This is a genomic window from Flavobacterium sp. GSB-24 (assembly GCF_027924665.1).
Classification (GTDB): domain Bacteria; phylum Bacteroidota; class Bacteroidia; order Flavobacteriales; family Flavobacteriaceae; genus Flavobacterium.
This window is the reverse complement of sequence record NZ_AP027043.1, coordinates 1,787,197-1,844,867: the sequence shown is the minus strand read 5'-3', so window position 1 is coordinate 1,844,867 and position 57,671 is coordinate 1,787,197. Positions and strand designations below refer to the sequence as shown.

At 33.4% G+C, this 57,671-nt stretch carries 55 protein-coding genes and 4 tRNA genes (2 of these 59 only partly in view); 34 read left to right on the top strand and 25 right to left on the bottom strand.

The features are described 5' to 3' along the window. Window positions 1–487, top strand: the 3' portion of a protein-coding gene (locus QMG60_RS08230; RefSeq protein WP_057117209.1) for a hypothetical protein. 374 nt of this gene lie to the left of the window's left edge; the window shows 487 of its 861 coding nt (coding positions 375–861); the start codon falls outside the window, past its left edge; it ends in the stop codon at window positions 485–487. Between the two features lie 231 nt (window positions 488–718). On the opposite strand, the gene rlmN is transcribed toward QMG60_RS08230, so the two are convergent. After that, window positions 719–1,765 (bottom strand): 23S rRNA (adenine(2503)-C(2))-methyltransferase RlmN, encoded by a 1,047-nt coding sequence (rlmN, locus tag QMG60_RS08225; RefSeq protein WP_134139432.1) that lies wholly within the window; start codon window positions 1,763–1,765, stop codon window positions 719–721. 321 nt (window positions 1,766–2,086) lie between these two features. Here rlmN and QMG60_RS08220 point away from each other — a divergent pair, with 321 nt between their 5' ends. Continuing rightward, window positions 2,087–2,485, top strand: coding sequence for a hypothetical protein (locus tag QMG60_RS08220; protein ID WP_281867443.1), 399 nt, complete (start codon window positions 2,087–2,089; stop codon window positions 2,483–2,485). Between the two features lie 111 nt (window positions 2,486–2,596). After that, window positions 2,597–3,238, top strand: coding sequence for an O-methyltransferase (locus QMG60_RS08215; protein WP_281867930.1), 642 nt, complete (start codon window positions 2,597–2,599; stop codon window positions 3,236–3,238). A gap of 162 nt (window positions 3,239–3,400) precedes the next feature. Here QMG60_RS08215 and QMG60_RS08210 read toward each other — a convergent pair whose 3' ends face one another. From QMG60_RS08210 to QMG60_RS08180, 7 genes are all read right to left on the bottom strand, one after another. Then, entirely contained in the window at window positions 3,401–3,964 is a 564-nt protein-coding gene (locus QMG60_RS08210; RefSeq protein ID WP_281867442.1) for a phosphatase PAP2 family protein, read from the bottom strand. Continuing rightward, complete coding sequence (locus QMG60_RS08205) at window positions 3,964–4,311, bottom strand: twin-arginine translocase TatA/TatE family subunit (RefSeq protein WP_113679888.1); 348 nt, start codon at window positions 4,309–4,311, stop codon at window positions 3,964–3,966. Before QMG60_RS08205 ends, QMG60_RS08210 begins: the two co-directional genes overlap by 1 nt. Before the next feature lie 153 nt (window positions 4,312–4,464). Next, window positions 4,465–6,708, bottom strand: coding sequence for a M1 family metallopeptidase (locus QMG60_RS08200; protein WP_281867440.1), 2,244 nt, complete (start codon window positions 6,706–6,708; stop codon window positions 4,465–4,467). A 65-nt stretch (window positions 6,709–6,773) separates the two neighbouring features. Beyond that, window positions 6,774–7,280 carry a DUF6702 family protein gene (locus QMG60_RS08195; protein ID WP_057117218.1) on the bottom strand — a complete coding sequence of 169 codons (507 nt, stop codon included), beginning with the start codon at window positions 7,278–7,280 and terminating at the stop codon, window positions 6,774–6,776. Further along, window positions 7,277–8,032 (bottom strand): hypothetical protein, encoded by a 756-nt coding sequence (locus tag QMG60_RS08190; RefSeq protein ID WP_281867439.1) that lies wholly within the window; start codon window positions 8,030–8,032, stop codon window positions 7,277–7,279. The genes QMG60_RS08195 and QMG60_RS08190 overlap by 4 nt, the downstream gene beginning before the upstream one ends. Next, window positions 8,022–8,720: a carboxypeptidase-like regulatory domain-containing protein gene (locus QMG60_RS08185; protein WP_281867438.1), complete on the bottom strand. Its 699-nt coding sequence runs from the start codon at window positions 8,718–8,720 to the stop codon at window positions 8,022–8,024. Before QMG60_RS08185 ends, QMG60_RS08190 begins: the two co-directional genes overlap by 11 nt. Window positions 8,721–8,736: 16 nt before the next feature. After that, the gene (locus QMG60_RS08180) at window positions 8,737–9,507 is read right to left on the bottom strand and encodes a carboxypeptidase-like regulatory domain-containing protein (protein ID WP_281867437.1); all 771 of its coding nucleotides are present in this window, start codon (window positions 9,505–9,507) and stop codon (window positions 8,737–8,739) included. A 164-nt stretch (window positions 9,508–9,671) separates the two neighbouring features. Between QMG60_RS08180 and pepE the strand changes: the two genes are divergently transcribed. Then, window positions 9,672–10,379: a dipeptidase PepE gene (pepE, locus tag QMG60_RS08175; RefSeq protein ID WP_281867436.1), complete on the top strand. Its 708-nt coding sequence runs from the start codon at window positions 9,672–9,674 to the stop codon at window positions 10,377–10,379. Between the two features lie 140 nt (window positions 10,380–10,519). Here the strand turns inward: pepE and QMG60_RS08170 are convergent. Together QMG60_RS08170 and QMG60_RS08165 are read right to left on the bottom strand one after the other, a co-directional pair. Further along, window positions 10,520–10,592: transfer RNA gene (locus tag QMG60_RS08170), tRNA-Gly, on the bottom strand. A 106-nt stretch (window positions 10,593–10,698) separates the two neighbouring features. Then, window positions 10,699–10,771, bottom strand: a tRNA-Gly gene (locus QMG60_RS08165). A 135-nt stretch (window positions 10,772–10,906) separates the two neighbouring features. On the opposite strand from QMG60_RS08165, the gene QMG60_RS08160 reads away from it, so the two are divergent. Together QMG60_RS08160 and QMG60_RS08155 are read left to right on the top strand one after the other, a co-directional pair. After that, a complete protein-coding gene (locus QMG60_RS08160) occupies window positions 10,907–11,344 on the top strand; it encodes a GNAT family N-acetyltransferase (protein ID WP_281867435.1) in 438 nt (145 codons plus the stop codon). A 1-nt stretch (window position 11,345) separates the two neighbouring features. Continuing rightward, window positions 11,346–12,929, top strand: a complete 1,584-nt coding sequence (locus tag QMG60_RS08155) for a L,D-transpeptidase family protein (protein ID WP_281867434.1) — start codon at window positions 11,346–11,348, stop codon at window positions 12,927–12,929. Here QMG60_RS08155 and QMG60_RS08150 read toward each other — a convergent pair. After that, window positions 12,918–13,643: a murein L,D-transpeptidase catalytic domain family protein gene (locus tag QMG60_RS08150; RefSeq protein WP_057117231.1), complete on the bottom strand. Its 726-nt coding sequence runs from the start codon at window positions 13,641–13,643 to the stop codon at window positions 12,918–12,920. The two genes, QMG60_RS08155 and QMG60_RS08150, sit on opposite strands and share 12 nt — an antisense overlap. 541 nt (window positions 13,644–14,184) lie before the next feature. Here QMG60_RS08150 and gpmI point away from each other — a divergent pair. Further along, window positions 14,185–15,702, top strand: coding sequence for a 2,3-bisphosphoglycerate-independent phosphoglycerate mutase (gpmI, locus tag QMG60_RS08145; RefSeq protein WP_057117233.1), 1,518 nt, complete (start codon window positions 14,185–14,187; stop codon window positions 15,700–15,702). A 133-nt stretch (window positions 15,703–15,835) separates the two neighbouring features. Here the strand turns inward: gpmI and QMG60_RS08140 are convergent, their stop codons facing one another. Then, window positions 15,836–17,089 (bottom strand): DUF445 domain-containing protein, encoded by a 1,254-nt coding sequence (locus QMG60_RS08140; protein ID WP_281867433.1) that lies wholly within the window; start codon window positions 17,087–17,089, stop codon window positions 15,836–15,838. 256 nt (window positions 17,090–17,345) lie between these two features. On the opposite strand from QMG60_RS08140, the gene map reads away from it, so the two are divergent. The 8 genes from map to QMG60_RS08100 all read left to right on the top strand — a co-directional run bounded on the left by map (window position 17,346) and on the right by QMG60_RS08100 (window position 27,042). Continuing rightward, window positions 17,346–18,164 carry a type I methionyl aminopeptidase gene (map, locus tag QMG60_RS08135; protein ID WP_057117239.1) on the top strand — a complete coding sequence of 273 codons (819 nt, stop codon included), beginning with the start codon at window positions 17,346–17,348 and terminating at the stop codon, window positions 18,162–18,164. Window positions 18,165–18,233: 69 nt separating this feature from the next. Beyond that, complete coding sequence (locus QMG60_RS08130; RefSeq protein ID WP_134139416.1) at window positions 18,234–18,638, top strand: GxxExxY protein; 405 nt, start codon at window positions 18,234–18,236, stop codon at window positions 18,636–18,638. A 40-nt stretch (window positions 18,639–18,678) separates the two neighbouring features. After that, entirely contained in the window at window positions 18,679–19,452 is a 774-nt protein-coding gene (locus tag QMG60_RS08125) for a class I SAM-dependent methyltransferase (RefSeq protein WP_281867432.1), read from the top strand. Window positions 19,453–19,513: 61 nt separating this feature from the next. Next, entirely contained in the window at window positions 19,514–22,474 is a 2,961-nt protein-coding gene (locus QMG60_RS08120) for a DEAD/DEAH box helicase (RefSeq protein ID WP_281867431.1), read from the top strand. A 75-nt stretch (window positions 22,475–22,549) separates the two neighbouring features. Further along, the gene (locus QMG60_RS08115; protein WP_057117245.1) at window positions 22,550–23,809 is read left to right on the top strand and encodes a DUF5103 domain-containing protein; all 1,260 of its coding nucleotides are present in this window, start codon (window positions 22,550–22,552) and stop codon (window positions 23,807–23,809) included. A gap of 79 nt (window positions 23,810–23,888) precedes the next feature. After that, window positions 23,889–24,275, top strand: a complete 387-nt coding sequence (gene apaG / locus QMG60_RS08110; RefSeq protein WP_008467225.1) for a Co2+/Mg2+ efflux protein ApaG — start codon at window positions 23,889–23,891, stop codon at window positions 24,273–24,275. A 154-nt stretch (window positions 24,276–24,429) separates the two neighbouring features. After that, the gene (gene pruA / locus QMG60_RS08105; protein WP_057117247.1) at window positions 24,430–26,055 is read left to right on the top strand and encodes an L-glutamate gamma-semialdehyde dehydrogenase; all 1,626 of its coding nucleotides are present in this window, start codon (window positions 24,430–24,432) and stop codon (window positions 26,053–26,055) included. Between the two features lie 255 nt (window positions 26,056–26,310). Continuing rightward, window positions 26,311–27,042, top strand: a complete 732-nt coding sequence (locus QMG60_RS08100) for a hypothetical protein (protein ID WP_057117250.1) — start codon at window positions 26,311–26,313, stop codon at window positions 27,040–27,042. Between the two features lie 67 nt (window positions 27,043–27,109). On the opposite strand, the gene rsmG is transcribed toward QMG60_RS08100, so the two are convergent. Further along, window positions 27,110–27,739, bottom strand: a complete 630-nt coding sequence (rsmG, locus tag QMG60_RS08095; RefSeq protein WP_057117253.1) for a 16S rRNA (guanine(527)-N(7))-methyltransferase RsmG — start codon at window positions 27,737–27,739, stop codon at window positions 27,110–27,112. 107 nt (window positions 27,740–27,846) lie between these two features. On the opposite strand from rsmG, the gene QMG60_RS08090 reads away from it, so the two are divergent. Both QMG60_RS08090 and QMG60_RS08085 read left to right on the top strand, forming a co-directional pair. Beyond that, the gene (locus tag QMG60_RS08090) at window positions 27,847–28,944 is read left to right on the top strand and encodes an acyl-CoA desaturase (RefSeq protein WP_057117256.1); all 1,098 of its coding nucleotides are present in this window, start codon (window positions 27,847–27,849) and stop codon (window positions 28,942–28,944) included. Window positions 28,945–29,014: 70 nt separating this feature from the next. Beyond that, the gene (locus QMG60_RS08085; RefSeq protein ID WP_057117259.1) at window positions 29,015–30,205 is read left to right on the top strand and encodes a pyridoxal phosphate-dependent aminotransferase; all 1,191 of its coding nucleotides are present in this window, start codon (window positions 29,015–29,017) and stop codon (window positions 30,203–30,205) included. Window positions 30,206–30,265: 60 nt separating this feature from the next. Here the strand turns inward: QMG60_RS08085 and QMG60_RS08080 are convergent, their stop codons facing one another. After that, window positions 30,266–31,324, bottom strand: coding sequence for a serine hydrolase domain-containing protein (locus QMG60_RS08080; protein ID WP_281867429.1), 1,059 nt, complete (start codon window positions 31,322–31,324; stop codon window positions 30,266–30,268). A gap of 203 nt (window positions 31,325–31,527) precedes the next feature. On the opposite strand from QMG60_RS08080, the gene QMG60_RS08075 reads away from it, so the two are divergent. From QMG60_RS08075 to QMG60_RS08055, 5 genes are all read left to right on the top strand, one after another. Continuing rightward, on the top strand, window positions 31,528–31,983 hold the full coding sequence (locus tag QMG60_RS08075; protein ID WP_057117264.1) for a PA2169 family four-helix-bundle protein: 456 nt from the start codon (window positions 31,528–31,530) through the stop codon (window positions 31,981–31,983). A gap of 413 nt (window positions 31,984–32,396) precedes the next feature. After that, window positions 32,397–34,271 carry a U32 family peptidase gene (locus tag QMG60_RS08070; RefSeq protein ID WP_281867428.1) on the top strand — a complete coding sequence of 625 codons (1,875 nt, stop codon included), beginning with the start codon at window positions 32,397–32,399 and terminating at the stop codon, window positions 34,269–34,271. Between the two features lie 418 nt (window positions 34,272–34,689). Beyond that, window positions 34,690–35,850 (top strand): formate-dependent phosphoribosylglycinamide formyltransferase, encoded by a 1,161-nt coding sequence (gene purT / locus QMG60_RS08065; RefSeq protein WP_057117273.1) that lies wholly within the window; start codon window positions 34,690–34,692, stop codon window positions 35,848–35,850. A gap of 3 nt (window positions 35,851–35,853) precedes the next feature. Then, window positions 35,854–36,174 (top strand): DUF6370 family protein, encoded by a 321-nt coding sequence (locus QMG60_RS08060; protein ID WP_134139409.1) that lies wholly within the window; start codon window positions 35,854–35,856, stop codon window positions 36,172–36,174. Then, window positions 36,174–36,749, top strand: a complete 576-nt coding sequence (locus tag QMG60_RS08055; RefSeq protein ID WP_281867427.1) for a Crp/Fnr family transcriptional regulator — start codon at window positions 36,174–36,176, stop codon at window positions 36,747–36,749. Before QMG60_RS08060 ends, QMG60_RS08055 begins: the two co-directional genes overlap by 1 nt. Before the next feature lie 162 nt (window positions 36,750–36,911). On the opposite strand, the gene aceA is transcribed toward QMG60_RS08055, so the two are convergent. Both aceA and aceB read right to left on the bottom strand, forming a co-directional pair. After that, on the bottom strand, window positions 36,912–38,192 hold the full coding sequence (aceA, locus tag QMG60_RS08050; protein WP_281867426.1) for an isocitrate lyase: 1,281 nt from the start codon (window positions 38,190–38,192) through the stop codon (window positions 36,912–36,914). 115 nt (window positions 38,193–38,307) lie between these two features. Continuing rightward, window positions 38,308–39,909: a malate synthase A gene (gene aceB, locus QMG60_RS08045; protein ID WP_281867425.1), complete on the bottom strand. Its 1,602-nt coding sequence runs from the start codon at window positions 39,907–39,909 to the stop codon at window positions 38,308–38,310. Window positions 39,910–40,027: 118 nt separating this feature from the next. Here aceB and QMG60_RS08040 point away from each other — a divergent pair, with 118 nt between their 5' ends. The 5 genes from QMG60_RS08040 (at window position 40,028) to QMG60_RS08020 (ending at window position 44,675) form a co-directional block, all read left to right on the top strand. Next, window positions 40,028–41,509, top strand: coding sequence for a helix-turn-helix transcriptional regulator (locus tag QMG60_RS08040; protein ID WP_281867929.1), 1,482 nt, complete (start codon window positions 40,028–40,030; stop codon window positions 41,507–41,509). 6 nt (window positions 41,510–41,515) lie between these two features. Then, entirely contained in the window at window positions 41,516–41,875 is a 360-nt protein-coding gene (locus tag QMG60_RS08035; RefSeq protein WP_281867424.1) for a hypothetical protein, read from the top strand. Between the two features lie 210 nt (window positions 41,876–42,085). Then, window positions 42,086–42,820, top strand: coding sequence for an ankyrin repeat domain-containing protein (locus QMG60_RS08030; RefSeq protein WP_281867423.1), 735 nt, complete (start codon window positions 42,086–42,088; stop codon window positions 42,818–42,820). 326 nt (window positions 42,821–43,146) lie between these two features. Then, window positions 43,147–43,863 carry a pirin family protein gene (locus QMG60_RS08025; RefSeq protein ID WP_057117293.1) on the top strand — a complete coding sequence of 239 codons (717 nt, stop codon included), beginning with the start codon at window positions 43,147–43,149 and terminating at the stop codon, window positions 43,861–43,863. A gap of 278 nt (window positions 43,864–44,141) precedes the next feature. After that, a complete protein-coding gene (locus tag QMG60_RS08020) occupies window positions 44,142–44,675 on the top strand; it encodes a YceI family protein (protein WP_057117295.1) in 534 nt (177 codons plus the stop codon). Between the two features lie 83 nt (window positions 44,676–44,758). Here the strand turns inward: QMG60_RS08020 and QMG60_RS08015 are convergent, their stop codons facing one another. Beyond that, window positions 44,759–45,619, bottom strand: a complete 861-nt coding sequence (locus tag QMG60_RS08015; RefSeq protein WP_281867422.1) for a helix-turn-helix domain-containing protein — start codon at window positions 45,617–45,619, stop codon at window positions 44,759–44,761. Between the two features lie 156 nt (window positions 45,620–45,775). Between QMG60_RS08015 and QMG60_RS08010 the strand changes: the two genes are divergently transcribed. Further along, window positions 45,776–46,138, top strand: a complete 363-nt coding sequence (locus tag QMG60_RS08010) for a DUF983 domain-containing protein (protein ID WP_057117300.1) — start codon at window positions 45,776–45,778, stop codon at window positions 46,136–46,138. Window positions 46,139–46,211: 73 nt separating this feature from the next. Next, window positions 46,212–47,087, top strand: coding sequence for an ACP S-malonyltransferase (gene fabD / locus QMG60_RS08005; protein ID WP_281867421.1), 876 nt, complete (start codon window positions 46,212–46,214; stop codon window positions 47,085–47,087). Window positions 47,088–47,482: 395 nt separating this feature from the next. On the opposite strand, the gene QMG60_RS08000 is transcribed toward fabD, so the two are convergent. From QMG60_RS08000 to QMG60_RS07985, 4 genes are all read right to left on the bottom strand, one after another. Further along, on the bottom strand, window positions 47,483–47,680 hold the full coding sequence (locus QMG60_RS08000) for a hypothetical protein (protein WP_281867420.1): 198 nt from the start codon (window positions 47,678–47,680) through the stop codon (window positions 47,483–47,485). Window positions 47,681–47,864: 184 nt separating this feature from the next. Continuing rightward, a complete protein-coding gene (gene galE / locus QMG60_RS07995) occupies window positions 47,865–48,878 on the bottom strand; it encodes a UDP-glucose 4-epimerase GalE (RefSeq protein ID WP_057117313.1) in 1,014 nt (337 codons plus the stop codon). Between the two features lie 13 nt (window positions 48,879–48,891). Further along, window positions 48,892–49,332 (bottom strand): nuclear transport factor 2 family protein, encoded by a 441-nt coding sequence (locus QMG60_RS07990; RefSeq protein ID WP_281867419.1) that lies wholly within the window; start codon window positions 49,330–49,332, stop codon window positions 48,892–48,894. Between the two features lie 3 nt (window positions 49,333–49,335). Next, complete coding sequence (locus tag QMG60_RS07985) at window positions 49,336–50,469, bottom strand: DegT/DnrJ/EryC1/StrS family aminotransferase (RefSeq protein ID WP_281867418.1); 1,134 nt, start codon at window positions 50,467–50,469, stop codon at window positions 49,336–49,338. Between the two features lie 132 nt (window positions 50,470–50,601). Between QMG60_RS07985 and QMG60_RS07980 the strand changes: the two genes are divergently transcribed. Together QMG60_RS07980 and QMG60_RS07975 are read left to right on the top strand one after the other, a co-directional pair. Next, window positions 50,602–51,831 (top strand): glycosyltransferase N-terminal domain-containing protein, encoded by a 1,230-nt coding sequence (locus QMG60_RS07980; RefSeq protein WP_281867417.1) that lies wholly within the window; start codon window positions 50,602–50,604, stop codon window positions 51,829–51,831. A 350-nt stretch (window positions 51,832–52,181) separates the two neighbouring features. Continuing rightward, window positions 52,182–52,397, top strand: a complete 216-nt coding sequence (locus QMG60_RS07975) for a hypothetical protein (RefSeq protein WP_057117327.1) — start codon at window positions 52,182–52,184, stop codon at window positions 52,395–52,397. A 124-nt stretch (window positions 52,398–52,521) separates the two neighbouring features. Here QMG60_RS07975 and QMG60_RS07970 read toward each other — a convergent pair whose 3' ends face one another. From QMG60_RS07970 to mutS, 4 genes are all read right to left on the bottom strand, one after another. Further along, window positions 52,522–52,905, bottom strand: a complete 384-nt coding sequence (locus tag QMG60_RS07970; protein WP_057117330.1) for a hypothetical protein — start codon at window positions 52,903–52,905, stop codon at window positions 52,522–52,524. A gap of 333 nt (window positions 52,906–53,238) precedes the next feature. Further along, window positions 53,239–53,324 (bottom strand) — tRNA-Leu (locus QMG60_RS07965). 14 nt (window positions 53,325–53,338) lie between these two features. Further along, window positions 53,339–53,411: transfer RNA gene (locus tag QMG60_RS07960), tRNA-Gly, on the bottom strand. Window positions 53,412–53,573: 162 nt separating this feature from the next. Then, window positions 53,574–56,180: a DNA mismatch repair protein MutS gene (gene mutS, locus QMG60_RS07955; protein ID WP_281867416.1), complete on the bottom strand. Its 2,607-nt coding sequence runs from the start codon at window positions 56,178–56,180 to the stop codon at window positions 53,574–53,576. Window positions 56,181–56,339: 159 nt separating this feature from the next. Between mutS and QMG60_RS07950 the strand changes: the two genes are divergently transcribed. The 3 genes from QMG60_RS07950 to QMG60_RS07940 all read left to right on the top strand — a co-directional run. After that, entirely contained in the window at window positions 56,340–56,771 is a 432-nt protein-coding gene (locus QMG60_RS07950) for a DUF1573 domain-containing protein (RefSeq protein ID WP_057117671.1), read from the top strand. A gap of 75 nt (window positions 56,772–56,846) precedes the next feature. After that, window positions 56,847–57,383 (top strand): RNA methyltransferase, encoded by a 537-nt coding sequence (locus QMG60_RS07945; RefSeq protein WP_281867415.1) that lies wholly within the window; start codon window positions 56,847–56,849, stop codon window positions 57,381–57,383. A 42-nt stretch (window positions 57,384–57,425) separates the two neighbouring features. Beyond that, window positions 57,426–57,671: the beginning of a T9SS type B sorting domain-containing protein gene (locus QMG60_RS07940; RefSeq protein ID WP_281867414.1), read on the top strand. The gene runs 1,950 nt beyond the window's last position; only the first 246 of its 2,196 coding nucleotides appear in the window; the start codon lies at window positions 57,426–57,428; its stop codon lies beyond the right edge, outside the window.

The following is a 57,671-nucleotide window of genomic DNA, read 5'->3' as shown; positions in this document are numbered from 1 at the left end:
TTCGTCTACTCAAACTATTAGTTACACTTTTGAAGGATTTTACCATAACGGACGAAAACTTCAAGGAAGTAAAAGTATTGTGAGAACAATTAAAGAAACTAATTTGCTAGTGACAGCTCATCCTGTTTCTACAGCTTCAATTGATTTGACTATTACTTTTGATGACGGAGGCGTTTACACCAGAAAAGGAACTTTAATAAAAGAAATGACTTCTGGTTACGATACTTGGTTTGATTGGGATGATAACGTGTTTGTGGTTACAGGAAGCGGTACAACAACTTTTCCTAACGGAGATACTTACTCGGCAGAAATTACTACTCCCTTAGAGTTTAATGCTTTGTGCAGAAAATCTTTTGCTGTAAAAGGAATTGTTTCAATTACTAAAAACGGCGCTTCGGCAACTATAGATTATGGAAGCGGAGAATGTGATACTCTTGCAACAGTAACTAAAGATGGCGTTACAGAAGAAATAGATTTGAAAAAATAAAATCCTTTTTGCCCGAAAAAAAAGCATTAAGAACAAGATTGATCCTTGTTTTTAATGCTTTTTTTATTTGTTTTATTTTTCAAATGTTCCAGATACTCCTACGGAGTATATTGGTTTCTGTTTTTTGAGCAATGAAATATTCCTAACGGAATAATATTTTCAGCGAATATTTACTCTAATACTTTTTTCTACCAATCAGATATTTCTAACGTAATATATTCTGGCGAATATTTATTCTGCTTCTTTATTGGCTAGCTGGCCGCATGCGGCGTCTATGTCTTTACCTCTGCTTCGTCTTACTTTTACAACTATTCCAATATTCTCTAATGCTTTAATATAAGCCGCAATAGATTCTTCTGAAGCTTGCTGGAATTCGCCGTCATCAATTGGGTTATACTCAATCAAATTGACTTTGCAAGGCACATATTTACAGAATTTTACTAATGCATCAACTGAAGCTTTATCGTCGTTAATTCCTTTCCACACTACATATTCATACGAAACTTTGCTTTTGGTTTTTCTGTACCAATATTCTAAAGCTTCACGTAAATCTTTTAAAGGGAAATTTTTACTAAACGGCATAATTCTCGCGCGAGTTTCGTCAATTGCAGAATGTAGTGAAACTGCTAATTTAAACTTCACGTCATCATCTGCCATTTTTTTGATCATTTTAGGAATTCCAGAAGTCGAAACCATAATTCGTTTTGGAGACATTCCTAAACCTTCCTCAGACGTAATCATATCGATTGCTTTAATGACATTATTGTAATTCATTAAAGGCTCTCCCATTCCCATAAAAACAATATTCGAAAGTGGATGATTATAGTACAAACGGCTTTCTTTATCAATAGCCAGGACCTGGTCGTATATTTCGCCTGGTTCCAGATTTCGCATTCTTTTTAATCTTGCTGTCGCACAGAAATTACAATCTAAACTGCATCCTACTTGACTAGAAACACAAGCTGTCGTTCTCGTGTCTGTTGGAATTAAAACAGATTCAACAACAAGTCCGTCATGAAGGCGCACAGCATTTTTTACAGTTCCGTCGCTGCTTTTCTGCATCGTATCCACTTTGATATGATTGATCACAAAACTGTTTTCAAGCATAGATCTTGTAGTCTTTGCTACATTTGTCATATCTTCAAAACTGTGAGCACCTTTGCTCCACAGCCATTCATAAACCTGATTTCCGCGAAAAGCTTTATCTCCATTTTCAACAAAAAAATCGCGAAGCTGCTCTTTTGATAAGGCTCGTATGTCTTTTTTCTCCATTTGCATGCTGCAAAGTTAATCACTTTTGTCATTTTTTACCGCTTTTTAGTGCATTCTTAACAAGACCTCAAAAACAGTGAAGAAAATAAGGGCAAATTCAAGTATAATTAAACTCTTCATTCTTTAATATAAAATTTATAATGACTAAAATTTTTTCGCCATAAAAAAAATCGAACGCCAAGCTAAAAAGTCAAAATTTGGCACAAGAATTGTTTTGCTCTCAAAAGAAAAATAATCTTACAAAGAGCTCAATCATTTTAAAATTTGTACTTTTATTTTTCAGCCATATAACCTTTAAGTTTTATCAACCTAAAAAAAAATGTAATTATGAAAAAACAAATTTTAAGTTTAGCTGTTGTTGCTTTATTAGCATTTGGTGTTCAATCATGCGAGAAGAAAGAGCCTAAACCTGCAGATGAAGAATTAACTCTTGGAAACAAGGTTGACTCATTAACAACAGATATTAAAGAAGTAACAGACACTGCAGTTAGTAAAGCCGAAAGCGCTGCTGCAAAAGCGAAAGATGCAACAGAAAATGCAGCAAGCGACGTAAAAGATGCAACTAAAAAAGCTGCAAATGATGTTGAGAATGCTGCAAAAAAGACAGCAACTGATGTAAAAGACGCTACTAAAAAAGGTGCAGAGAAAGTTGAAAACGCAGCAAAAGCAGCGAAAGACGGAACTGTAAAAACAGCAAAAGAAGTAAATGAAGCTTTGAAAAAATAAATTTCATCTAAATCTAAATTGAAACCATCCGCCAAGGCGGATGGTTTTTTTTATGCAAAAAACTACGCCGATATTTTTGTACTTTTGCTTCAAATTACAAGATATTACAACATGCATTTCATATCACAAGAATTAGAAGATTATATCGAACAGCATTCTGAAAATGAACCAGAATTGTTAGCCAAACTCAATAGAGAAACTTACCAAAAAATACTTTTACCGAGAATGTTAAGCGGTCATTTTCAAGGACGTGTTTTAAGCATGTTGTCTAAATTGATTCGTCCCGTAAATATTCTTGAAATTGGAACTTACACAGGTTATGCTGCCTTATGCTTATGTGAAGGCATGCAGGAAAATGGTCAATTACATACTATAGATATTAAAGAAGAATTAGTTGATTTTCAGCGAAAATACTTTGATGCATCTCCTTGGGGCAACCAAATTTTTCAACATTTAGGCGAAGCTGTAAATATTATTCCAGATTTAGATGTAAAATTTGATTTGGTCTTTATTGATGCTGATAAGGAAAATTACCTCAACTACTGGGAAATGATTGTTCCAAAAATGAATAAGGGCGGCATTATTTTGTCTGATAACGTTTTATGGAGCGGAAAAATCCTCGAACCTGTTCATCCAAATGATGTAAGTACAAAAGTTCTTTTGGAATATAATCAACTCTTAAAAGATGATCCAAGAGTCGAAACAGTTTTACTGCCAATTCGTGATGGATTGACGGTTTCGAGAGTGTTGTAGATTTTTAAGATGCTAAGTTTCTGAGATAACTAAGACTCTTAGTTTTTTTAATGCTAAAGGAGGCTAAGGCCTTTTATTTGCCCATAAAAAAACCTCCAGCTAAGCTGGAGGTTTTTTTTAATATATCTTTAAAATCTTAGAAACTTAGCATCTTAAAAAGAACTATCCTGGGAAATATTGCGGTTTTAATTTTCTATACACTAAATAAAGTAAAGATCCAAAAAGCGCTCCGAAGAAATACCCTGCTAGAATATCACCAGGATAATGCAATCCTAAATAAATACGGCTGTAAGCGAAAATTAGAGGCCATAAAAATAAGAATCCAAAATATTTGAAGTGACGTTTTAAAACTAAAAACAAGAAAGTTGAAACCGCCATTGTATTTGCCGCATGTCCAGAGAAAAAACTATAGGATTTTCTAACCTGTACAATTCGAATAATCGAAGCTAAATCTGGATTATTACAAGGACGTAAGCGTTGAAAAGTATGTTTGAATAAATTACAGGTTTGATCTGTAAAAGCAATCAAAATTGCTACAAACAGCAATAAATACAAAGTTTGTTTTCCTCCTATTTTTTTATAAATAAGAAAAAACAGTAATAAGAAAAATGGTGTCCAATACAACTGATTGGTAATGAAGAGCCAAAATTTATCGTATGTTTCAGAACCTAATCCATTAAGATATATTAATAGATTTGTATCTAATTCCTGTATTTTTTCAAGCATTATCTTTGGCGTTTAATAGGTCCGGAAATGGTATCAATATCTTCTTTTACTTTGTCGATTTCATTGGCTGTATCTCCTAAGAGACTTCCATTTTCTCCAAGTATATTAGATTTTGCATTATTAATTTCTGCATTAATATTTCCAGTAATATCCGTCAAAGATTTAGAATCAAGACCATTAGCCTCTGCCCCCTTTTGAATTTCACTTTTAATATCATTAGTCGCATTTTTTAATTGAGCCATAGCTTTACCCATCGTGCGTGCAATTTCTGGTACTTTATCAGAACCAAAAAGCATTAGTACAATAAACAGTATAAAAACTAATTCTCCTCCTCCTATACCAAACATAACTTTTATTTTTGTTGTCGCAAAGATATTAAATTTTGCAGCGTAGAGTTTTAAAATTAACTTAAAAAGTCCTTTAAAATGTATTTTAATAAAAAAGAAAAAGTTCATCAAGCTTTTACAAACCTGATGAACTTTTAATTATCATTTATTAGTTTAGTCAAATTTTGACTTTGTCTCAACTTTTGGCCAAGAATTATTAGTAACATCGATATCTGCTGTTAACAGTTTTGGATCGACTTGAATACTCTTAATTGCTTTTGTTGTAGCATACACTTTTTTAGCCGTTTCGTTACTTTTTCTCCAGATTTGTGCTGGATATTGGTAACTATCTTTAGAACCGTCTTCATAAGTAATCTCAACTAAAATAGGCATAATCATTCCGCCTGGTTTGTTGAATTCAACTTCGTAGAAGTATTTAGGCGATTTAATACTAGCTTTTTCTTCAGCAGTAAAAGTCTGATCAACATAATCAGCCAAAGGCTTGAAATCTTCAATTTTTAAAGCTTTTTTCTTTGATTGATTAACTTCTGCATTATCTCCAGAAACTAAATAAACAAAAGGTCCTTTTTCATATCCAAAACGTCCTTTTCTTACTTTGACATCTTTAATATCTGCAGTTGGAGTATCTGAAACATAATATTGTTTTACATCTTTAATTCCGATATCTACAAAATCTGTTGAATAAAACCATCCTCTAAAAAACCAGTCAAGATCAACTGCCGAAGCGTCTTCCATAGTTCTAAAGAAATCTTCAGGCGTTGGATGTTTGAATTTCCATCTGTTTGCATACGTTTTAAAAGCATAATCAAACAATTCTCTTCCCATAACCACTTCTCTTAAAATATTAAGACCAGTTGCTGGTTTTCCGTAAGCATTATTTCCGAATTGGTGAATCGTTTCAGAATTCGACATAATTGGCTCCAAAAACTTTTGATCTCCACTCATGTAAGGAACAATATTTTTTGCTGGTCCTCTTCTCGAAGGGAAATTCGGATCTAATTCCTGCTCTGCTAAATACTCTAAAAATGAATTTAAACCTTCATCCATCCATGTCCACTGACGTTCATCAGAATTTACAATCATTGGAAAGAAAGTATGCCCAACTTCGTGAATAATAACACCAATCATTCCGTTTTTAACTTCTCTGCTTGTTACACCATTTTCATCAGGACGACCGTAGTTCCAGCAAATCATTGGATATTCCATTCCTTGATCTTCCGCAGAAACTGAAACTGCTTTCGGATAAGGATAATCAAAAGTATGAGAAGAATAACTTTTTAAAGTATGAGCTACAACCATTGTAGAAGTTTCTCCCCAAAGTGGATTTGCTTCTTTTGGATAAACAGATTCTGCCATAACAGTTCTGTTGCCAATTTTTACAGCCATTGCATCATAAATGAATTTTCTTGAAGAAGCAATTCCGAAATCACGAACATTTTTAGCACTAAATTTCCAAGTTTTTTTCTTTTCAGAAAAACCTTTTTCAGCAGCTTCCGCTTCTGCCTGCGTTACAATAACCACTGGTTTATCAAATGATTTTTGAGCCTGCTCGTATCTTTTTACTTGTTCTGCCGTAAATACTTCGCTTCTGTTCATTAATTCTCCTGTAGCATCGATCACGTGATCTGCAGGAACCGTAATATTTACATCAAAGTTCCCAAAAGGAAGAGCAAACTCTCCGCTTCCCCAAAACTGCATATTCTGCCAGCCTTCAACATCATTATAAACTGCCATTCTTGGATAGAATTGAGCAATTACATACAGCTTGTTTCCGTCTTTTTCGAATAGTTCATATCCAGAACGACCGCCTTCTTTTCTATAATTATTGATATTGTACCACCATTTTATTGAGAAAGAGATTTTTTCTCCTGGTTTTAAAGGTGAAGACAAATTAATACGCATCATTGTTTCGTTGATGGTATATGACAATGCATTTCCTTTAGCATCTTTAACTTGCTCAATATTAAAACCGCGCTCTAAATCTTTTTTCAAATATTTAGACGAAAAACCATCTAGAGGTAAAACCTGATTGATTTTTTCACCTTCTGCTAATGAAGTCTGACCATTGGCTCTTGCTTGATTTTGATCCAACTGCACCCATAAATACTCTAAACTATCTGGCGAATTATTCGAATAAGTTATAGTTTCAGATCCGCTTAATCTTGAATTTTTATCGTCTAATTCAACATCAATTTTATAATCGGCCTGCTGTTGGTAGTAAGCTGGTCCTGGAGCTCCAGAAGCTGTACGAAACATATTTGGAGTTGCCAGCAAATCGTACATCTGGCTAAATTTATTGGTATCGTATTTTCCCTGCTGTCTAACAGGCGTGGTTGTTGCTTTTTCCTGTGCAACTAACATTGCAGGAAAAAGTAATAATAATGAAAGTTTTTTCATAAAAATCTAATGGTAATTTATCAGGCTGTGAAAATAGCAATTAAAATAATAATTCTAGAAATCCATTAATACTTTAACACTTCTTTTCTTGAAGATTCTGTAAAAAGAACACTTCTTTTAGTATCAAAAGCTGAAATATGTGTAATGTTTTGTTGTTCTGCATTCCAATCTACTAAAAGAGTGTTTGAAATTTCTAATGTTTTAAACTTCTCTACATCTTTAATCCTTGAGTAACAAACTAAAACATCATCTGCTTCTACTTCTTTAGATAAAAAAGTTATTGCTTTTGGCTGCCCATTTACTTTGATCAAAAAATTTTCTGAGAGATATTTTTTTAATAAGTCAATATCTGCCTGCGTTTCTTTGCTTGTGCCAACGAATGTTTTTTTGTGATACTTCTTTTCCATTGCATTGTTCAAATCATCAATAAAAATGCGGGAAGTAATCTGTAGCATTTTTTTTTCGGCAGCATAATTTACTTGAAAAACCCCAACGTAAAATTTATGAAAAGTAAATGCAGATGACAATACAAACAAAACTGCCAGCAGACAGTAAACTAATTTATTTTTCATTTTTGAACTGCAGCAGCTTTCTTAAATTCTTTATTCTTATTCACCATAAAATCCATTAACTGGAATTTTTCATCAGGCTCTAAAAATTGTTTCGAAGCTGCATCATTAGAGCAATACATCAAAAACAATTCTATTTCATCTTCTTTAAGTCCGAGAGTTTTGGTATAGAAATCTTTTGTAAAATTATCTTTAGCATATTCTACAAAAGCAATATCCGTAACTTCTTCTTCTTTTACATCTTCTTTTTTGCTTAAAAGCTTTTTAACATCTTTAAAAATTCGAACAAAGTCCATTCCATATTTAATGGTTTGATCAGAGAGCATTGCTGTGTTTTTGGCTGTCGATTGCTTGTCATCTTCAAACTGCATATCCACTATTCCCTGCGAACCGCCTTGCAATGATTTTACTTTTAATTCTTTGTGAACAACAACCTCTTTAAGCTGATTATTCACCAAATCAAGTTTTATTTTAAAAAGAACCTCAGCACAATCTTTTTCTGTCAGAACAATTTTTTTGGATTGAAATGCCAAACCAGAAAACAACAAAGTGTCTTTTGGACGAGCCATAATATCAAATAAACCACCTGCACCGATAAATGTTCTTACATTTGCATTAATATTCATTACATAGCCGCTTTCTATTGCTAGAAAATCATTTACTACCTGACCATGTAATGGCTTTCTTGAACCGTTTTGCCCTAATACAATTTGACAAAATAAGCAGACAACGAGTACTCCTAATTTATTTTTCATTTTCGAGAATTGTTAGATATTTTCTTGCTAGATCTGTGATTAAAAACATACTCATTGTTTTGTTTTTAGTATTCAAAGATACAGCAAATTCAGCATCTTCCACACAAAATAATTGAAATCCTTTTATATAATCCACAGGTATTTTCAATCTTTCGGTATAATAATTCTCGTCAAAAAGGTATTCTAATTTTCTAAAAAGGGCTTCTTTTTTCTCAACATTTACCTCTTTTTTTAACATTGCAGTCCGCCCGGAAATTGCATTTAAAAGCTTATCGACAGAAGTCGAATTTGCAGTATAAACTTTTCGTTCTGCAGGCGTATATTTTTTCTGTCCATACGGAATAATACCTAAATTTTCGGCAGTAATATTGGCATTTTCATTCACAACAACCTCTCTCAGCTCCACCTCTTTTGCGGTCATTTTAACAACCAGTAAATTAGACGCCAAATCCTCTGTTGTAATCCTGCGCTTAAGCGGATCTAAATTCACAGCAGAAAAGACCAAAACATCTCCTTCTCTTACTGCAATCGAAAAATTACCATCAGAATCTGAAATTGTTGCAACCTGAGTTGTATTGTTAATAATATTTACTCCCTCAATCGGCGTCGATTGTTCCATTATTTTACCTAACAACTCTTTAGAATTGTTTTTTTGCCCAAAACCAATCTGAACAAAAATCAAAAGCATTATAACAGTTATTTTTTCACTTATTTTCACTCGCAATTATTTCTTTATACTTTGCCGCTAATTCCCCTAAAAGAAATTCGGTAGAAGTTTTATTTTTAGAATTCAAAATGACGGTAAATTTTTCATTTTCCACAGCATAATATTCAAAACCTTTTACATATTCTGCTGGAATTTTTAAGCGGTCAATAAAATGATCCAAACTAAACATATTCTCCAGAAGTTTCATAAAAAATTCTTTTTTCTCTACTGCCACTTCTTTTTTAAGCATTGCCGTTCTTCCCGAGAAGAAATTTAACAGCGGATCTGCAGAAATAGATCCGCCAGCCATTGTTCCAGCATTTGCTGTGGCATTTAAAGCAGTTGCTGTTTTTAGTTTTCGCTCGGCTGCTGTATATTTTTTTTGACCTTCAGGAATTATTCCTAAACTTTCTGCATTAATATTATCATATCGTTTTATCACAACTTCTTGCAGCTGATACATTACCATAGTAAGCTTAACCGCAAAATTAAGATTGGTAAAATCCTCAGGTTTTAGCATAATTCTTTTTTCTTTAAAACTTATAGAAGAAAATACTAATACATCATCGGCTTTTGCCAAAATCGAAAACGATCCAGACGCATCTGTTGTTACTGTTTCTTCTGTCTGAGCATTAATCACATGAACACCTTCTAAATCTGAAGTGTTTGAGGCTATTTTACCATTTAAAACAGAACGATCTTGGACTTGAGATAAGCACACCTGCCCTACCATCACAACAATTAAAAAACAAGTAATTTTCTGAAACAAAATGAAATAAATTAAAAATATTCTTAAAAGGGTAAAAATATCCTAATATCCTCCAAATTTAGTATTAACGACTTGGTAAATATATGTTAATTAAAATCATAAAAAATTATACGAAAAGAGAGTTTTTAATACCTTTAGCAAACAAAATTTGAGTTTAAAAAATCATGAAAAGCATTATTATTGCCAGCACATCTACTCTACACGGAGGCAAATACTTAGAATATCTTTTACCTGCTTTAAAAGAGCATTTTAAAGACTGCAAAACAATTTTATTTATTCCTTACGCACGACCTGGTGGCATTACACATGAAGAATACACGCAAAAAGCTGCCGAAGCATTTGCATCAATTAATATTGAGGTTAAAGGGATTCATGAATTTGAAAATCCGCAAGATGCTGTAAAAAATGCAGCAGGAATATTTACTGGCGGAGGGAATACTTTTTTACTAGTTACTCAGCTGTATAAAAACAATATCATGCAGTTACTCTCTGAAACTGTAAAAAACGGAACTCCATATTTAGGCTCAAGCGCCGGAAGTAATATTTGCGGTTTATCAATGCAGACTACAAACGATATGCCTATTATTTACCCGCCAAGTTTCCAGACTTTAGGATTAGTTCCTTTCAATTTAAATCCGCATTATTTAGATGCCGATTTACAATCTAAACACATGGGAGAAACTCGCGAAACAAGAATTAAAGAATTTCATGCGTTCAATTCGATTCCGGTTTTAGGATTAAGAGAAGGAAGCTGGCTGGAAGTTAAGGGAGAAAAAATTACCCTAAAAGGCGATTTGAAAGCGAGACTTTTCAAGAAAAACGAAACACCACAGGAATTAGAAACCGAAAGTGATTTGAGCAACTTAAAATAAAATTCCAATATTTAAATTTCAAATTCCAAATATTTAGCATTTGTCTCTTTTTAAACTTGGAATTTGGAATTTAAAACATTGTAATTTGCGTAATTGCCTAAAAACAAAAAAGCCTCAAACAATGTTTGAGACTTTTGAAGAGCGAAAGACGAGGCTCGAACTCGCGACAACCAGCTTGGAAGGCTGGAGCTCTACCAACTGAGCTACTTTCGCATTAACAGGGTGCAAATATAAATAATTTAATCTTTAAAAAAAACTAAAATCAAAAATTATTTACTTTTGACAAAAAAACGAAATCTAAAAGATTCTGTTTTTTTAGAGCGAAAGACGAGGCTCGAACTCGCGACAACCAGCTTGGAAGGCTGGAGCTCTACCAACTGAGCTACTTTCGCATTGGTGGTGCAAATATAAAAAGAAAGTTCAGTTCAAAACAAGCTTTTTCGCAAAAAAAATCAATAAAAATCAATAATTATTTATAACTGATTTAAAATTAAAAAGTTATAAATCCAATATTTTTCAAAAAAATCATGATTACAATTAAAGAAATTACATCAAAAGAAACTTATGCAGTACGTCAACCCGTTTTAAGAAAAGGAAAACCTATAGAAAGCTGCATCTTTGAAGGAGATGATCTTGAGACTACACATCATTTTGGACTATTTGATAATATAAATTTAATAGGAATTATTTCCTTGTTTAAGAAAATCAACACTATATTTGCCGAACAAAATCAAGCACAAATTCGAGGGATGGCCGTTTTAGAAACGCATCAAAAAATGGGATTTGGCGAAGCTTTGGTTAGACATTGTGAAACCTACTGCAATGAAAACAAAGTTGATTTGATTTGGTTTAACGCCAGAACAGCTGCTGTTGGTTTTTATCAAAAAATGAATTATCACCCCCTAGGTAAACCATTTGATATTAAAGATGTTGGCGAACATTATTTGATGTTTAAAAAATTATAATATGAAGAAATTTTACTCTTTAGTAGTAATATGCATTTTTATGGGGTGTAAAAAAGATACTCCAAAACCCAATCCTGTCATCAAAAAAACGGTGCCAGCAATCATACTTACCGACGAGAGAAAAGTTGAAATAGATACTGCAACAATAAGCACTTTTAAAAGCGAAACCCTGAAACAATTTTATATCGCATCTGAAAATAAAACGGTTTGGGGAAATCTAGAAAAAAGAACTTACATTTTATCTCAATTAGAAAAATCAGATAAATTAGGCTTAGAGCCTGAAGATTACAAAGCATCTCAATTAAAAAAATTTGAAAGCAAAATCACTTCTTTAAATGATACTGATTTAGCTACTTATGATATTTTACTGACTTATAATTTTGAAAAATACCTGAATCATTTACACAAAGGAAAGCTAGATCCCAAAAAACTTTACACCAATTGGGATTTGGATGAAAAGGTATTTGATATAAACACTGTTTTAATAAAGGCTTTCAACAGAAACAAACTTGATAGTATTGTTGAAAACATTCAGCCTAAAACGCAAACCTATAAACAGCTTTTAAAAGCACTTGAAATTATAAATACTTTTCCAGATGAGGATATAAAAAATATTGAATCTGCTGAAAAAATCACTTTAAATGACACTAATCCTGCTTTAATAAACATTAAAAAAAGACTTTTGTACTGGAATGACATGACTGGTAAAGACAGCCTTACAAGCATTTACAACAAAAAGACTTTCGAAGCAGTTAAAAAATTCCAAGAAAGACACGGTCTTGCTGCAGACGGAGTTATTGGTGCAGGAACCATTAGTGCTTTAAATTATTCTAAAGAAAGAAGGAAAAAACAAATCATTGCCAATTTGGAACGCTGGAGATGGTATCCAAACGAATTAGCCGAAAACTATTTTATCATTAATATTCCTGATTACAGTTTGAATGTTGTCGAAAATCAAGACACTACTTTAGTTAGAAATGTTGTTGTTGGAACCAGCAAAAGACGAACTCCTGTTATTACTTCGTATTTAAAAACAGTTGTTTTTAATCCGACATGGACTGTACCTCCTACAATCTTAAAAGAAGATGTTGTTCCTGCGATGAAACGAAACCGAAATTATCTAGCTAAAAAAAATATTACTATATATGATTCGTCAGGAAATGTTGTGGATCCAATCGCGTGGAATGAGAACAAACCTAATAGATATCGTTATGTTCAAAGCCCCGGATATTCTAATTCATTAGGATTAATGAAAATTTTGTTTCCTAATCATCATAGCGTTTATCTGCACGACACCAATCACCGTAATATTTTCGGACGAAACAATCGTTCTATGAGTTCTGGCTGTGTCCGTGTGGAGAATCCGTTAGAGCTGGCCAAACATATTTTAGATGAAGACGGAAACTGGCCGCAAGATAGAATTGATACTATAATTGCTTCTAAAAAAACAATGAGTTTCAAAATCACAAAAAAATATGCTTTATATCAATGGTATTGGACAGCATGGAGCAAAAAAAATCAGCTCCTGTTTAGAGCTGATATTTATGATTTGGACTCGGACTTATATGCTAAATTAAGAAATTAGCCTTTCTTCCATCGCGAAACTTCTAGATGGATGATAAATATATAAACACGATTTGTCTTTTATTAATTGAATTATTTCATTTGTCATTTCAACAGGAACTGCAGGACAACCTTGGCTTCTGCCTAATCTTTTGTGATCTCTAATAAATGATTCAGAAACATAATCTGCTCCGTGCATAACAACACCTCTTTCGCGGGCATTATCATTTACACCATTTTCTAAACCATCTAAACGCAAAGAAGCACCATGTTTTCCTTGATAGATTTCGCCAGTAGCATAAAAGCCTAAACTGCTTTTGAATGAAGAATTAAGATTTGAAAATGCTGAAGCAAATTCTTCTCCCGTATTTCTTCCGTGAGCTACAAGTGAATTAAACAAGATTTTATTAGTCGTCAAATCGATTACCCACAAACGTTTTGTGTTTGATGATAAACTGAAATCGATAAGCGTTAATATATTTTTCTTGATAACTCCTTTTTCTTTCAACAAATAAAATCCTTTTAAAGCTTCCGAGAAAGTTTTAAGTTCCGGCATTTTAAAGTTATTAGAATTTAAAGTGTTATAAACGCTTTCGATTTTAGAATCAACTGTAACTTTTTCGACTTTAGCAATCGTTCTTACAGCGGCGTTCGTTTTAAGATCGGCAGTGCTTTTTGAATCTTTTCCAAAAGATAATAGCAAAAACACAAATAAAGGATAAATTTTGTAAATCATTGAATTTCTTTAGGTTAAACAAAAACTTGGGTAAGGCAAAAGTATTAAAAATATATTGCTGACAAAATAAAACACAGGTTATCAAGCGCTTTTTGTTTAAACTTTAACAATTTATAAGTAAATAATTAGGAGAATTTCAAAAAATATTCATTTTTATCGCGTATTTACCTACAAATAATTAAAAAGTATCTTTCGAAAAATTGTAATTATATAAATTAATAAAATTTAAGTATAACATTTGGAGAAATATGAAGATTTAGTCTTCTAAAAATATTTTGTTTAACTTTTAGGATTAATTGATTTTCTAAACAATTAATACTTTAAAAAACACCTTTTTAGATAAGTACAAAATATTTATTGACTACAATGCTGTCAAAAATAAAGCTAGAATGAGAGCTTAGTGTGAATTAATTTTAAAAAATAAAGACTTCTATAATTAAATTAATATTTTTTATGAAGCTTCATTTTATTAAACATAAATGTAACAAAGCTTTCTTGCCAATTTTAGAAATGACTTATCTTTGTAGAAAACAAAAAAGTAATGAACAAAAAAGTTATCCTTATGATTTTAGATGGTTGGGGAAAATCTCCTGACCCTAAAGTATCTGCAATAGACAATGCAAATGTTCCTTTTATAAACAGTCTTTACAAAAATTACCCAAGTGCACAACTTAGAACTGACGGCTTAAATGTTGGTTTACCTGATGGACAAATGGGAAACAGCGAGGTTGGACATATGAATCTTGGTGCCGGAAGAATTGTATATCAGGATTTAGCTAAAATAAACTTAGCCGTAGAACATAAAACATTAGCAAAAGAACAAGTTTTAATTGACGCTTTTACTTATGCTAAAAACAACAATAAAAAAGTACACTTTTTAGGATTAGTTTCAGATGGTGGTGTTCACTCACATACTTCACACCTTCGTGGCTTAATCGATGCTTCTCAAGAATATGGCTTAGACCAAGTGTACGTTCACGCTTTTACTGACGGACGTGATGTTGATCCTAAATCTGGAGCAAAATACATTCACGATTTAGAAGATTATATAAAAGATACTCCGGTAAAAATTGCTTCTATTATTGGACGTTATTATGCAATGGACCGCGACAAACGTTGGGAGCGTGTAAAACTAGCTTATGATTTAGTAGTTAACGGAGTAGGAATTCCGTCTACAAATGCTGTAGCAAGTGTTCTTGACAGTTATGCACATGAAGTTACAGACGAATTTATCGCTCCTGTTGTAATTGTTGATGAAGAGCAAAAACCTCTAGCTACAATTGTTGAAGGTGATGTTGTAATTTTCTTTAATTTTAGAACAGACAGAGGCCGTGAACTTACAGAAGCTCTTTCGCAGCAAGATTTTCACGAGCAAAACATGCACAAACTAAACTTGTATTATGTAACATTGACAAACTACGACGAGACGTACCAAAACGTAAAAGTAGTTTACAATAAAGATAATATTACCGAAACGCTAGGTGAAGTTTTAGAAAAAGCAGGTAAAAAACAAATCAGAATTGCTGAAACAGAAAAATATCCGCACGTAACATTTTTCTTTTCTGGTGGTAGAGAAACTCCTTTTGAAGGTGAATCTAGAATTTTAAGAAATTCTCCAAAAGTTGCCACTTACGATTTACAGCCAGAAATGAGTGCTTATGAACTTGCAGATGCACTTGTTCCTGAATTAAACAAAGGCGAAGTTGATTTCGTATGCTTGAACTTTGCAAATGGTGACATGGTTGGACATACCGGAATTATGGAGGCAGCTATTAAAGCTTGTGAAGCTGTAGACGCTTGCGCTAAAAAAGTTATCGAAGCTGCTCTTGCTAACGATTACACTACAATCGTAATTGCCGACCACGGAAACTGTGAGACTATGATTAACCCTGACGGATCTCCAAATACAGCACACACAACAAACCCAGTGCCGATTATTTTGGTTGACAAACAATTAAAAAGCATTCAAGATGGTGTTTTAGGTGACATAGCTCCTACTATTTTAGAATTAATGGGGATTCAGCAGCCAAATGCTATGACTTGTCATTCGCTTTTGTAGAAAATATTTTTCTTTATATAAAAATAGGCGAATTCTTTAGAATTCGCCTATTTTATTTTTATGCATTTTTTGTCAATTCGATCCCGAGGCTTCGGGATCGAATTGACAAAACTGTGCACACTTCTTGATAATCTTAGACAATAAAATAATGATAAACCTGCTCCACACCATAAATTATTAATCCAATAATTCCGCCGACTAAAGTTCCGTTGATCCTTATATATTGCAGATCTTTACCGATTTCCAATTCTAACTTTTCCGAAACTTCTTTTCCGTCCCAGGATTTTACTGTTGATGAAATTAAATCTCCTATTACCTTTTTATTGTTTAAAAGTATTGAAAGCAAATCGTTTTTAATAAAGTTATTGATTTTATCAATCATTACAGGATCTTCTTTGATTCCGTTTCCGAAGGTTTGAATTAAACTTGAAATGCTGTTTTTTATAGAAGATTCATCTCCTTTGTTTAAATCGTTTGTTATGGAGAGTTTTATTTCATCCCAAATTCCATTGATATAGTCTTGGACTTCTTTTTTTCCAACAAAACCCAAAATCATATCGTTTATTTTCACTCTCATTTCTTCTGAGTTTTTTACCTTTTCTAAAAAGTCAAAAATATACTCATCAATCTTTAAGCGAACTGCACTTTCGGGTTTCTTAGCTTCATTTAAAAAATCCTGTAAACCGTTAAAAACACCTTCTGTAATACTTTTATCAGCCAATCCGAAACTTAAAAGCGGCGTTGAAGCTTTTACTTTCTGTCTTATTAAGTCTTTATTATTAGTCAATTCGCTGCTCATTACTTCAAGAAGATTGGTAAGCATTTGATTTTTCAAATCTCCCTTCTGCAAAGGCTCTAATGCGACAGCAACCCAGTTTCCAAAGTTTATTCCTTCAATCTTTTCTCTAAACTGAACTTGAATAAACCTCCTGACGTCTTCGTCTTTTATTGTCCTTAAAATGCCAGGAATAATATTTACTGCAACCGCATTCGCAATTTTGTCTGCATTTTCATGCTGTGAAAGCCAGTCTGATGCTTTTGTCGCAAAATTGAATTCATCTAGTTTGATTTCTAACTTTTCACGATTTAAAAATTCTTCTGAAACAAAATTTCCTAGATTTTCCCCTATCTCGTTTTTCTTAGTCGGAATAATTGCCGTATGCCAAATCGGAATTCCTAATGGATGACGAAATAATGCTACAACAGCAAACCAATCGGCGATTCCGCCTACCATTGCTGCTTCACTAAAAGCCTGCAGCATCGGAATTTTAAAGTAAATCGCAATTATAAATAATAAAACTGCGACTCCTAAAAGCGACAAAGCGTTTTTCTTCATTCTTTTGAGAGCCTTTACTTTGGATATATCTTGATCTATAGTAGTTTCCATGATTACAAAACGTTTTTACTACTAATTTAGGGCTTTTTAGCGAGATATTAAAGTAAAAAAGTCTGCCGCGAATTGCACGAATTAACACGAATTATAATTTGACTGAATTATTGAACAATATTCAATTAGTAGAAATTGGTGAAATTGGCGGCGAAAAAAAAATAAATCTTGCTAGAAAGCTTAATTTTAAGCGAAAAATTTTACTTAAAAAATAATATTAAAAATTGTACTTTTGCGAACTGAAAATGGGAAAAATATGATTATCCAAAAAACAAGGGAGGAAATCGAATTAATGCGCGAAAGTGCATTAATCGTATCAAAAACATTAGGAATGATTGCTTCTGAAATTAAAGAAGGAGTTACTACATTATATCTTGACAAATTAGCCGAAGAATTTATTCGCGATCACGGTGCTGTTCCAAGCTTTTTGGGACTGTATGATTTCCCGAATTCTCTTTGTATGAGTCCAAATGCTCAGGTTGTTCACGGTATTCCTAATAATGTTCCGCTAAAAAATGGTGATGTAATTTCGGTTGACTGCGGTGCTTTTAAAAACGGTTTTCACGGAGATCATGCATACAGTTTTGAGATTGGTGAAGTTGCTCCAGAAGTAAAAAAACTTTTAAGAGTTACTAAAGAATCTCTTTACGTTGGGATTAGAGAATTTAAAGCTGGAAATCGCGTTGAAGATGTTGGAAATGCGATTCAAAAATATACAGAAGCTCACGGTTACGGAGTTGTTCGCGAATTGGTTGGCCATGGTGTAGGTCAAAAAATGCACGAAGAGCCAGAAATGCCAAACTACGGAAAACGCGGACGCGGTAAACTTTTTGTTGAAGGAATGGTTGTTGCCATTGAACCGATGATCAACATGGGAACAAGAAACATCAAACAATTAAAAGACGGCTGGACAATCCTGACTGCTGACGGAAAACCAAGTGCGCATTTCGAGCACGACGTAGCTTTAATTGATGGAAAACCAGAATTATTATCGACTTTTCAATACATCTACAAAGCGCTAGGAATCGAGAGTAATGAAGAAGATGAATTTAGACAAGTGCCATTAGTATTGTAAGAGCTATTCCACAGAGATTCACAAAGATATACGCCGAGATTCACAAAAATTATTTATACGCCTTTTAAAATGTATTCTCAAAATTTAGTCTCTCAAGATGAACTGGATGCTATTTCGTATAAAATTATCGGTTTAGCAATTGAGGTTCACAGACAATTAGGTCCTGGTTTATTAGAATCTGCTTATCAGGAATGTTTGTATTATGAGATTAAGAATTCTGGCTTAATTGTTGAAAAACAAAAAGCTTTGCCTATAATCTATAAAGACATAAAATTAGACCACGGATATAGAATTGATTTACTGATAGAAAATAAAATAGTAATTGAATTAAAAACTGTTGAAGCTTTTACTGATGTCCATTTTGCGCAAATACTAACATATTTGAAACTCGGAAATTATCCATTAGGATTACTTATTAATTTTGATTCAAAAATATTAAAAAACAATATAAAAAGATTTATAAACACTTTGTGAAGCTCTGTGCTTACTTTGTGTAACTCTGCGAAAAAGCCCCATGAAAAAACTTTTCAAATTAGTACTTAATACCATTCCTCGCCCATTATTAATTCGTTTGAGTTATGTGGCGCGTCCTATTTTAGCTTTATCTTTAAGAGGAGATAAATTTACAGATCCTATTGATGGCAGAAGCTTTAAATCTTTTTTGCCTTACGGATATGGGAAACAACGTAATAATGTGCTTTCGCCAAGTACACTTTCGTTAGAAAGACATCGTTTGCTTTGGTTATATTTAAACGATCAGACTGATTTTTTTACAGCACCAAAAAAAGTACTTCATTTTGCTCCAGAACAGGCTTTTTATAAATTATTCCGCAAGCAGAAAAATCTGGATTACACCACAACCGATTTGTTTTCACCTCTTGCAGATGTAAAAGCAGATATTTGTAACCTTCCTTTTAAAGACAACGAATATGACGTGATTTTATGTAATCACGTTTTAGAACATATTCCAGATGACACAAAAGCGATGCAGGAATTATTCCGCGTTTTAAAACCAGGCGGAATGGCAATTTTACAAATTCCACAAGATTTAAACCGTGAAGTTACTTTTGCAGATGATTCGATTACAGATCAAAAAGAACGCGCAAGAATATTTGGCCAATACGATCACGTTCGTATTTACGGACGCGATTATTTCGATAAATTAAGAAGCATTGGATTTATCGTAATTGAAGAAGATTACACCAATAAAATTGCACCAGAATTGGTTGAAAAATATTGTTTAGCAAAAGGTGAAATTATTCCCCTTTGTTTTAAACCTGAAAACTAAACCGTTTTTCAACATAAAACTGACATAAGTTCATTTAAAAAGTTTTCAAAATAGCAATAATTTGAAAACTTTTTACTTTTATAAGCCTTTACAAAAATACAACCCAACCAAACCTGAAATCTTGAAACCTACAAAATCATTTCAATTTTGCTTTGACATCAGCTTTGAAAAAAATCTGAATACTTTTCTCCCAACAGCTTATATCGTTGAAGATACCGATGAAATCAAATATTTAAACAAGAAAGCGACCACTGGAGTTATAGAAAGTTTCGGAATTGCTTTTGAAGATTTAAATTCTAATACCAAAAAGATACTTACAGCCTGCGAATCTTTAAAGCCAGAATTCATTTTTAAAAAATTCAGCGCCAAAATCAAATCGGCGAAGACAATTACTGATTTACAAAAAGATTCTAAAATTGATTTTGCGATTCGCCAGCATTTAAAATTCCATTTAAGTTCATTTTATAATCTAATAGTTCAAGAACAATTTCCATTGTCTCTTAACATCGGACCTGAAAAGGATTTTTATCGCTCAAGAGTTGCTGTTAATCCTTTGATTTTCGAACCTCAAATTCAATTCGATAAACACGCTGAAGGCATTACTTATACCCTTTCTTTAAAAGAAAACGAAACGGCTTTTTTACCAATGAATAACAATATTGATATTCTTTTGGATGAACCAGGCTGGTTGGTTGTCAATAAAAAACTAGGACAACTAAAGGAGCTTAATGCGAAAAAACTAATGCCTTTTTTAAAGAAAAATTCAATTGAAATTCCATCAAAATTAGTTGACGATTACTTTAAAAGTTTTATTCCAGAAATAGCTAAAAAAATAGATATTGAAGCAACTGGTTTTGAAGTCGAAAATCGCGATAAAATTATTTCGTGCACGATCCAGCCCATTCACGACTTCTTTAAAAACTGTTATTATCTTAATCTTTATTTTGATTATGACGGCTATTGCTTTGATGCTTCCAAAACAAAAAAAACACATTCGTTTGTTGATTTTAGCATCGCCAATCAGCCTAAAATTATTCAATTTAAAAGAAGTACAGAAGAGACTTTTTATACCAAAAAATTAGAAGAACTCGGTTTAAGTGTAATTAAAAATGAATTCTACGGATTGAATTCAGAAATCGAAAATCCTGATCCTTTTCTGAATATTCAATTTGTTATCGATCATAAAGAAGAACTTGAAAATCTCGGATTTACAATTCAGAATTTAAAAGTCGAAAGCAAAGAAATCATTACAGAAAACCATATTGTTTCGGCATCTAAAGATATAAATGGAGATTGGTTTGACATTAAAATAATCATTACAATTGGGAATTATAAGATCAATTTCAGCGAAATTATTCCGAATATAAAAAGCAAAGAAAGACTCTTTTTACTACCCGATGGAAATTATTTTCTGATTCCTTTAGAATGGTTCAGCAAATACAGTTCTCTGGCTAAATTGGCTAAAACAGAAAATGGAAATCTTCTTTTACGTAAAAGCAATTTTACTGCTTTGGATGCAATTCCTGAAATTAAAGACGATGTGACCTACCAGGCCGAATACAAATCTTCAGATTTGTTAAAGGCAACTTTGAGACCTTATCAAATTGATGGGGTAAAATGGCTTTTGGGGCATTTCAATTCGAATTTAGGTGCCTGCCTAGCCGATGATATGGGACTTGGAAAGACTTTACAGACTTTAGCCGTTTTGGTCGCTGTGCAAGAACAATTAGGATTTACGACAAAAACTACGAATTTTGATTTGTTTGCCAATGAAACGACAATCGAAAGAGAACCGCTAAAAACTCTTATCGTTTTACCTTCTTCATTGGTTTTTAACTGGTATAACGAAGCCATAAAATTTACACCGCATTTTTCAAAAATGCAGTATGTAGGTAACGACAGAAAACAATTGGCGAGCAGACTTGCCTCAACCGATTTAATTTTTACAAGTTACAGCATCATACATCGCGATATTGCAATTTTAGAGAAATACGATTTCCGCTATTTAATTTTAGACGAAAGTCAATACATTAAAAACAAAAACTCTAAAATTTTTAAAGCGATAAACAAAATAAGCACAGCTCACAAAATTGCATTAAGCGGTACTCCTATCGAAAATTCGCTTGACGATTTATGGTCTCAGATGCAGTTTATAAATCCAGATATTTTGGGAACTTATAATTTTTTCGCAGAAAATTTTAAAATCCCGATTGAGAAAAAACAGAATGAAGAAGTTTTATCTGAATTGAAAAATCTCGTTCAGCCTTACATTTTGAGACGAACCAAAGAACAGGTTTTAAAGGATTTACCAGAATTATCAGAACAGATTTATTACTGCGATATGGATCCTGAACAGGAAAAATTATACGAAAAAGAGAAATCTAAAGCGCGTAATTTTTTACTAAAAACAGATGGATCAAGTCCAGATAAAATCAGCATTATCAATACATTGATGAAGTTGAGACAGCTGAGCAATCATCCAAAAATGGTAGATAAAGACTCGGAGATCGATTCTGGAAAATATATTGCGGCTACCAATTATCTGGAAAATTTAGTAAAAGCAAAACAAAAAGTAATCATTTTCAGTTCGTTTGTTACCAATTTGAGTTTTTATACTGATTGGTGCAAAGAAAACAAAATAGATTATTGTGAAATTACAGGCGAAACTCCTGCGAGTAAAAGAGAGCAACAGGTCAATTTATTTCAGGAAAAAGAAAATCCTTTGTTGTTTTTCATTTCGCTTAAAGCCGGCGGTGTTGGCTTGAATATTACGAAAGCGTCATATGTTTTATTCTTAGATCCATGGTGGAATCCTTTTGCTGAAAAGCAGGGAGTCGGCAGAGCGCATCGTATCGGGCAGTTGAATAAAGTAAATGTGATTCGATTTATTTCGAAAAATACAGTTGAAGAAAAAATAATCAAACTACAGGAAAACAAAAAACTGTTGTCTGATTCTCTTTTGGAAGAAAGTTATATTAACGATGAAATTGAAGCTAATTTAGATTACATTCTGAATTCTTAAAATTCTCAATCCAATAAATGGCATCTTCTTACGTTTAATAAAATTCTTATATTTACAATCTTACAACGTAATAAGATGCCAAAATTTTTATATCAAAGCTTAATTGCGCTTTTTATTTTTACATTCGCGAAAGCACAGGAAACACAAACTGAAGTCGTTCCTCCTTATAATATTAAAACGGTTACTTTTGTCCAAAATGGCAGTAATGTAGTTCCGATTTTTGAATTAGGATCAACATTTGAATTTCAATTTGATGATTTGTTTGGAAATGAAGCCAATTATTATTTTGAAGTTACGCATTGCGATTATAATTGGAAACCAACTGATATTCCTAAAACAGATTATATTCGCGGTTTTGACAATCAAAGAATTACAGATTATTCCAATTCTTTTAATACGCTTCAGGTTTATTCTCATTACCGTCTTCCCTTCCCTAATCAATTTACAACACAAATACGCTTGTCGGGAAATTATATTTTGAAGATTTTAAATGAAGATAAAGAAGTTGTTTTTTCGAGAAAATTTATTTTATACGATTCGCATTGTACTGTTGCCGCTCAAGTAAAAAGAAGTAGAAACCTTAGCAACATTGATTACAAACAGAATCTCGATTTTTCTATTGCTTCAAATGACATTACTTTTCAAACTCCAACACAAAATGTAAAGGTTCTTTTATTACAGAATGGAAATTTCAATACAGCCATTAAAAATATCGTTCCGCAATACACAATTGGAAATCAATTGGTTTATAAATATGATGCGGAAACTCAATTTTGGGGCGGGAATGAATTTTTATATTTTGAAAACAAAGATATTCGTGCCGCAAATAATAATGTGGGCCGTGTAGGTGCCAATAATGATATTTATAATGCCTATTTGTATACGAATCAAGCACGAGGAAACCAGATTTACACCAATTATGAAGATGTAAACGGAAATTTTGTTGTTAAGAACATTAATGGTTCTAATAATGACATTGAAGCAGATTATGCCTGGGTTTATTTCTCACTTTCTGCACCTGCCTTTCGACTAAACAAAGACATCTATATTACTGGAATGTTTAATAATTATAGTCTTTCTCCAGAATATAAAATGGATTATAATACTGATAAAGGCGTTTTTGAAAAAGCTGTTATGATCAAGCAGGGATTTACTAATTTTCAATATACGGTTGCTGATAAAAAGGGTGTTATCGATTATGAAAATGCTATAGACGGAAACTTTTATCAAACTGAAAACGAGTACACAATTCTGGTTTATTATAAAGAAGCAACAGATCGTTACCAGCGAGTTATTGGAAAAGGAAACGCAAACTCAATAAACATCGTTAATTAAAACATTGTTAAGGTTTTAGGATTCATAGATTTTTTTCGTAGCTTTGTACCTATAACGCACACAGATTTACTAGGTTAGTATGGTTTCTCAAATAACACGAGGCATAAAAATATCGGTTTTAACTAGTTTTGAAGGTACTTACTTCAAAAACTATAAGATTCACTTTGCCTTTAGTTATGTGGTTACAATCGAAAATCACAGTAAAGATTCGGTACAATTAACTTCACGTCACTGGGAAATTTTTGATTCTCTAAACGATCTAGAAGTTGTAGATGGTGAAGGTGTAATTGGTAAGAAACCTGTTTTAAAACCAGGTGAAAACCATACTTATAGCTCAGGCTGTTTATTATCATCTCCTTATGGTGCAATGAAAGGTCATTTTAATATGATCAATTTTACTACTACAAAAACATTTAAAGTAATTGTTCCTACTTTTAGAATGTGTGCTCCTTTTGCTCTAAATTAAGACATACTTTACTTCTGTCTTTTTTATCGTTATCTTAATCATAAAATTATCAATTTATTAATTTATCCTTTGTACTTTTGTGCAGCGTTAGATTATTCGTAACAAAACTCAAATCGTCTAACTTAAATTATCTAATAATCTAATTTTAAATAACATGCTTAAAGGATTTTTTCATGTACCAAAAGCGGTAAACGAGCCTGTAAAAGGATACGCACCGAACTCGCCAGAAAAGGCAGCTGTTCAAGCTGCGTATACCACATTGTGGAATTCTCAAATTGACGTTCCTTTATATATTGGAAGCGAAGAAATCAGAACTGGAAACACAAAAAATATCACAGCGCCACATGATCACAAACACATCGTTGGAAAATATCATTTAGCTGAAAAACAACATATAGAAAAAGCGATTGCAAATGCTCTTGAAGCAAGACATGCTTGGGCAAACATGGCATGGGAACAACGTGCTGCTATTTTCTTAAAAGCTGCAGAACTTATCGCAGGACCATACAGAGCTCGTATTAATGCAGCTACAATGATTGGTCAATCTAAAAATATTCACCAAGCAGAAATCGACGCTTCTTGCGAATTAATTGACTTTTTACGTTACAATGTTGAGTTTATGACTCAAATCTACAACGATCAGCCAAAATCAGATTCTACTGTTTGGAACCGTGTAGAATACAGACCTTTAGAAGGTTTTATTTATGCAATTACTCCTTTTAACTTTACTGCTATTGCTGCAAACCTTCCGGCAAGTGCTGCAATGATGGGTAACGTTGTTGTTTGGAAACCAAGTGACAGCCAGGTGTTTTCTGCAAAAATCATCATCGATGTTTTCAAAGAAGCTGGTGTTCCTGACGGAGTTATCAACGTAGTTTTTGGAGATGCTCTAATGATTACAGATACTGTTTTAGCTAGCCGTGATTTTGCTGGTGTTCACTTTACAGGATCTACTCATGTATTTAAAGATATTTGGGCTAAAATTGGCGCAAACATCCAAAATTATAAAACTTACCCAAGAATCGTTGGTGAAACAGGTGGTAAAGATTTCATCATTGCACACCCAAGCGCAAACGTAAAACAAGTTGCTACAGGAATTACTCGTGGTGCATTTGAATTCCAAGGTCAAAAATGTTCTGCAGCTTCAAGAGCTTATATTCCTCAAAGTTTATGGCCAGCTGTAAAAGAACAATTAATTGCTGACGTAAAATCTATGAAAATGGGTTCTCCAGAAGATTTTGGAAACTTTATTACAGCAGTTATTCACGAAGGTTCTTTTGATAAATTAGCAAGTTATATTGACCAGGCTAAAAAAGATGCTGATGCTGAAATTATTGTTGGTGGTAACTACGATAAATCTGTTGGATACTTTATTGAACCAACTGTTATTGTAACTACAAATCCAAAATATACTACAATGGAAACCGAATTATTCGGACCAGTAATTACGATCTATGTTTACGAAGATGCAAAATGGGAAGAGACTTTAGAATTAGTTGATACTACTTCTGAATATGCTTTAACTGGAGCTGTATTTAGCCAAGATCGTTATGCTATTGAAGTAGCAACAACGAAATTGCAAAATGCCGCTGGTAACTTCTACATTAATGATAAACCAACTGGAGCTGTTGTAGGAATGCAGCCGTTTGGAGGTGCAAGAGCATCTGGAACTAACGATAAAGCAGGTTCTGCATTGAACTTATTACGTTGGGCTTCTCCACGAACTATCAAAGAAACTTTTGTAACTCCAGAAGATTACAGATACCCATTCTTAGGATAATAAATCTTATATTTAAATATTACCAAAAGCTGAACCATTTAAAAATGTTCAGCTTTTGTTTTTTTAGTTAGGATGTTCACAATTGACTTACAATTATATTTTGTAGTACTTTTCTTATAATGTTGATTTTCAACAAAGTAGAGATTGCAAAAAGCTTATTTTAATACTTTTAAAACTTCTTGTGCCTTTTTTTAAATACCGACCCCTTTAAATTTGTCCCAATAAATTCAAGTTTAAGTAAAAGAAAAAAAAGATATGAGAAATTTAAACAATGTTCCTAAAGTAATAATGGACTCAAAAAGTATTGGACATCCTATTGATTTTAAATGGACAAAAAAGAAAATCGATCAGTTATTAGATCCAATTGAAGGAAATGAAGATTTAGAAAATACATTAATGCAAATTAATCATAAAGGTTCAATCGGATTGACTGCTGCGTTATTAGAATGGGTTTATTGGCGTTTTACAGGTTACACTCAAGCAACGTGTGATACACAGAAGCGTATTGAAGCTCTTTGGTGTTCTATAAGCAATCGTGAGCAAACTAATCCTTTATTGTTTGATACAGATTTGGAAATTTCAGCTACAGGTGCAGTAAATGGTGCTCTATGGATTGCACTGATGAATGTGAGAATGATTGATGTGAGATACAGAAAAGGGTCATACTTTTTACAAAATGAACTTGTAGGTCTAGTTTTACTGGCACGCCATATTACTCCAAAAAAGAAAAAATTTGATAAATGGTTCAGTCAAACCATAACAACATTAATGAATACACATCCTTGTGCTTACAGAAATACAGCTTTGGATGAAACAGATGAAGCTGTATACAATTCATCAAATGAGCCTGTAATCTCTCGTGAATTTTTCTTTGATTCAGAATTTAAATATAGCAATGAAGCATCAGAAAATGCAATTCATAATTTTATTGATAACCTAAATCTTAAAGCAAATCCTTTTTTAGATTTTTCTAGAAAAGCATCTTAGTAGTAACAACTATTAATTCAAAAAATAACCCGTAAAGAATTCTTTGCGGGTTATTGTTTTTATTCATTTATGGTTTGAATTTTAAAGGAAGATGCACCACCTTTTTGGTTTCAAAAAATTCATCATCAAATATTGCAGCCAAATCATATAAAGTTGCATTTGGAAAATCTTTTAGCTCTTCGGCTAAATCACCGCCTTTTAAATATAGAATTCCATTTTTTAAAGTGTGTTTATGCTGTTTCTTAATTTTATCTTTTATCCAAGAAACAAAATCAGGCATATTAGTTACCGCTCGGCTCACTATAAAATCGAAATCTCCTTTTACCAATTCGGCACGTTTTTGTTCTGCTTTTACATTTTTCAATTCTAATGCATCAACAACACCTTGAACTACTTTTATCTTTTTAGCAATAACATCTATTAAATAAAAACGAGTTTCCGGAAAAAGGATCGCTAACGGAATTCCAGGAAAACCACCGCCAGTTCCAACATCAAGAACAGTTGCCCCAGGTTCAAACTTCATAATTTTTGCAATTCCTAACGAATGCAAAATATGTTTTGTATATAATGAATCAATATCTTTACGAGAAATCACATTGATTTTCTCATTCCAATCGTGGTACAAAAAGTCTAATTTTTGAAATTGTTCGATTTGAAGATCGGTCAAATTTGGAAAATATTTCAATATCTCATCCATTGCTGTAAATTTTTAACAAAAGTACTACTTTACGATTGAAATATTTAACTCAATTTTGCAAATTGAGAATTTATAATAATTACCTTTGAAAACTATTTAAAATAATTATGAATAACACTGCACCTACATTTGCAAGGCAAGACAATCTGAAATTTTTCAGGACACTTAACTCACGGGTAAACAATTACTTTAAGGAAAACAACATTCAGAAAACTGGAAACTGGAAGTTACACTTAAAAGCCGTTATTCTATTCGCAGTTTTTTTAACTCCGTATTTTTTAATCCTTACATTAGACATGCCTTTTTGGGTAATGCTTCTTTTATCAATCGTAATTGGTATCGGAATGGCTGGAGTTGGAATGAATGTAATGCACGATGGAAATCACGGTTCCTATTCGAATAAAAGCTGGATCAATAAATTTATGGGAGGAACCATTTATGTTCTTGCTGGAAATGTGTACAACTGGCAGGTACAACATAATGTACTTCACCATACTTATACTAATATACCTGGACACGACGAAGATTTAGACGCTGGAAGAATTATTCGTTTTACAGAACATGCAGAATGGCATAGTTTTCACCGTTTTCAACATTATTATTCTGTTTTCTTATACGGTTTATTGACTTTCAATTGGGCAATCACAACCGATTTTAAGCAAATGAGAAATTATCTGAAAAGAAAATTATCTTACGGAGAACCAAAAAGCCCAAAAATTCTTTGGACAACTTTGATCATCACTAAACTTATTTATATTTCAATTTGGATTGTTTTACCAATGGTAATTGGAATTACTTGGTGGAAAGTGCTAATTGGCTTTTTTGTAATGCATTATACAGCTGGATTAATTCTTAGTGTTGTATTTCAATTGGCACACGTTGTAGATCATACAACAAATCCCTCTCCAAATGAATTAGGAGAAATGGACAATACATGGGCTGTTCACCAATTGTATACTACAACTAATTTTGCACCAAAAAATGCAATTGTAAACTGGTACACAGGTGGATTAAATCACCAAATCGAACATCATATTTTTCCAAACATCAGTCACATTCACTATGGTAAAATTGCAAAAATCGTAAAGGAAACTGCAAAAGAATGCAACCTGCCTTATTATGAGTACAAAACAATGCGAAGTGCTATTGTAGCTCACTTTAAGCATTTACGTGAATTAGGAATGAAGCCTGAATTATCTGTTTAAACTAAAAAATCTATTAATAATTAACCTTCCTTAATTAAAGTTGAAATTAAGGACATTCAAAATTTTTATAATGAACCATATTCTTTCAGACAGAATTAACAACCTTGCGACATCACAAACTTTAGCAATGGCTGCTTTGGCACGCGAATTAAAAGCGCAGGGAAAAGACATTATCAGTTTAAGTTTAGGTGAACCTGACTTTAATACACCAGACTTCATTAAAGAAGCAGTAAAAAAGGCAGTCGACGAAAATTACAGCACATATTCTCCAGTAGAAGGTTATTTAGAATTGAGAGAAGCAATCTGCAGAAAATTCAAAAGAGACAACGGATTAGATTATAAACCAACTCAAATCGTAGTTTCTACAGGAGCAAAACAATCTTTATACAACATTGCACAGGTAATGTTAAATGATGGTGACGAAGTTATTTTACCAGCACCATACTGGGTTTCTTATTTCGAAATCGTAAAACTTTCTGGCGGAGTTCCAGTTGAAGTTCCAACATCTGTAGAAACAGATTTCAAAATTACACCAGAGCAATTAGAAGCTGCTATCACACCAAAAACAAAAATGATGTGGTTCTCTTCTCCTTGTAACCCTTCAGGATCTGTTTACAGCAGAGAAGAATTAACAGCTCTAGCAAAAGTTTTAGAAAAACACCCAAATATATATGTAGTTGCCGATGAGATTTATGAGCACATCAATTTCTCAGGAACTTTCTGCAGTATCGGTTCAATTCCAGGAATGTTAGACAGAACAATTACTGTAAACGGAGTTGCAAAAGCATTTGCCATGACAGGTTACAGAATTGGTTATATTGGAGCACCGGAATTCATTGCAAAAGCGTGTACAAAAATTCAGGGACAAGTAACCTCCGGAGCAAATTCTGTGGCTCAACGTGCTACAATTACAGCTGTAGACGCAGATCCAAGTGTATTAAACCACATGGTTCAAGCTTTCCACACACGTAGAGATTTAGTTGTTGGATTACTAAAAGAAATTCCAGGAATTAAAATCAACGTTCCAGAAGGTGCATTTTACGTTTTCCCAGATGTTTCTTCTTTCTTCGGAAAAACTTTAAAAGGAACTGAGATTAAAGATGCAAACGATGTTTCGATGTATCTTTTAGCAGAAGCAAACGTGGCAACTGTTACTGGAGACGCTTTCGGAAATCCAAATTGTATTCGTTTCTCTTACGCAACAAGTGACGACATTTTAAAAGAAGCATTACGCAGAATCAAAGAAGCTTTGACTGCTTAATATACTATCTCATAAGTAAAAAATTAAAAAGGGTATTTTAAAAAAATACCCTTTTTAATTTTAATCTATTAAAAGTGAAGCAATAGCTGTTGTAATTAAAGTTGGAGAATTACATTCACAATTACTCAAACCAATAACATAAATTTGTTCAGAAGGTTCGTAAATCCCCATTGATTTAAAACCAAAAATACTTCCTCCATGTTCGCGCACGACTTTATCTTTTATTTTTTCTAAGTGCCAGCCATATCCATAATCAATCTTTGTCCCATCATTTAATTGATAATTAGTAAAAGCTTTTTCAGTAAATTCAGAACTTAGTAATACATTCTTATTAAGAGCATTTTGCCATTTTAGCATATCATCTACATTAGACATTATTGCACCCGTTGCATAAGGAATAGAAAAACTAATATAATTTTTATTTACATAACCTTGTTTATCACGGTAACCTGAAACCCTGTTTTTAATTATTCTCTCATGACTAGCATATAAAGTATTATTCATTCCTATTTTCCTGAAAATGCGTTCACTTATAAAATCACGATATGTTTGTCCCGATACAATTTCGATAATATAACCTAAAAGGACATATCCAGAATTGCAATACTTATATTGTTCTCCAGGCTTAAAATCAATTGGTTCATCTTTAAAAAAGTCTACCAATTCTTTTGGGGACAAATCTTCTCTGGCAATATTTTTTATAGATTTCATACTTGTAAAATCTTTAATTCCAGAAGTATGAGTAAGCAAATGATGTATTTTAATTACATTTCCATTTGTTGGATAATCTGGAATAAATTTTGTGATTTCATCGTTCAAATTGAGTTTCCCTTGCTCCGCCAGCATTAAAACAGAAATGGCTGTAAACTGTTTAGTAATTGAACCTATTTCAAAAATAAACTCTGGTTTCATTTTAACATTCAGTTCCAAATCTGCCATTCCAAATGCTTTTCTGTATACCACTTTTCCGTTTTTTGCAGCCAAAAAAACAGCTCCGGGAATTTCAGGTTTAAATTTTGCAGTTATAATACTATCAATTTTAGCTTCTAGTTTTTGAGAAAAAACACTCGAACTGAAAACTAAAAATAAAGCGAGAACGTATTGTAATAATGATTTCATTTTTTTATTGATTAATGATTGATAACCTTTTGACGACTTAAGTCATTTTTTGGTTACAACATCTGCTAATTTGTAAAAATCGAAAAAATATAACTTTCAAAATTCCCATTCCACAATATTGTAAAACCTCAGCTATAATCCTGTAAAACAGACCGATTAATAATTGCCAACTTTGTAATGTATTAATTTAAAAACTATTAGTCATGATACATACAGATGAAACCACAAAAGAAGCAGTTAAAACTTTAGAAGGATTAATTTCAATTCTTGAAGACGGAAAATTAGGATATACCAACGCTGCAGAGCACGTAGAAAATCCAGCAATGAAAACTGACTTTCTAGAATATGCTAGAGAAAGAGCTTTATTTATTGTTGAATTACAAGACGAGATCAATAAATTAGGAAAATCAACAGATACTTCTGGCGGTGGACCATTAGGAGCCTTACATCGTGCATGGATTGATATTAAATCATCATTTACAGGAGGAGATACAGAAGCTATCATTAATGCTTGCGTTACAGGTGAAGAAGCTGCAATTGAAAAATACAAAATGGCACTCGAAGAAAACCATCTTGAATACAGCCAAGTTTCAGTTGTTTCAAAACAGTTAAACAGTATTCAAAACACATTATCACAAATTAAAATGAGAGCGAATTAATCGATCGATCGATTCATGCTTTTTTTTTTGAAAACTGCTCGGTTTTAGGATCGGGCGGTTTTTTTGTTTTAAAACTGAAAAATAAATATTATTTTTCGTAGTATATGAAATATTAAATAAGGTATTTTACCCTATATTTTCATAAGTCTGGACTTGCATTGGAACCAAAAAAATATATAGAAATTTGAGTTTCTTTCTGCAGAAACCTTGCTTCTGAATATTCTTTCGGGGATTTACTGCGGGATATTCTTTTCCTATTAGGTTAAATCTCAAAAATATTCTCTTAATCATCATCATTCCATATTAAGTTAACAATTTCAAAAAAATCCCTCCATCATTAGCAAACTCGAAATATTTATAAGAACTTTGCAAACTTTTTTCCGTGAATACCACAAAAGCCTAAAGTTCTAAAAATGAAGAAGAAAATTGAAATATTAGCTCCTGCTAAAGATTTAATTGGAGGAATGGCCGCCATAAACAGTGGCGCCGATGCAGTTTATATTGGTGCACCGCAGTTTGGTGCGCGTTCTAATGCCAACAATTCTATTGAAGATGTTGCTGCTTTGGTACAATATGCGCATTTATTTAATGCTCAGGTTTTTGTTGTAATGAATACCATATTGTACGATAACGAACTGGAAACGTGTCGCTCAATGATTTGGGAATTATACGATATTGGTGTCGATGCCCTGATTATTCAGGATATGGCAATTATGGAAATGGACTTACCTCCGATCGTACTTCACGCCAGTACACAAGCCAATAATCGTGATGCCGATAAAATTAAATTCCTTAAAGATGCCGGAATCAAACGTGTGGTTTTAGCACGTGAATTGAACCTGCACCAAATTAAAACAATTTACGATCATGCTGATGTTGAATTAGAATTTTTCGTAACTGGAGCTTTATGTGTTTCATTCAGCGGGAATTGTTATATGAGTGTAGCCAACGGAGAACGCAGCGCCAACCGTGGTTCTTGTGCGCAAAACTGTCGTTTACCGTATAACTTAATCGACGGAAACGGAGAAACTTTAATCAGAAACAGTCACTTACTTTCGATAAAAGATTTAGATATTTCAGAACAAATTCCGAATTTGATTGAAGCCGGAATTGTTTCTTTTAAAATTGAAGGAAGATTAAAAGATGTTGTTTATGTTAAAAACAACGTTTCTTACTTACGTCAAAAACTAGACAGCTTTTTAGAAGGAGCTGGAAGCGAAAAATACATGAAAGCTTCTTCGGGAACTTGTACCTACACTTTTGATTCTTCTCTAAGCAGAACTTTCAACCGTGGTTATACTGATTATTTCGTAAACGACAGACACAGCTCGATTGGTTCTTGGGAAAGTCCAAAATCAAAAGGGCAGTATATTGGTAAATTGATCAGAACTGTTGGAAATGCATACGAAATCGAAAACGGCGAATTACTAAACAACGGTGACGGACTTTGTTTTATCAACGAAAACAATGAAGCCGACGGAATCTATGTAAACAAAGCCGAAAACGGCAAATTATACCCAAACGTTTTAAAAGAAGTTAAAGACGGAACTTTCATTTATAGAAATAATGACGCCGCTTTTATCAAAATTGTAGAAAGAGAAGACAGTGCAGTTCGTAAATTAAGTACCACTTTATTACTTACTGAAACTGAAAATGGTTTCGAATTAATCGCAACCGATGAAGACGGAAATGTAAGCGTCGTAAATTTAGAATACGCAAAAGAGCAGACCAAAACAGGCGAATCTATCGAAGAAAATATCAAAACGCAATTAGCAAAAACAGGTTTTACACCTTACAAAGCTGATGAAATCAATATTATGTTTTCTCAAAACTGGTTCCTTCCTATTTCAAAAATCAACGAAATGCGAAGAACTGTTTACGATCAGTTAACTGAAATTCGTTTGGCGAACTACAAACGCGAAGAACACCAATTGGTAAAAACGTCACATCCGTATCCTGAAACAAAATTAGATTTCATGTACAATGTTTCAAACAAAACCGCTCGTAAATTCTACGAACGTCACGGTGTTACCGAAATCGAAAAAGCATTTGAATTACAATGGGATCCAGGAAAATCTCGTGTAATGACAACCAAATACTGCATCAAGTACGAATTAAAAAAATGTCCGATACACCAAAAAGACATAGTGGGTGTCAAGGTAAAAGAACCATTAGTACTAAAGCAAGGAGAATTAGAGTATAAACTAAAATTCAATTGCAAGCCTTGTGAAATGGAAATTTGGGAAAAAGATGCTGAATTTGAGATTGAAGAAGATCATTTTCATTAAAATACAAAACCGATACTTTTTAAAAGAAGTATCGGTTTTGTATTTTGGGCGTGTCCCTCCGGGTCGGGCTATCCGTTACAAGTCCTCGCACTTCCTTCGTCAGGCTGTGGGCTTTCCACTTCTATCCCTCACGCAAACGAATTAACAAGAACTTTTATATTTATAATTTCTCACAATCTTGTCATTTCGATCCCGAGGCTTCGGGATCGAAATGACAAACTATACGGTTAGTTTACCTAAAAATTAAATTTCAAATTAAAAAAAATCTGCTCGATCTGCAAAATCTGCGTGAAACCTCTATGAACCTTATTTTAACTTAAAAACAAAAACTTTGCGTTCTTCGCGTAATTCTTTGCGAACTTTGCGGTTAAAAGCATTTTTCTGTACTTTTACTACTCAAACAATACAACACTCCAAAATGAAAATACTACTCCTAGGTTCAGGCGAATTAGGCAAAGAATTTGTCATTGCCGCACAACGAATCGGACAAACCATAATAGCTGTTGACAGTTACGAAAATGCTCCAGCGATGCAAGTTGCACACGGTTTTGAAGTCATCAATATGCTTGACGGCGAAGCTTTAGACCGAATCGTAGCCAAACACAAACCAGATTTTATAGTTCCAGAAATAGAAGCCATTCGAACCGAACGTTTTTACGATTACGAAAAGCAGGGAATCACAGTCGTTCCTTCAGCGAAAGCGGCAAACTTTACCATGAACCGTAAGGCAATCCGTGATTTAGCCGCAAAAGAATTAGGTTTAAAAACAGCCAAATATCAATACGCAACATCTGCAGAAGAATTACAAAAAGCCGTTCAGGAAGTTGGAATTCCGTGCGTGGTAAAACCTTTGATGTCTTCATCAGGAAAAGGACAATCGACTATAAAAACAGAAAGCGATATTGAAAAAGCATGGCAATATGCCGTTGCAGGTTCACGTGGCGATGTTATCGAAGTTATTGTAGAAGCTTTTGTTGATTTTCATTCTGAGATTACCCTTTTGACGATTACCCAAAATGGAAATCCAACGCTATTTTGCGCCCCAATTGGACACAGACAAGAACGTGGCGATTATCAGGAAAGCTGGCAGCCGGCGCAAGTTTCTGAAGCTGATTTGTACGAAGCACAGGATATGGCCGAAAAAATTACCGAAGCTCTTGGCGGTGCGGGACTTTTTGGTGTTGAATTTTTCCTGACTAATGAAGGTGTTTATTTCTCTGAACTTTCTCCTCGCCCGCATGATACCGGAATGGTAACTTTGGCCGGAACGCAGAATTTCAATGAATTTGAATTGCATTTGAGAGCAATTTTAAGTCTTCCAATTTTCGAGATTACATTAGAAAAAGCCGGAGCAAGTGCTGTAATTTTAGCATCAGAAGATTCGACAAATCCAACTTTCAGCGGAATTGAAAAAGTCGCTGCTTTGCCAAAAACTGATTTCAGGATTTTTGGAAAACCAACTTCAAGACCCTACCGCCGAATGGGCGTTGTTTTAGCGAATGATTCATTAATAACTCCAATCGAAAAAGTAACAGAACGCGCCAAAGAAACGGCAAAATTAATAACTGTAAATTCTTAAGAAATGAAAAAAATTATATTCACGCTTTTCCTGTTTATCGGGATTACAGCACAAGCGCAAACCAAAAAGAAATTTGACAAACCAACAATAGTTGAAGCTTCGTGCGGAGAATGCCAATTTGGAATGAAAGGTAAAAGCTGTGATTTGGCCGTTCGAATTGACGGCAAATCCTATTTTGTTGACGGAACAACTATTCATGATCACGGTGACGCACACTCTGAAAAAGGTTTTTGCAATGCCGTTAGAAAAGCTTCTGTTACAGGAGAAATTGTAAACGATAGATTTAAAGCGACTTCATTCACCTTAATAGATGATAAAAAATAATGGCATTAATACTCGAAAATATTGCTAAACATGTTTCTTTGACACCAGAAGAGCAGGCACTTTTTTTATCTAAGCTAGAAACGAATACTTATAAACCTAAAACAATTTTATTGAATGCCGGCGAAGTTTGCAAACACTCTTATTTCGTTAATTCGGGAATTTTACGAAGTTTCAATATCAACGATAATATTGTGGAGCATGTACTTTCATTTGCCTGCGAAGGCTGGTGGATGAGCGATATGTACAGTTATTTTTCGCAAAAACCAGGTCAGCTTTTTATTGAAGTTTTGGAAGAAGCAGAAGTGGTTTCATTATCCAAAGAAAATCAGGAACAATTGTATCTTGAAATTCCAAAACTGGAACGCTTTTTCAGAATTCTAATTGAAAATTCATTAGTTGCCAATCAGCAAAGATTAATGGATAATTTAAGTTTACCTGCGGAAGAGCGTTTCGAAAAATTCAGTAAAAAATACGGGACCTTAATTCACAAAGTTCCCCAAAAACAAATTGCGTCTTTTATTGGAGTAACGCCTGAATTTTTCAGCAAAATGAAAGCGAGACTTTTGAAGAAATAATTTTTTTTTTGGCCACGAATTACACAAATTTCCACTAATTAAATTGCTTTAAAATTGAAATAAAATTCGTGGAAATTTGTGTAATTCGTGGCAAAAAGAAATCCTTTTAATCTGTAAATCTGTGGCTAAAAATAAGACCAGTTCATTGAACTGGCCTTTGAATTAAAATTGCTCAACCTCTGTAGAATGTTTCATCGCTGTTATTGTTGATTTTCCTATCATTACGGTATTTTGAACCGCATCAAAATAAGAAGTTCCAACAAAAGCCTGATGTTTTACCGCTCTGAATCCGTTTTTCTGTAAAGCGAATTCGCGTTCCTGCAATTCAGAATATCCTGCCATGCCGCGTTCTTTATACGCTTTAGACAATTCAAACATACTAGTGTTCAAAGCATGGAATCCTGCCAAAGTAATAAATTGGAATTTATAACCCATTGCAGCCAAATCTTCCCTGAACGTTTCCATTTCCGCAACTGATAATTTTGCAGCCCAGTTGAAAGAAGGAGAACAATTGTAAGCCAGCATTTTATCTGGAAATTCTTTTTTCATAGCCGTCGCAAACTTTCTCGCATAATCCAAATCCGGATTGCTGGTTTCCATCCAAATTAAATCAGCGTAAGGCGCGTAGCTCAAACCTCTTGCAATTCCCTGATCAATTCCGTTTTTAACGTAGAAGAAACCTTCGGCAGTTTTTTCACCTGTTAAAAATTTCCTGTCTCTTGGGTCTGCATCGCTTGTTAATAAATTTGCCGCATCAGCATCGGTTCTTGCTACAATTAAAGTTGAAACGCCCATAACATCCGAAGCCAAACGTGCTGCAATTAATTTATTAATCGCTTCCTGAGTTGGCACCAAAACTTTTCCGCCCAAGTGTCCGCACTTTTTAGCAGAACTAAGCTGATCTTCAAAATGCACTCCAGAAGCTCCAGCTTCAATCATAGATTTCATTAATTCGAAAGCATTTAAGTTTCCGCCAAAACCCGCTTCGGCATCAGCCACAATCGGAACCAAATAGTCTTTTTTATCTTCAACTTCATTTACCGTCTGAATTTGGTCGGCGCGTAATAAAGCGTTATTGATTTTTTTTACCACCATAGGAACGCTGTTTACGGGATAAAGCGACTGGTCTGGGTACATTTCTCCCGCCAGATTTGCATCTGCTGCAACCTGCCAGCCGCTCAAATAAATCGCTTCTAAACCCGCATCGACTTCCTGAATCGCCTGATTTCCAGTTAACGCGCCCAACCCCGCAACATAATCCTGACTTTTTAACTTTCTCCATAATTTTTGCGCTCCCATTTTAGCAATAGAATGCTCAATTTGATAAGAACCTTGAAGCGTAACTACTTCGGCAGCAGTATAAGGACGTTCAACACCTTTCCATCTCGGGTTCGTAATCCAATCGTTAATCAATTCCTGAATTCTGTCTTCTGTTGTTTTCATAAATAGTGTAGTTAAAGTGGTTAGTAAAGCATTTTATTCAATTAAAAATTTTGAATTAAAAATTAAAAATCTGCGTGAAAACATTTTTAATTTTTAATTCTAAATTTTTAATTCTTTATAAATATTTGTAGCATGGAATAGTCAAGAAATCAACGAAATCAGCATTTACAACTAATCTTTCCAGTACTTTTTCAGCCAATGGAAATTGTTGTTTTTCGTGATTTTCTTCTCCTAATTCCTCTTTGATTTTTCTGAATTCATCCAAAGCCAATTCATGATAATAAGCCAAATCTAATTTTCGTCCATTATCTAAAACCACTTTATTCTGAAGCCATTGCCATAATTGCGATCTCGAAATTTCTGCGGTTGCGGCATCTTCCATCAAATTATGCAAAGCTGCCGCGCCTTGACCGTTCAGCCATGAAGCCAGATACAAAACTCCTACGTTGATATTTTTTCGAACGCCGTTTTCAGTGATTATTCCGATTGGTGGTTCAATCAAATCTGCTTCTGTAATTTTTCGATGTTCTCTTTTAATATGAATCTGGTTTGGAGTTGGCATTCCTTTATCAAAGATTTCTTTTGCAAGCGAAACCAAATCCGGATGCGCTACCCAAGTTCCGTCGTGGCCGTTTCGAACTTCGCGTTCTTTATCGGTTTTCACTTTCGCGAAAGCGATGGCATTAGCTTCTTCATTATTTCGAATCGGAATCTGCGCTGCCATTCCGCCAATGGCATGTATGCCTCTTTTATGACATCTTTGAATAACCAGATTCGAATATGCATTCATAAAAGGCGAAGTCATATTTACCTGATCGCGGTCTGGAACGATGAATTTTGGATTTTTTCTAAACTTTTTGATGTATGAAAAAATATAATCCCAGCGCCCACAATTTAAGCCCACAATATGTTCTTTCAATTCGTAAATAATTTCATCGAGCTGAAAACTTGCTGTAATCGTTTCAATTAAAACCGTCACTTTTATAGTTCCTCTTTTCAGCTTCAAATAATCCTCGGTAAAATCAATTACATTGTTCCACCAGCGTGCTTCTAGATAATGTTCTAATTTCGGAATGTAGAAATATGGTCCCGAATTGTTTTCTAAAAGTCGTTTATGATTATGAAAAACATACAAACCAAAATCTACCAACGAACCCGAAACTTCTTTTCCTTCAATTAAAAGATGTTTTTCCGGCAGATGTAAACCTCTTGGACGCACAATTAGTGTTGCCGTTTTTTCATTTAAATGATAGGACTTCTGTTTCACCAAATCGGTATGGGTAATTGTTTTATTTACGGCATCGATTAAATTCAGCTGGCCTTCCATCAAATTTTGCCAGGTTGGCGAAGTGCTGTCTTCAAAATCGGCCATAAAAGTTTTTGCTCCCGAATTCAAAGCGTTGATAATCATTTTGCGATCAACGGGTCCCGTAATTTCTACTCTTCGGTCTAATAAATCTTTCGGAATTTCGCCTGCTGTCCAATTGCCTTCTCTGATACTTTTCGTTTCAGGAATAAAAACCGGCATAATTCCCTGATCAAAAGTGACTTGTTTTTGCTCGCGCTGCAAAAGCAATAGTTTTCGCTGTGATTCGAATTTTCTATGCAGTTCAGTTATAAAAGCAATCGCTTCTTCTGTCCAGATCTTTGGATAACGAAGCTTCTTTTCGGCTAAAAACTCCATCGCCTTTTCGGTAATTTCTAATTGGTTTTTCATAGCTAATAGATTTTATACTACAATGTTACAAAAAGTTTTTTATAAAAATAGCGAACGTTCGCTAAAATTTAAAAATATTTTTTTGGCGATTATTTGTAAATCAGTTACATTTGATATTATGGATATCGAAAAAGACTATATAAAGCTGATATTTGGGCTTAAACTCAAGCAAGTCAGAACTCAAAAAAATCTTTCTCTTTTTGGCTTGGCCAAATTGACGAATCTTTCAAAATCGTATTTAAACGAAATTGAAAAGGGAAAAAAATATCCAAAAGCAGATAAAATCTTGCTTTTATGTAAACATTTGGACGTGACTTATGACCAAATGGTATCTTTAAAACTCGATAACAACCTAGCCCCTATTGGCGAAATTCTAAAATCTGGAATTTTAAAAGAGATTCCGCTAGATCTTTTCGGAATTCAGGAAGCGGATTTAATAGATATTATTGCTAATGCTCCAGCCAAAGTCAATGCGTTTATTAGTACCATTATAGAAATTGCACAGCATTATAATTTAAGCCGTGAAAGTTTCTTTTTAGCCGCTTTACGATCGTATCAGGAAGCGCATAGTAATTATTTTGAAGATTTAGAAGAGAGAGTAATTGCGTTTTCTAAGTCGTTTCAGATCAATCTCGATTCAAAAATTACTATTGAAGAATTAGAAGCGATTTTAAAAGAAGAATACGAATACACTATAAAAGAAATTGCTTTTACCGATCAGGAAGCTTTGGGCGATTTGCGCTCGATTTATGTTCCGAAAAGCAGAACTTTACTACTTTCAACAGAACTTGACGCTCCGCAGAAAGCTTTTATTTTAGCTAAAGAAATTGCTTATAATTATTTAAAAATTTCAGATCGATTACTGACATTCAGCTGGATTAAATTTGAAAATTTCGATCAGGTTTTGAACAATTTTTACGCTTCTTATTTTGCGGGCGCTTTGTTATTGCCGAGAAAATTGGTTGTGGACAAAATCAATAATTTCCTAAATAATGAAAAACCGAATCCAGAAGAATTTGTTTCTTTAATTGAAAGTTTCGAAGTTTCTCCTGAATCTTTTTATCAGCGATTGACGAATTTATTACCGAAAGATTTTCAGTTGAAAAATTTATTCTTTTTAAGAATGTCGCATCCTATTGGTTCAGATGTTTATCAGATAAAAAAGGAACTTCACATTACGAATCAGCAAGAACCGCACGCTAACGAAACCAACGAGCATTATTGCAGAAGATGGGTTTCGGTAAAAACTATAAATGAAGCGATCAGACAAAATAAACCGCATTTTTTTGATGCTCAAATCTCGAGTTATGTACATAGCGGGAATGAATATTTAGTCTTTTCATCGGCAACAAAAGACCCTTTTGTAGAGAATAATATTAGAAGCATTTCAGTTGGAATTTTAATTAATCCGACGATGAAAAAGAAATTTAAATTCATTGAAGGAAAACCTCTTATTAAACGAATCGTTGGTGTTACGTGTGAAACCTGCGATGTAAAAAACTGTTTGGAAAGAGCTGCACCGCCAATTGCCCTGGAAATGAAAAAACGCCATGACAACACAGATTTTGTTGTACAGCAGTTTATTAATCAATATAGTTAGAACGTTATGAAATATTTTGCTTTAACAATAACGCTGTTTCTTATTAGCTTCAATCAGGAGACAGACAAACTTACCGGACGTTATAATTATTTAATTGAAAACAACAATGTCTATATCCAAAAAGATAAAATTACTTTTAAGGATAGTGTTTTTGTCTTTGATAACAAGTTTATGCCAAAGGGGAAAATTTCTTATGGCAATACAATATTATTAGACAATTTCATCAATACTGATTTAATTATAAGTATCCCAAAAGATCAAATCAAAAAAGATACTATTGAATTTTTCATGCATGATAAGAAAAGTTCTGCTGCTAATTATCTTGATGAGGTGGTTGGGAAAGGGAAATTGATTAAAATCAAGTAATAGGAGTTTTTTTTTTTAAAATCTCGCAAAGACGCGAAGTCGCAAAGTTTTATTTCACTTTGAATATAATTAACTAAACATATCTTCTCACAATCTTGTCATCTCGACAAAGGAGAGATCACACAAGAAATTCAACATGCATAATCTCTAATTCTTTTTTAATATTTTTCGTAGTTTTACCAAAAAAAGAAAGAATAAAGCTACAGAAAAATGGATTTTACTACTTCTGAATTATTAAAGTCATTAGAAAAAGGTTTAAATGCGCAAGACAGTTACGGAAGAACTCCACTAATGTGGGCAGTCAAGGATAACGATATAAAAATAGTTAAAGAATTACTTAAGGCAGGTGCTGACATTTCAATTACCGATATGGTAGGTGACCGTGTATTAAGTTATGCTGTAGTACAGAATAATTTGGAAATACTAAATATAATTCTTGACACAAATATCGACATTAATTTCAAAAGTGAACGTGGATACAAAGACACTGCACTTTTTAGTGCAAAATCAAACATACAAGTACTAGAAACACTTCTGGAGCGCGGAGCAAATCCAGACATACAAGATAAATATAAAATGACCACTTTACATTGGGCGGTTACACGTGAAGGACAAATCGAAGCAATAAAAACTCTTTTGAAGTTTGGAGCTAATGTAAATAATAAAAACCACAAAGGAGTTACAGTATTAATGTCAGCTATTATAACTGGAATTATGGAATATGTTCAAATTCTTGTTTTAGCAGGAGCAGAAATGAATATTGCTGCAAAAGATGGTTTCACTGAACTTATGTGTGCCGCTTATTATGGCCATGAAGAAATTGTAAAATACCTGCTGGCAAATGGCGCAGACAAAGACACAATAGCAAAAAAAGGAGAAACAGCACTCTCTATTGCTAAAAAGAAAAACTTTAGTAGTATTGTTGCTACTCTTGAATCAAACTAAAATATTTAGTTAGTTTATACTAAGAAATAATTCCTACTCAATTTTGTCATCCTGAGGAAGGATCACACTATAAACTCCATCTGCATAATCGTCAATCTTTGTCGAGCCACTTGTGTGATCTCTCCTTCGTCGAGATGACAAACTGTGTGTTAGACGCACTACTGTGCGCCTCTACCTTAAAACCTTTGAACCTCTGCAACTTTGAGCCTTTGCACCTAAAATCTAAAAACCTCAAAACCCCAAAAATCTTTCTTAATCTAGATTAAGTGCTTTTCCTTGGCCTTGGCGGTATCTTTGTACTATAAAAACAACAAAACACATAGGTCATGGAAAATATAGTATTACATAAAGCAGAAACAAGAGGAAACGCAAATCACGGATGGCTTAATGCTTATCATAGTTTTAGTTTTGCAAGCTGGTACAATCCAGATAGAATTCAGTTTGGGGCACTTCGTGTTTTGAACGATGATACAATTGCGGGCGGAATGGGTTTTGGAACGCATCCTCACGATAATATGGAAATCATTACGATTCCATTAGAGGGCGATTTGGCGCACAAAGACAGTATGGGAAATACTGAAATCATCAAAAATGGTGATATTCAGGTAATGAGTGCCGGAACTGGGGTACAGCACAGCGAGTTTAATCCGAACGCAGATCAACAGACTAAATTGTTGCAAATCTGGTTGTTTCCAAATAAAAGAAACGTTGCTCCGCGTTACCAACAAATTACTTTGGATGTTGCGGACAGACATAATAAACTTTCTCAGATTTTATCTCCAAATGCAGATGATGACGGAGTTTGGATTCACCAAGACGCTTGGTTCAATATGGGTAATTTTGACTCAGGTGTATCTACTGAATACACAATCAAAAAAGAAGGAAATGGCGTTTATGCTTTTGTTTTAAAAGGAAACGTTACCATCAACGGTCAGGAATTAAACACTCGTGATGCAGTTGGAATTTCAGGAACTGACATTTTAAAAATTCAAGCCAATACAGATGCTGAATTTTTATTGATGGATATTCCGATGAACTATTAATTCAAACAAAAAACAATTAATACCTGTACTTGGAAACGATAATAAATCTATAAATCAGATTGTTATCGTTTCTTTTTTTTGTAATTTCAATAAATAAAGAAAAAAGTCTCCCGCAGATTTTGCAGATTTTATCTGCGAGAAAAACTTATCTCAACCTAGATTTTCGTAAAAGAAATTACCTCATTTTTTATTTCTTAATCTAGGTTAAGTGCTCAAAGAATACTCTCACCGTAACTTTGTCCTATCAAAATGAAATTAATTATTTAAAAAATAAAATTATGGCAACTACAAAATGGTCAATTGACCCAACTCACTCAGAAATTGGTTTTAAAGTTAAACACATGATGTTTACAAATGTTTCAGGAAAATTTGGAACATACGACGCTACAATTACTACAGAAGGAGACAACTTCGAAAATGCAGCAATTGAATTTTCTGCTGATATCGCTTCTGTCGATACTGCAAATGCAGACAGAGACGGACATTTAAGAAGCGGCGATTTCTTTGATGCTGAAAATCATCCAAAATTAACTTTCAAGGCAACATCTTTCAAAAAAATCAATGAAGGAAGCTATGAAATTACTGGAGATTTAAACATTAAAGGTGTTTCTAAAAGCGTAACTTTTCCTGTAGAATACAGCGGAATCTTGACTGATCCTTGGGGAAATACAAAAGTAGGTTTAAGCATAGAAGGAAAAATTAATCGTAAAGATTGGGGTTTAAACTGGAACTCAGCTCTTGAAACTGGTGGTGTTTTAGTAGGCGAAGAAGTTCGTTTAAACATTGAATTACAATTTGTAAAACAAGCTTAATACTTTATAATAGGTTTTAATTTGGTTGGTTAAAAATCCTGCACTTTTTAGGAAGTGCAGGATTTTTTTTAGTAACTTCGACTTCATTTTATATTTCGAAATTCCGTTGGAGACATTCCAGTTTGTTTTTTGAAAAATCTGGAGAAATATGAATAATCTTCGTATCCTACTTTAAAGGCAACTTCGTTTACAGCTAATTGTTTATCGATCAGCATTCTTTTTATTTCTAAAATTACGCGGTCTGTAATTACTTCTGTGGCAGTTTTCTGGAGGATTTCATTACAGATTCTGTTCAAATGCTTCAGGGTGATGTTTAGTTTTTCTGCATAAAAAGATGGCAGTTTTTCCGTTCTGAAATATTTCTCTAAAAGAGATTCAAATTTATTGATTTTGATATTGTAAGAATGAGTTTGGTGCGAATAGGTTTCACCGTATTTGCGAGCAATTTCGATATGAATCGAATCCAACAAATTCAACATTTTGTCGAGCTGATACTTTAAATTCTCATTATTTTCCTGTATCAGCAGATCAAAATAAGGCTGGATTTTCGGAATTTCATTTTCTTCAAAAACCATTTCTGGTCGATTATGAATAGAATGATAAAAATTATATTCGTTTATATTTTTCTGTCTGAAGTATAAATTGTACAATTCCTGCGAAAAGATAATCACAAAACCTTCAATATCTTCAGATAAACTCCAATGATGCATTTGTCCTGGCTGCAGCACAAAAAGACTTCCTCTTTTGATTTCAAATTGATCAAAATCGATCTCGTGCAATCCTGAACCTTTCGTAAAAAATACCATTAAATAGGAATCGTGACGGTGTGGTTCTTCGACAAAACTGTGACTTTTTAGATGCTCTTTAAAAGTATTCACATAAAAATCTCGGTGAACATCATTGCAGCTAAAATTCTGAACACTATAAATTGGATATTTCTTCATGCGCTATTAAATTTTAGATTGTAGATTGCAGATTTTGGAATTTGGAATTTGAAAACTCAAACAAAATGTCTTTATTGTGCTATAAGTAGCGAAGATATAAAAAAGACTTTTATCTTGCTCTATATTACCTTTGTATAAATAAAAAATAACAAGATCATGTCAAATGCATTAACTCATATTTTAAGTAACGAATGTCCTGTTTGTCATAAAGGAAAAGTGTTTACAGACAAAAATATATTTTTGACTTTTGGACTTCCAAAAATGAATGAATACTGCAGTCACTGCCATTATAAATTCCAAAAAGAACCTGGCTATTTCTTTGGCGCTATGTATGTAAACTACGGATTAACAGTCGCTCAAGGTATTGCAACCTATTGTGTTGCACAGTTTTTCTTTGAAACAAATTTCGATTTAAGAATCATTCCGATTATTGCAATTGTTATTACTTTGCTTACTTCTTTCAACCTGCGATTTTCAAGATTAGCATGGATTTATATGTTTAAGGACTATACGAGCTAAAAAAATACTATTTTTGCCTTCCAATTGAAACTAATTTTCAATTTTAAAAAAAAGTAAAAATTAAATTAGACAAATGAAAGCATACGTATTTCCAGGTCAGGGCGCACAGTTTACAGGAATGGGCAAAGACTTATATGAAAACTCGGCTTTAGCCAAAGAATTATTCGAAAAAGCTAACGAAATTTTAGGTTTTAGAATTACTGATATTATGTTTGAAGGCACTGCCGAACAACTAAAAGAAACTAAAGTTACACAGCCTGCTGTATTTTTACACTCTGTTATTTTAGCTAAAACTTTAGGCGAAGATTTTAAACCAGAAATGGTTGCAGGACATTCTTTAGGAGAATTTTCAGCTTTGGTTGCCAACGGAACTTTATCTTTTGAAGACGGTTTAAAATTAGTTTCTCAACGTGCTCTTGCTATGCAAAAAGCCTGCGAAATTACCCCATCTACAATGGCAGCAGTTTTAGGATTAGATGATAATGTTGTAGAAGAAGTTTGTGCTTCTATCGACGGAGTTGTGGTTGCCGCAAATTATAACTGCCCAGGGCAATTGGTAATTTCTGGTGAAACTTCAGCGGTTGAAAAAGCTTGTGAAGCAATGAAAGCTGCGGGAGCAAAACGTGCTTTAATCTTACCTGTTGGAGGGGCTTTTCACTCGCCAATGATGGAACCGGCAAGAGAAGAATTAGCCGCTGCAATTGAAGCGACTACTTTCTCTACTCCAATTTGTCCGGTTTACCAAAACGTAACTGCAAATGCTGTTTCGGATGCAAATGAAATTAAAAAGAACTTAATTATACAATTGACTGCTCCTGTAAAATGGACTCAATCGGTTCAGCAAATGATTGCTGACGGCGCTACTTTGTTTACTGAAGTTGGCCCAGGAAAAGTATTAGCTGGTTTGATTAATAAAATTGATAAAGAAGCTGTTACTGCGAATGCTTAATTTTTAAGTATTCAGTCTCGGTTTTCAGTTTTCAGTTTGAAACTATACTTATAAAAAATCCTCATAAATATTTATGAGGATTTTGTTTTTTCTATAGCTCACTAACTTCTAAACTATTATTATTTATAATTGCTGTTATTAAATAACTTTGATCTCTTTTTTCAAAAAACACGTACCAAGTTGTTCTGGTATTGGGTTTATAAAAAATATAATTTAAACCTAAATACTGAAGTGATTTTGGAGTTTTCTTATGAGGAAAACTTGAAATACTTGAAATAACAAAACCAACTATTTTATCAATATAATTCTGAGCTGACTCAGGAAAACTGAAATATTCCTCTTCAAAAAGCGCAAAAAAAAATTATCAAAATATTCAAGAACAGAATTTTCAAAAATTATTTTTTCCAAGGGTATGCTTTTATTCTCTTATACATTTCAGCTTTAAATTCCTCTGGCGTTAATCCTTTTGCAAACTCGGCATCAAAATCAAAAGTCTCTCGATCTATTCCTTTAAACTTAGGCTTCTGAACTTCGTATTCAACTCTGGATTCTTCAACCTTATTGTTTTTTTTATTTTCTTCTTCCGAGTCCATAATTCCTACATTTTTAATCTTACAAATTTACAAAATAAATCGGAACAAAATAAAAATCCCAAATAATCTAAATTGATTATTTGGGATTTTTCACTTATTGTTAGACGCACTGCAGTGCGTCTCTACAGAATATATTTGTCGAATTTACTTATATAGTCAGAAAACTGAAAACTGAGACCGAAAACTAAGAACGAACTTTCTGTTCCCATTTCCAAGCGCTAGCCATTGCTTCGTCTAGGCTTAGTTCTGCTTTCCAGCCTAAAACATTGTTCGCTTTATCTGTGTTTGCGTAAGCCTCGGTGATATCACCTTCGCGGCGCGGTTTAATTACGTATGGCAATTTTTTATCGCTTACTTTTTCGAAACTGTGAATTACTTCTAGAACTGAACTTCCTTTTCCGGTTCCTAAATTAAACGTTTCAACTTTCGCCAAATTCTTTTTATCCAACAAACGCTTTAACGCAATAACGTGTGCTTTTGCTAAGTCGACAACGTGAATGTAGTCACGAACAGCTGTTCCATCTGGAGTTGGATAATCATTTCCAAAAACCGATAATTCCTGACGCAATCCTACTCCTGTCTGTGTAATAAAAGGAACCAGGTTTTGAGGAACTCCTAATGGCAATTCCCCAATTTCAGTTGAAGAATGTGCTCCAACAGGATTAAAATAACGCAATAATATGGCGCTTATATTAGTTACTTTCGCAGTATCTGTTATAATCTCTTCTCCAATTTGTTTCGTGTTTCCATAAGGAGACATTGCTGTCTGCACAGGTGCATCTTCTGTAATTGGCATTTTTTCGGCCTGACCATAAACCGTACAAGATGAACTGAATATAAAACTAGCTTCTGGTTTTTGCTGTAATTCTTGTAAAAGATACACTAAACTGCTAATGTTGTTTTCATAATACAATAACGGCTGCTCCACACTTTCACCAACTGCTTTTGAAGCAGCAAAATGAATAACTCCAGTAACATCGTTATGTTTTTTAAAGAAATCCCGAACGGCACTTTTTTCTCTTAAATCAATTTTTTCGAATAAAGGCGTTTTTCCTGTGATCGCGGTAATTCCTTTTAAAACATCTTCTGAAGAATTCGAAAGATTATCAATTATCACAACTTCGAAGCCTTCATTTTGCAATTCGACTACCGTGTGAGAACCAATAAACCCTAATCCTCCTGTTACTAATACTTTCATTTTGTGGTTGTTTTTATGTAGTTAATTTGTAAGCCTGCCTTGCAATAAGGATCCATTTATTTTTTTGCTTTTGCCAAACAAGCATTATTCCTATTTTAATATCTCTATCAATGCCATCATCTTTGGTATGAGCCGCCAGGACATGTCGAACTATAGCAACATCACCTTGAATAGTTATAGTCTGATTCTGAAAATCGATAGATACAAAATCAGATTTCCCGCTAACTATTCCGTCAATAAATTCCGTTTGATTTTGAAAATTACCATTTGAGTGGACATAATTTAACTTGTCCGAAGTTAATGCTTTCAATTTTGCACCATCAGCATCAATCATTGCCTGACGCAAAATTTCAACTTGAGTACTAACAGCATTTTCTTCTTTAGCATTTGTTTTTTGAGCAAAAACCGAATACTGAACAAGAATCATCAAAATTAAAAGGCTTAATTTCTTCATATTTTATTTATTCAGAAATTCTAAAACAGAATCGGTTATAAATTTAATCTGCTCGTCATCAAGTTCTGTATGCATTGGCAAAGCAATTACTTCCTGCACTAATTGGTTTGTAACTGGAAATTGCTCTTCTTTATAACGAGGATCTACATATGCTTTTTGCGAATGCAATGGAATTGGATAATAAATTGCACATGGAATTCCTTGATCTAATAAATGCTGCATTAGAGCATTTCTATCTGCATCTAAAATTCTTAATACATATTGATGAAAAACGTGATCATTTTCGTTTGCAGCAAAATCTGGCGTAATGATATGTGCATTTCCAGCGAAAGCTGCATTATATTTTGAAGCCGCTAAACGACGTGCTTTATTGTACTCGTCTAACAAAGGTAGTTTTGCATTTAAAACTCCGGCCTGAATACTATCTAAACGTGAATTTACACCCACAACATCGTGATGGTAACGTTCGTACATTCCGTGATTTACGATTCCGCGGATGATGTGCGCTAATTTATCATCGTTGGTAAAAATTGCTCCACCATCTCCATAACAACCTAAATTTTTAGAAGGAAAGAATGAAGTCGCAGCAACATGACCAATTGTTCCCACTTTTGATTTTGTTCCAGATTTAGAAACATAATCAGCACCAATAGCCTGCGCATTATCTTCAATTACATATAAATTATGTTCCGCTGCAATTTCCATGATAGCATCCATGTTGGCAGCGCGTCCAAATAAATGCACTGGAACAATTGCTTTAGTTTTTGGAGTAATCGCTTTTTTAACTGCTTCGATATCGATATTCATATTATGTAAATCAACATCAACTAAAACCGGAGTTAATTGCAGCAAAGCAATAACCTCAACAGTTGCGGCAAAAGTAAAATCGGCAGTAATAACTTCATCTCCCGGTTTTAAATCTAACCCCATCATAGCTATTTGAAGAGCATCTGTTCCATTTGCACATGGAATTACATGTTTAGCTCCTAGATAGTCTTCAAGATTTTTTTGAAACTGATGAACCAAAGGTCCGTTAATATAAGTATTTGTATCTAAAACCTCTTGAATTGAAGCATCTACAGTAGATTTTATTTTTTCGTATTGACTTTTTAAGTCAACCATTTGTATTTTTTTCATTTTCGATATTTTATTTAAAAAGCCTTTCTATTAAACCAGAATGCCAGAAAGAAGGAACAAAAATAGTTATTAATACCTTCAAACCAATGAAAATAAACGAAAGAAATGTAATTTAGCTGCAAAAATTACTACATGCTTTTTTTATATAATTTAGCCGTTTCTTTAGCAGCGTTTTTTCTTAAAATAGTTGCACTTTTTAGTCCGAAAATTAAACTTTTTGTTGAAGGCCGAAAAAATGTGTTTTCCATTTTAGAAGAAAAAATTAAAGAAGATGACAAGACCATCTGGTTTCATTCAGCTTCATTAGGAGAATACGAACAGGGACTTCCTGTAATAGAGAAAATCAAAGAAAAATATCCTTCACACAAAATTGTTGTTACTTTTTTTTCACCTTCAGGATATGAAGTACGTAAAAACAATACCGTTGCCGATGTCACTATCTATCTGCCTTTGGACACAAAAAGCAACGCTAAAAAGTTTTTAAAATTAGTTCATCCCGAATTGGCGTTCTTTATTAAATATGAGTTTTGGCTCAACTATTTAAAAGAATTAGAAAAAAGCAAAACTCCGACTTATTTGATTTCTGGAATTTTCAGAGACAATCAAATGTTCTTTAAATGGTATGGCGGATTTTATAGAAAAGCATTAGAAGCATTTACTTTCTTTTTTGTTCAGAATGAAAGTTCCAAACAAAAAATAGAATCAATCGGATTTACTAATGTTATTGTTTCCGGCGATACTCGTTTTGACCGTGTTGCTGCAATTTTAGAAAGAGATAACAAACTTGGTTATATTGAAAATTTCAAAAATAATCAGCCAGTAATTGTTTTTGGAAGTTCTTGGCCAAAAGATGAAGTTTTAATTGCCGAATATATCAATCAAGCACCAGAAAATGTAAAATTCATCATTGCTCCTCACAATATAAAAGCAGATCAAATCGCTGAGCTTAAAGCACAAATTACAAAATCAACGATTTTATTTTCTGAAAAAGAAAATAAGGATTTATCAAAATACGATGTGTTTATAATCGACACCATTGGGCTTTTAACTAAAATATACAGCTACGGTACAATTGCTTATGTGGGCGGCGGATTTGGTAATCCTGGAATTCATAATATTTTAGAACCTGCTGCTTTTGGAATTCCAATTGTTATAGGCCCTAACTATTCTAATTTTGCAGAAGCCGTTTCGCTTGTGGAATTGCAAGGATGCATGGTAATTTCTAATACAGTTGAATTAAAAAAGACTTTCGACCAATTACTATCTGATAATGAATTATTTACAAAAAAGAGCAGCATTTGCAAATCATTTATTCAAGATAATAAAGGAGCCACAGAAACTATCATAAAAACCATTTCGTAATTGTTTTTATTCCAAAATTGGTCGCGATTATATCTTTTTTATGATAATTAAACCCATAAAAACATATTTTAAGTTTAATTAACCAAACAGAATTATCCTTAAAAAACAAAATAAACCATAACAAACGGAATTAAAAGAGCCAAAAGAGCGATAGAATTTTCAACAAAAAATAAATTACACAAAACATACAATAATATAATTTATTTTTGTTAATTTGGCATATTATTTGATAACTAAGATAATCGTGAGTAAGGAAAATATTTTAAAAAAAAAGTGAAAAAATATTTTACATATTAAAAAATTTATATCTTTGCCACGAATTAATAATTAACCTTTTATAATAAAGTAAGATGAAAAAAGTATTTTTAAGTTTAGCTGTTGTTGCTGTTTTAACTGTTGTATCTTGTAAAAAAGCTGACGCTGCTGCTTCAGAAGCTGCTGTAGATTCTACTGCTGTTACTGTTGATTCAGCTGCTGCTGTTGTTGATTCAGCTGCTGCAACTGTTGATTCTGCTGCTGCTAAAGTTGATTCAGCTGCTGCTAAAGTAGAAGAAGTAAAAAAATAATTAGAACCTAGTTTCTAACGATTTTAAAACCATCTTTTCAGATGGTTTTTTTTTTTATGATCAATTTTCACAGAATTGATTAGCTTCATAAAAAAAAAGCGCTCACTATTGTGAACGCTTTTTTTTATTCTATTACTTCTTCCAATTCCTCCTCAGTCTCCTCATCATCAAAGATCAATTCATTTGAAGAGAAATCCAAAATTTCCGATCTGGAAGCATAAGTTACAATTTCCTTAATTCCTTTCTGCAAAAGCAATTCTGTACTGTATTTACGGCTTGTCGCAAATTGAGCATCACCAAGCATCAATTTAAAAAAATACTTCCCGCCAGAGCCTTTAAATTTCAAAAACTTTGCAAGTTCAATATTCGCTTTAAATTTCTCAATATCTTCCTCACACTCAAACCTCAATTCATAACTCAGGCTTGTAAAAATAACCTTCCCTTTTCGCGAAGTAAATGTAAATTTATATTCATCGTTAAAACGCCTACTGATTACAAAAGCACCCATTTATAATTTTAGATTTTAGATTTTAGATTGGAGATTTCAGATTCTTAGATTCTTAGATTCTTAGATTCTTAGATTCTTAGATTCTTAGATTCTTAGATTCTTAGATTCTTAGATTCTTAGATTCTTAGATTCTTAGATTCTTAGATTCTTAGATTCTTAGATTCTTAGATTCTTAGATTCTTAGATTCTTAGATTCTTAGATTCTTAGATTCTTAGATTCTTAGATTCTTAGATTCTTAGATTCTTAGATTCTTAAAAATAAATTTACTTCGTAAATTTATTTTTTACAAGTTTACACCATAAAAAAAGCCTCTTCAAAAGAAGAGGCTTTAGTACTCAGAGCGGGACTTGAACCCGCACGAACATTGCTGTTCACTGGATTTTAAGTCCAGCGTGTCTACCAATTTCACCATCCGAGCATTATATGATTTTGAGCGAAAAACGGGGCTCGAACCCGCGACCTCGACCTTGGCAAGGTCGCGCTCTACCAACTGAGCTATTTTCGCGTTTCAAATTCTATTTAAGAACTCTGCAATACTTGACTTGTTTCGTATTGCGAGTGCAAATTTAGGACATTTATTCAATTACACAAGCATTTTTTTTAAAAATATTTTACTTATTTTATAACTTTCTGATAACCTAAACTTTAAACTTGAAAATTTTTAAATTTATTTTTTGACTAACATTCTTTTAATCTCATTCAGCTTCATCAGGGCTTCTACTGGCGTGATTGCATTAATATCGAGGCTCAAAATCTCTTCTTTTATCTCTTCCAATAAAGGATCATCCAAATTAAAGAAACTCATCTGCATTTCGTCATTAGCCGCTTTTATTCCTTGCAAAGCATCACTGGAATGATTCTTCTCTAATTTCTTCAAAAGTTTTTGTGCTCTAGAAATAACAAGCTGCGGCATTCCCGCCATCTTTGCAACGTGAATTCCAAAACTATGAGCACTTCCTCCTTTTACCAGCTTTCTAACGAATAAAACAGTATCCTTTAATTCCTTTACCGCCACATTAAAATTCTGGATTCTCGGCATCGATTCTGTCATTTCATTCAATTCATGATAATGCGTCGCAAATAAAGTTTTTGCTCTTCCTGGATGCTCGTGAAGGAATTCAGCAATTGCCCAAGCAATCGAGATTCCATCATATGTACTAGTTCCTCTTCCAATTTCATCCAGCAACACCAAACTCCTATCTGAAATATTATTCAAAATAGAAGCGGTTTCATTCATTTCAACCATAAATGTAGATTCACCCATCGAAATATTATCCGAAGCTCCGACTCTGGTAAAAATTTTATCTACAATTCCCATTCTAACGCTGTCTGCAGGAACAAAACTTCCCATTTGAGCCAGCAATACAATCAAAGCTGTTTGTCTCAAAATAGCCGACTTACCAGACATGTTTGGCCCGGTAATCATAATAAGCTGCTGTGTTTCTCTATCCAGAAAAACATCATTGGCAATATACGGCGTTCCTACTGGCAATTGTTTTTCAATTACAGGATGTCTTCCGTTTTTAATATCTAATTCAAAAGTGTCATCGATTTCTGGCTGTACATATTGGTTTTCTACTGCCATCTGAGTGAAAGAACACAAGCAATCTAACTGGGCAACCAAATAAGCATTCATTTGAACCGGCTTAATATAAGTACTTATCCAAGCCACCAATTGTTCAAAAAGCTCACTTTCTATTTTGTATATTTTTTCTTCGGCACCTAAAATTTTGGTTTCGTACTCTTTTAATTCCTCCGTTATATATCGTTCAGCATTTACAAGAGTTTGTTTACGGATCCATTCTTCTGGAACTTTATCTTTATGCGTATTTCGAACTTCAATATAATATCCAAAAACATTATTAAAAGAAATTTTGAGCGATGAAATTCCTGTTCTTTCTGATTCTCTTCTTTCAATTCCTTCTAAAAATTCTTTTCCAGAAGTTGAAATCGCACGAAGTTCATCCAATTCTTCATTAATGCCGCTTGCAATTGCATTTCCTTTTGAAATTGCAACAGGCGCATCTTGATTTAATGTCGTTTTAATTTTTTCGCGAAGCAGCTCACAAGCATGAAGACTGTCTCCAATTACTTTTACAGCTTCCTGCGGACTTTCGAGCGCCAAAGTTTTTATCGGAATAATAGCATCTAGAGATTCTTTTAAATAAATAATTTCTCTTGGAGATACCTTTCCTGCAGCGATCTTAGAAATTAAACGCTCTAAATCTGAAATCTGCTTAATTTGATATTGAATGTTATGCAGAATTTCTGGATTCGACTTTAAATAAGCGACAACTTCATGTCGGCTTTTTACTTTATTACTGTCTTTTAAGGGCAGAGCAAGCCAGCGTTTCAATAAACGTCCTCCCATTGGAGAAAGTGTTTTATCGATAACATCTAAAAGCGTAACTGCATTTGGATTATAACTGTGATATAATTCTAAGTTTCGAATCGTAAAGCGATCCATCCAAACATAGGCATCTTCTGCAATACGCTGAATCGCCGTGATATGCTGCACACGATTATGCTGCGTTTCTGATAAATAATATAGAATCGCACCCGACGCAATAATTCCTTCTTTTAATTCTTCAACACCAAACCCTTTTAAAGAAACAGTTTGAAAATGTTTAGTGAGGGTTTCTAAAGCATAATCTTCTTTATAAATCCAATCTTCTAAATAAAAACTATGAAAATCTTCACCAAAAGCATTTTTAAAATCGCTCTTGTTATTTTTTGGAACTAAAACCTCACTTGGATTAAAATTCTGCAATAATTTATCGATATACTCTGCATTTCCTTGAGCTGTTAAAAACTCTCCAGTAGAAACATCCAGGAAAGAAATTCCGATATTTTTATTGGCAAAATAAACCGAGGCCAAAAAGTTATTTGATTTTGAATGCAGTACTTCATCATTTAAAGAAACTCCCGGAGTTACCAATTCTGTAACACCTCTTTTGACAATGGTTTTAGTCATTTTTGGATCTTCCAACTGATCACAAATCGCTACACGAAGTCCGGCTTTAACTAATTTTGGCAGATAGGTATTTACAGAATGATGCGGAAAACCAGCCAGAGCCGTTTCTGTATCAGACCCTGCTCCTCTTTTAGTTAATGTTATTCCTAAAATTTTTGAAGCTCTAATGGCGTCTTCTCCAAAGGTTTCATAAAAATCCCCTACTCTGAAAAGCAGACATGCATCAGGATATTTAGCCTTGATTTCGTTGTACTGTTTCATCAAAGGTGTTTCTTTCACCACTTTATCTTTAGCTGCCAAATTATTATGTTTTAAATGAAAAAATTAAGACAGCGAATTTATGATTTTTTAACGGCAATTCGAAAACTTCAAAAATTAAAATATTTTAAGATATTTTTAGGTTGTGGTTTCAGAATTTTACATAGCTTTGTTTATCATTTAAAAAAAGACCCTAAAAAGATGAAAAAAATAATTTTATTCGCTATGTTAGCTGTAGCTGGTATTACAGCTACTAATGCACAAACAACTAAAAAAGCTAAAGCTGCTAAAGTTGCAAAAGTTGAAGGAGCAGGAATGCTTTTCGAAACAGAAACTATTGATTACGGAACTATCGCTCACAATGCTGATGGTAAACGTGAGTTTGTTTTTGTAAACAACGGAACTAAACCATTAATCATTACTAACACTACAGGATCTTGCGGATGTACTGTTCCAACTACTCCAAAAGAACCAATTGCTCCAGGAGCTAAAGGTGTTATTGGTGTAAAATATGCTACTGACAGAGTTGGTGCTTTTACAAAAACTGTAACTGTTACTTCTAATGCTGAAGGACAACCTACAAAAATCCTTACTATTAAAGGTACTGTTTTACCAGATCCAGTAAAAAGCTAATCTGAAAAACATATAAATAATCGAAAAAGCTTCCTTATCTTTGGAAGCTTTTTTTATGACTACAATTCAACACCAATGAGAAAACTCGAAAACAGCGAACTAGACCGTAAATCTATAGAAGATTTTAAGAAATCTGAAAAAACACCTTTAATATTAGTTTTAGATGATATCCGAAGCCTTCACAATATTGGTTCTGTTTTTAGAACGGCAGATGCATTTTTGATTGAAAAGATTATTTTATGCGGTATTACTGCCACTCCTCCAAACAAAGAAATTCATAAAACTGCTCTTGGCGCGACTGAAACTGTAGCATGGGAACATTATGAAAATGTTCTTGAAGTTATTGAAAATTTAAAGAAAGAAAATGTGCTTACAATGGCCATTGAACAGGTTGAAAGTGCGATTTTTCTTCAAGATTTTACAATTGAAAAAGATCAAAAATATGCACTGGTATTTGGTAACGAAGTTTATGGTGTTGCACAGGAAGCTGTTGCAATATGCGATGGATGTATTGAAATCCCTCAGCTTGGTACCAAACACTCACTAAATATAGCAGTTAGCGCTGGAATAGTAGTTTGGGATTTGTTTCAAAAAATAAATTGGCCGAAATAGAAATTATTTTTTTTGTTATTAATTAATTGATATTTTTAGCAAATGAAAAATATCAAATTACTAACCATTCTTGTTTTATTTTCCGTTTTAAGTTTTAATTTTTCCATTGCAAATGAAAATACAAAAACTTTTAACAAAAAGAATACACTTACTTCAAAACATTCTATAAATCCCAAAATAAAGAAGCATAAGAAAGACAATTTCGTAATTGATCCTCCTAAACTTATTGCAGAAGGAGATCAATTATACTGTCCACAAACTACAATTAATATTGTTACCGATTTTACC

Bases quoted from the DNA above. Each gene is read 5' to 3' on its own strand.
- QMG60_RS08130 (WP_134139416.1), top strand. From the start codon at position 18,234: ATGTATTCTCAAAATTTAGTCTCTCAAGATGAACTGGATGCTATTTCG.
- QMG60_RS08100 (WP_057117250.1), top strand. From the start codon at position 26,311: ATGAGAAATTTAAACAATGTTCCTAAAGTAATAATGGACTCAAAAAGT.
- QMG60_RS08035 (WP_281867424.1), top strand. From the start codon at position 41,516: ATGAAATATTTTGCTTTAACAATAACGCTGTTTCTTATTAGCTTCAAT.
- QMG60_RS08000 (WP_281867420.1), bottom strand. From the start codon at position 47,680: ATGGACTCGGAAGAAGAAAATAAAAAAAACAATAAGGTTGAAGAATCC.
- purT (WP_057117273.1), top strand. From the start codon at position 34,690: ATGAAAATACTACTCCTAGGTTCAGGCGAATTAGGCAAAGAATTTGTC.
- QMG60_RS07950 (WP_057117671.1), top strand. From the start codon at position 56,340: ATGAAAAAAATAATTTTATTCGCTATGTTAGCTGTAGCTGGTATTACA.
- QMG60_RS08070 (WP_281867428.1), top strand. From the start codon at position 32,397: ATGAAGAAGAAAATTGAAATATTAGCTCCTGCTAAAGATTTAATTGGA.
- QMG60_RS08090 (WP_057117256.1), top strand. From the start codon at position 27,847: ATGAATAACACTGCACCTACATTTGCAAGGCAAGACAATCTGAAATTT.
- QMG60_RS08080 (WP_281867429.1), bottom strand. From the start codon at position 31,324: ATGAAATCATTATTACAATACGTTCTCGCTTTATTTTTAGTTTTCAGT.
- QMG60_RS08200 (WP_281867440.1), bottom strand. From the start codon at position 6,708: ATGAAAAAACTTTCATTATTATTACTTTTTCCTGCAATGTTAGTTGCA.
- rlmN (WP_134139432.1), bottom strand. From the start codon at position 1,765: ATGCAAATGGAGAAAAAAGACATACGAGCCTTATCAAAAGAGCAGCTT.
- QMG60_RS07985 (WP_281867418.1), bottom strand. From the start codon at position 50,469: ATGAAAAAAATACAAATGGTTGACTTAAAAAGTCAATACGAAAAAATA.
- aceB (WP_281867425.1), bottom strand. From the start codon at position 39,909: ATGAAAAACCAATTAGAAATTACCGAAAAGGCGATGGAGTTTTTAGCC.
- QMG60_RS07970 (WP_057117330.1), bottom strand. From the start codon at position 52,905: ATGGGTGCTTTTGTAATCAGTAGGCGTTTTAACGATGAATATAAATTT.
- QMG60_RS08185 (WP_281867438.1), bottom strand. From the start codon at position 8,720: ATGCTTTTGATTTTTGTTCAGATTGGTTTTGGGCAAAAAAACAATTCT.
- QMG60_RS08210 (WP_281867442.1), bottom strand. From the start codon at position 3,964: ATGCTTGAAAAAATACAGGAATTAGATACAAATCTATTAATATATCTT.
- QMG60_RS08040 (WP_281867929.1), top strand. From the start codon at position 40,028: ATGGATATCGAAAAAGACTATATAAAGCTGATATTTGGGCTTAAACTC.
- QMG60_RS08060 (WP_134139409.1), top strand. From the start codon at position 35,854: ATGAAAAAAATTATATTCACGCTTTTCCTGTTTATCGGGATTACAGCA.
- QMG60_RS07975 (WP_057117327.1), top strand. From the start codon at position 52,182: ATGAAAAAAGTATTTTTAAGTTTAGCTGTTGTTGCTGTTTTAACTGTT.
- QMG60_RS08015 (WP_281867422.1), bottom strand. From the start codon at position 45,619: ATGAAGAAATATCCAATTTATAGTGTTCAGAATTTTAGCTGCAATGAT.
- QMG60_RS07980 (WP_281867417.1), top strand. From the start codon at position 50,602: ATGCTTTTTTTATATAATTTAGCCGTTTCTTTAGCAGCGTTTTTTCTT.
- rsmG (WP_057117253.1), bottom strand. From the start codon at position 27,739: ATGGATGAGATATTGAAATATTTTCCAAATTTGACCGATCTTCAAATC.
- galE (WP_057117313.1), bottom strand. From the start codon at position 48,878: ATGAAAGTATTAGTAACAGGAGGATTAGGGTTTATTGGTTCTCACACG.
- QMG60_RS08195 (WP_057117218.1), bottom strand. From the start codon at position 7,280: ATGAAAAATAAATTAGTTTACTGTCTGCTGGCAGTTTTGTTTGTATTG.
- pepE (WP_281867436.1), top strand. From the start codon at position 9,672: ATGAAAAGCATTATTATTGCCAGCACATCTACTCTACACGGAGGCAAA.
- aceA (WP_281867426.1), bottom strand. From the start codon at position 38,192: ATGAAAACAACAGAAGACAGAATTCAGGAATTGATTAACGATTGGATT.
- QMG60_RS07945 (WP_281867415.1), top strand. From the start codon at position 56,847: ATGAGAAAACTCGAAAACAGCGAACTAGACCGTAAATCTATAGAAGAT.
- QMG60_RS08010 (WP_057117300.1), top strand. From the start codon at position 45,776: ATGTCAAATGCATTAACTCATATTTTAAGTAACGAATGTCCTGTTTGT.
- QMG60_RS08155 (WP_281867434.1), top strand. From the start codon at position 11,346: ATGAAGAAATTTTACTCTTTAGTAGTAATATGCATTTTTATGGGGTGT.
- QMG60_RS08115 (WP_057117245.1), top strand. From the start codon at position 22,550: ATGCCAAAATTTTTATATCAAAGCTTAATTGCGCTTTTTATTTTTACA.
- QMG60_RS08020 (WP_057117295.1), top strand. From the start codon at position 44,142: ATGGCAACTACAAAATGGTCAATTGACCCAACTCACTCAGAAATTGGT.
- QMG60_RS08150 (WP_057117231.1), bottom strand. From the start codon at position 13,643: ATGATTTACAAAATTTATCCTTTATTTGTGTTTTTGCTATTATCTTTT.
- QMG60_RS07990 (WP_281867419.1), bottom strand. From the start codon at position 49,332: ATGAAGAAATTAAGCCTTTTAATTTTGATGATTCTTGTTCAGTATTCG.
- QMG60_RS08085 (WP_057117259.1), top strand. From the start codon at position 29,015: ATGAACCATATTCTTTCAGACAGAATTAACAACCTTGCGACATCACAA.
- apaG (WP_008467225.1), top strand. From the start codon at position 23,889: ATGGTTTCTCAAATAACACGAGGCATAAAAATATCGGTTTTAACTAGT.
- gpmI (WP_057117233.1), top strand. From the start codon at position 14,185: ATGAACAAAAAAGTTATCCTTATGATTTTAGATGGTTGGGGAAAATCT.
- QMG60_RS08160 (WP_281867435.1), top strand. From the start codon at position 10,907: ATGATTACAATTAAAGAAATTACATCAAAAGAAACTTATGCAGTACGT.
- fabD (WP_281867421.1), top strand. From the start codon at position 46,212: ATGAAAGCATACGTATTTCCAGGTCAGGGCGCACAGTTTACAGGAATG.
- QMG60_RS08140 (WP_281867433.1), bottom strand. From the start codon at position 17,089: ATGGAAACTACTATAGATCAAGATATATCCAAAGTAAAGGCTCTCAAA.
- map (WP_057117239.1), top strand. From the start codon at position 17,346: ATGATTATCCAAAAAACAAGGGAGGAAATCGAATTAATGCGCGAAAGT.
- QMG60_RS08030 (WP_281867423.1), top strand. From the start codon at position 42,086: ATGGATTTTACTACTTCTGAATTATTAAAGTCATTAGAAAAAGGTTTA.
- QMG60_RS08125 (WP_281867432.1), top strand. From the start codon at position 18,679: ATGAAAAAACTTTTCAAATTAGTACTTAATACCATTCCTCGCCCATTA.
- pruA (WP_057117247.1), top strand. From the start codon at position 24,430: ATGCTTAAAGGATTTTTTCATGTACCAAAAGCGGTAAACGAGCCTGTA.
- QMG60_RS08055 (WP_281867427.1), top strand. From the start codon at position 36,174: ATGGCATTAATACTCGAAAATATTGCTAAACATGTTTCTTTGACACCA.
- QMG60_RS08205 (WP_113679888.1), bottom strand. From the start codon at position 4,311: ATGTTTGGTATAGGAGGAGGAGAATTAGTTTTTATACTGTTTATTGTA.
- QMG60_RS08025 (WP_057117293.1), top strand. From the start codon at position 43,147: ATGGAAAATATAGTATTACATAAAGCAGAAACAAGAGGAAACGCAAAT.
- QMG60_RS08190 (WP_281867439.1), bottom strand. From the start codon at position 8,032: ATGAAAAATAAATTAGGAGTACTCGTTGTCTGCTTATTTTGTCAAATT.
- QMG60_RS08220 (WP_281867443.1), top strand. From the start codon at position 2,087: ATGAAAAAACAAATTTTAAGTTTAGCTGTTGTTGCTTTATTAGCATTT.
- QMG60_RS08215 (WP_281867930.1), top strand. From the start codon at position 2,597: ATGCATTTCATATCACAAGAATTAGAAGATTATATCGAACAGCATTCT.
- QMG60_RS08075 (WP_057117264.1), top strand. From the start codon at position 31,528: ATGATACATACAGATGAAACCACAAAAGAAGCAGTTAAAACTTTAGAA.